The sequence below is a fragment of the Niallia sp. 01092 genome (assembly GCF_052318935.1).
Taxonomy (GTDB): domain Bacteria; phylum Bacillota; class Bacilli; order Bacillales; family Cytobacillaceae; genus Niallia.
Map to the genome: position 1 here is coordinate 173,014 of NZ_JBQRKO010000005.1, position 42,733 is coordinate 215,746.

At 36.2% G+C, this 42,733-nt stretch carries 38 protein-coding genes; 36 read left to right on the forward strand and 2 right to left on the reverse strand.

All coding sequences use genetic code 11. The features are described 5' to 3' along the window. The first annotated feature begins 1 nt into the window (after position 1). The 30 genes from aspS (at position 2) to ACTXGU_RS07090 (ending at position 34,322) form a co-directional block, all read left to right on the forward strand. Entirely contained in the window at positions 2 to 1,780 is a 1,779-nt protein-coding gene (gene aspS / locus ACTXGU_RS06945) for an aspartate--tRNA ligase (protein WP_443480766.1), read from the forward strand. Between the two features lie 210 nt (positions 1,781 to 1,990). Beyond that, positions 1,991 to 2,758 (forward strand): tRNA threonylcarbamoyladenosine dehydratase, encoded by a 768-nt coding sequence (locus tag ACTXGU_RS06950; RefSeq protein WP_443480767.1) that lies wholly within the window; start codon positions 1,991 to 1,993, stop codon positions 2,756 to 2,758. Between the two features lie 241 nt (positions 2,759 to 2,999). Then, on the forward strand, positions 3,000 to 3,764 hold the full coding sequence (locus ACTXGU_RS06955) for a hypothetical protein (RefSeq protein ID WP_443480768.1): 765 nt from the start codon (positions 3,000 to 3,002) through the stop codon (positions 3,762 to 3,764). A 6-nt stretch (positions 3,765 to 3,770) separates the two neighbouring features. Continuing rightward, complete coding sequence (locus tag ACTXGU_RS06960; protein ID WP_443480769.1) at positions 3,771 to 4,148, forward strand: GntR family transcriptional regulator; 378 nt, start codon at positions 3,771 to 3,773, stop codon at positions 4,146 to 4,148. After that, a complete protein-coding gene (locus tag ACTXGU_RS06965) occupies positions 4,148 to 4,846 on the forward strand; it encodes an ABC transporter ATP-binding protein (protein ID WP_443480770.1) in 699 nt (232 codons plus the stop codon). The genes ACTXGU_RS06960 and ACTXGU_RS06965 overlap by 1 nt, the downstream gene beginning before the upstream one ends. Before the next feature lie 21 nt (positions 4,847 to 4,867). Further along, positions 4,868 to 5,788: an ABC transporter ATP-binding protein gene (locus ACTXGU_RS06970; RefSeq protein WP_443480771.1), complete on the forward strand. Its 921-nt coding sequence runs from the start codon at positions 4,868 to 4,870 to the stop codon at positions 5,786 to 5,788. Beyond that, the gene (locus tag ACTXGU_RS06975) at positions 5,789 to 6,742 is read left to right on the forward strand and encodes an ABC transporter permease (protein ID WP_443480772.1); all 954 of its coding nucleotides are present in this window, start codon (positions 5,789 to 5,791) and stop codon (positions 6,740 to 6,742) included. A gap of 124 nt (positions 6,743 to 6,866) precedes the next feature. Continuing rightward, the gene (locus ACTXGU_RS06980; RefSeq protein WP_443480773.1) at positions 6,867 to 7,757 is read left to right on the forward strand and encodes a peptidoglycan DD-metalloendopeptidase family protein; all 891 of its coding nucleotides are present in this window, start codon (positions 6,867 to 6,869) and stop codon (positions 7,755 to 7,757) included. Positions 7,758 to 7,952: 195 nt separating this feature from the next. Continuing rightward, on the forward strand, positions 7,953 to 9,239 hold the full coding sequence (locus tag ACTXGU_RS06985) for a replication-associated recombination protein A (RefSeq protein WP_443480774.1): 1,287 nt from the start codon (positions 7,953 to 7,955) through the stop codon (positions 9,237 to 9,239). Positions 9,240 to 9,382: 143 nt separating this feature from the next. Next, positions 9,383 to 10,498 (forward strand): o-succinylbenzoate synthase, encoded by a 1,116-nt coding sequence (menC, locus tag ACTXGU_RS06990; protein ID WP_443480775.1) that lies wholly within the window; start codon positions 9,383 to 9,385, stop codon positions 10,496 to 10,498. Between the two features lie 74 nt (positions 10,499 to 10,572). Next, the gene (locus ACTXGU_RS06995; RefSeq protein ID WP_443480776.1) at positions 10,573 to 11,709 is read left to right on the forward strand and encodes a M20 peptidase aminoacylase family protein; all 1,137 of its coding nucleotides are present in this window, start codon (positions 10,573 to 10,575) and stop codon (positions 11,707 to 11,709) included. A gap of 807 nt (positions 11,710 to 12,516) precedes the next feature. After that, positions 12,517 to 12,936, forward strand: a complete 420-nt coding sequence (gene cymR, locus ACTXGU_RS07000) for a cysteine metabolism transcriptional regulator CymR (RefSeq protein ID WP_443480777.1) — start codon at positions 12,517 to 12,519, stop codon at positions 12,934 to 12,936. A gap of 70 nt (positions 12,937 to 13,006) precedes the next feature. Next, entirely contained in the window at positions 13,007 to 14,149 is a 1,143-nt protein-coding gene (locus ACTXGU_RS07005; protein ID WP_443480778.1) for a cysteine desulfurase family protein, read from the forward strand. Positions 14,150 to 14,223: 74 nt separating this feature from the next. Further along, complete coding sequence (gene mnmA, locus ACTXGU_RS07010; RefSeq protein ID WP_443480779.1) at positions 14,224 to 15,339, forward strand: tRNA 2-thiouridine(34) synthase MnmA; 1,116 nt, start codon at positions 14,224 to 14,226, stop codon at positions 15,337 to 15,339. Between the two features lie 436 nt (positions 15,340 to 15,775). Continuing rightward, the gene (locus ACTXGU_RS07015) at positions 15,776 to 16,423 is read left to right on the forward strand and encodes a tetratricopeptide repeat protein (RefSeq protein WP_443480780.1); all 648 of its coding nucleotides are present in this window, start codon (positions 15,776 to 15,778) and stop codon (positions 16,421 to 16,423) included. Between the two features lie 223 nt (positions 16,424 to 16,646). After that, positions 16,647 to 19,085, forward strand: a complete 2,439-nt coding sequence (gene recD2, locus ACTXGU_RS07020; protein ID WP_443480781.1) for an SF1B family DNA helicase RecD2 — start codon at positions 16,647 to 16,649, stop codon at positions 19,083 to 19,085. A 272-nt stretch (positions 19,086 to 19,357) separates the two neighbouring features. After that, on the forward strand, positions 19,358 to 19,549 hold the full coding sequence (locus tag ACTXGU_RS07025) for a hypothetical protein (protein ID WP_443480782.1): 192 nt from the start codon (positions 19,358 to 19,360) through the stop codon (positions 19,547 to 19,549). Between the two features lie 261 nt (positions 19,550 to 19,810). Then, positions 19,811 to 20,884, forward strand: a complete 1,074-nt coding sequence (locus ACTXGU_RS07030; RefSeq protein ID WP_443480783.1) for an AI-2E family transporter — start codon at positions 19,811 to 19,813, stop codon at positions 20,882 to 20,884. A gap of 391 nt (positions 20,885 to 21,275) precedes the next feature. Next, positions 21,276 to 23,909 (forward strand): alanine--tRNA ligase, encoded by a 2,634-nt coding sequence (alaS, locus tag ACTXGU_RS07035; protein ID WP_443480784.1) that lies wholly within the window; start codon positions 21,276 to 21,278, stop codon positions 23,907 to 23,909. 172 nt (positions 23,910 to 24,081) lie between these two features. Next, positions 24,082 to 24,348, forward strand: a complete 267-nt coding sequence (locus tag ACTXGU_RS07040; protein WP_443480785.1) for an IreB family regulatory phosphoprotein — start codon at positions 24,082 to 24,084, stop codon at positions 24,346 to 24,348. A gap of 4 nt (positions 24,349 to 24,352) precedes the next feature. Beyond that, on the forward strand, positions 24,353 to 24,769 hold the full coding sequence (ruvX, locus tag ACTXGU_RS07045; protein WP_443480786.1) for a Holliday junction resolvase RuvX: 417 nt from the start codon (positions 24,353 to 24,355) through the stop codon (positions 24,767 to 24,769). Between the two features lie 12 nt (positions 24,770 to 24,781). After that, positions 24,782 to 25,072: a DUF1292 domain-containing protein gene (locus tag ACTXGU_RS07050; protein WP_443480787.1), complete on the forward strand. Its 291-nt coding sequence runs from the start codon at positions 24,782 to 24,784 to the stop codon at positions 25,070 to 25,072. 175 nt (positions 25,073 to 25,247) lie between these two features. Then, a complete protein-coding gene (mltG, locus tag ACTXGU_RS07055; RefSeq protein WP_443480788.1) occupies positions 25,248 to 26,387 on the forward strand; it encodes an endolytic transglycosylase MltG in 1,140 nt (379 codons plus the stop codon). A gap of 556 nt (positions 26,388 to 26,943) precedes the next feature. Further along, a complete protein-coding gene (locus ACTXGU_RS07060) occupies positions 26,944 to 27,591 on the forward strand; it encodes an O-methyltransferase (RefSeq protein WP_443480789.1) in 648 nt (215 codons plus the stop codon). Further along, the gene (locus tag ACTXGU_RS07065) at positions 27,588 to 28,517 is read left to right on the forward strand and encodes a peptidase U32 family protein (protein ID WP_443480790.1); all 930 of its coding nucleotides are present in this window, start codon (positions 27,588 to 27,590) and stop codon (positions 28,515 to 28,517) included. The genes ACTXGU_RS07060 and ACTXGU_RS07065 overlap by 4 nt, the downstream gene beginning before the upstream one ends. A gap of 21 nt (positions 28,518 to 28,538) precedes the next feature. Beyond that, positions 28,539 to 29,807, forward strand: a complete 1,269-nt coding sequence (locus tag ACTXGU_RS07070) for a peptidase U32 family protein (RefSeq protein WP_443480791.1) — start codon at positions 28,539 to 28,541, stop codon at positions 29,805 to 29,807. Positions 29,808 to 29,811: 4 nt separating this feature from the next. Continuing rightward, positions 29,812 to 30,447 (forward strand): uridine kinase, encoded by a 636-nt coding sequence (gene udk / locus ACTXGU_RS07075; protein ID WP_443480792.1) that lies wholly within the window; start codon positions 29,812 to 29,814, stop codon positions 30,445 to 30,447. A gap of 707 nt (positions 30,448 to 31,154) precedes the next feature. Continuing rightward, entirely contained in the window at positions 31,155 to 31,631 is a 477-nt protein-coding gene (gene greA, locus ACTXGU_RS07080; RefSeq protein WP_443480811.1) for a transcription elongation factor GreA, read from the forward strand. A gap of 156 nt (positions 31,632 to 31,787) precedes the next feature. Beyond that, positions 31,788 to 33,545 (forward strand): peptidoglycan D,D-transpeptidase FtsI family protein, encoded by a 1,758-nt coding sequence (locus ACTXGU_RS07085; RefSeq protein WP_443480793.1) that lies wholly within the window; start codon positions 31,788 to 31,790, stop codon positions 33,543 to 33,545. A gap of 123 nt (positions 33,546 to 33,668) precedes the next feature. Continuing rightward, positions 33,669 to 34,322 (forward strand): DUF1510 family protein, encoded by a 654-nt coding sequence (locus ACTXGU_RS07090; RefSeq protein ID WP_443480794.1) that lies wholly within the window; start codon positions 33,669 to 33,671, stop codon positions 34,320 to 34,322. A 142-nt stretch (positions 34,323 to 34,464) separates the two neighbouring features. Here ACTXGU_RS07090 and ACTXGU_RS07095 read toward each other — a convergent pair whose 3' ends face one another. Then, positions 34,465 to 34,671, reverse strand: coding sequence for a DUF2536 family protein (locus ACTXGU_RS07095; protein WP_443480795.1), 207 nt, complete (start codon positions 34,669 to 34,671; stop codon positions 34,465 to 34,467). A 562-nt stretch (positions 34,672 to 35,233) separates the two neighbouring features. On the opposite strand from ACTXGU_RS07095, the gene ACTXGU_RS07100 reads away from it, so the two are divergent. The 6 genes from ACTXGU_RS07100 to ACTXGU_RS07125 all read left to right on the forward strand — a co-directional run bounded on the left by ACTXGU_RS07100 (position 35,234) and on the right by ACTXGU_RS07125 (position 39,881). Then, positions 35,234 to 35,881 carry a class I SAM-dependent DNA methyltransferase gene (locus ACTXGU_RS07100; protein ID WP_443480796.1) on the forward strand — a complete coding sequence of 216 codons (648 nt, stop codon included), beginning with the start codon at positions 35,234 to 35,236 and terminating at the stop codon, positions 35,879 to 35,881. Position 35,882: 1 nt separating this feature from the next. Next, the gene (gene mtnN / locus ACTXGU_RS07105) at positions 35,883 to 36,584 is read left to right on the forward strand and encodes a 5'-methylthioadenosine/S-adenosylhomocysteine nucleosidase (protein WP_443480797.1); all 702 of its coding nucleotides are present in this window, start codon (positions 35,883 to 35,885) and stop codon (positions 36,582 to 36,584) included. Between the two features lie 124 nt (positions 36,585 to 36,708). Continuing rightward, entirely contained in the window at positions 36,709 to 37,632 is a 924-nt protein-coding gene (locus ACTXGU_RS07110; protein WP_443480798.1) for a PLP-dependent cysteine synthase family protein, read from the forward strand. After that, positions 37,633 to 38,766, forward strand: coding sequence for a bifunctional cystathionine gamma-lyase/homocysteine desulfhydrase (locus tag ACTXGU_RS07115; RefSeq protein WP_443480799.1), 1,134 nt, complete (start codon positions 37,633 to 37,635; stop codon positions 38,764 to 38,766). It abuts the gene before it with no gap. 248 nt (positions 38,767 to 39,014) lie between these two features. Beyond that, the gene (locus tag ACTXGU_RS07120; RefSeq protein WP_443480800.1) at positions 39,015 to 39,257 is read left to right on the forward strand and encodes a YrhC family protein; all 243 of its coding nucleotides are present in this window, start codon (positions 39,015 to 39,017) and stop codon (positions 39,255 to 39,257) included. Between the two features lie 483 nt (positions 39,258 to 39,740). After that, positions 39,741 to 39,881, forward strand: coding sequence for a YrzI family small protein (locus ACTXGU_RS07125; RefSeq protein ID WP_443480801.1), 141 nt, complete (start codon positions 39,741 to 39,743; stop codon positions 39,879 to 39,881). Positions 39,882 to 40,371: 490 nt separating this feature from the next. Here ACTXGU_RS07125 and ACTXGU_RS07130 read toward each other — a convergent pair whose 3' ends face one another. After that, complete coding sequence (locus tag ACTXGU_RS07130) at positions 40,372 to 42,309, reverse strand: fructose-1,6-bisphosphatase (protein ID WP_443480802.1); 1,938 nt, start codon at positions 42,307 to 42,309, stop codon at positions 40,372 to 40,374. Positions 42,310 to 42,733: the final 424 nt, after the last annotated feature.

The following is a 42,733-nucleotide window of genomic DNA, read 5'->3' on the forward strand; positions in this document are numbered from 1 at the left end:
GATGTTTGGTAGAACGTATTATTGCGGCGAAGTAACAGAAGCTGCTATTGGAGAAAGTGTTGTCTTAAAAGGTTGGGTGCAGAGAAGACGTGATCTTGGGGGACTTATTTTTATTGATTTAAGAGACCGTACAGGTATCGTACAAATTGTTTTTAATCCAGAAGTGAATAAAGAAGCCATTGAAATTGCAGACAAAGTTCGTAATGAATTTGTGCTTGATATTAAAGGAAAAGTAGTTGCTAGACAAGAAAACACGATTAATGACAAGTTGGAAACTGGCAAAATTGAAATTTTCGTCGAAGGTATTACGATTTTAAATGAATCAAAAACACCGCCGTTTGCTATAGAAGATAAAACGGAAGTAGCAGAAGATGTAAGGTTGAAATACCGTTATTTAGATTTAAGAAGACCAGCTATGTTTGAAACATTTAAAATGCGTCATCAAGTAACGAAAGTGATGAGAGACTTTTTAGATGCAGAAGGCTTTTTAGATATTGAAACACCAATCTTACAGAAAAGCACACCAGAAGGGGCAAGGGATTATCTTGTACCAAGTCGTGTTCATGAAGGTGAGTTTTATGCCCTTCCTCAGTCGCCGCAGCTTTTTAAACAATTATTAATGGTCGGTGGAATTGAACGCTATTATCAAATTGCTCGCTGCTTCCGCGACGAAGATTTGCGCGCAGATCGTCAGCCTGAATTTACTCAGCTCGATATTGAAACAAGCTTTATGAGTCAAGAAGACATTATGAAAATGATGGAAAAGATGATGGCACGAATTATGAAAGAAGTGAAGGGAATAGACGTTGCGCTGCCATTCCCAAGAATGCCTTATGATGAAGCGATGAGCAGATATGGTTCAGATAAACCAGATACTCGTTTTGACATGGAACTAGTGAATCTTTCCGAAATCGTCAAAGATTCAAGTTTTAAAGTGTTTGCAGCTGCAGTTGAAACAGGCGGTCAAGTGAAAGCAATTAATGTGAAGAACGCTAGCGACAAATATTCACGTAAAGATATTGATGCGTTAACTGAATTTGTAAAAGTATACGGTGCAAAAGGGTTAGCATGGTTAAAAGCTGATGAAGAAGGCCTTAAAGGTCCAATCGCTAAATTTATTTCCGAAGAAGAACAAAAGGCAATGGCATCAGCACTTTCGATTGAAAGCGGCGACTTACTATTATTTGTTGCAGATAAAACAAATATTGTTGCGGATAGCTTAGGTACGCTTCGTTTAAAACTTGCAAAAGAATTACAATTAATTGACGAAAGCAAGTTTAATTTCTTATGGGTGACAGACTGGCCATTATTTGAATTCGACGAAGAAGAAGGCCGTTTCTACGCAGCGCATCATCCATTTACAATGCCGCAAAGAGAAGACATCGAATTACTAGATACAAATCCGAAGCAAGTAAAAGCGCAAGCATATGATATTGTCTTAAATGGATATGAGCTTGGCGGAGGATCATTGCGTATTTTTGAAAAGCATATACAAGAAAAAATGTTTAGCCATTTAGGCTTTTCACAAGAAGAAGCATATGAGCAATTTGGTTTCTTATTAGATGCATTCGAATACGGAACACCACCACACGGGGGAATTGCGATTGGTTTAGACCGTTTAATTATGCTATTGTCAGGCAAAACAAATCTTCGTGATACGATTGCCTTCCCAAAAACAGCAAGTGCAAGCTGCTTAATGACAAATGCACCAGGTGAAGTAAGTGAAAATCAATTAAATGAATTGCATCTTGCGTTAAATTTAAGTAAAAAAGATAAGTAATGAAAAGAGGTGGTATTGTAGATTTTTCGACAATACCACCTCTTTTGTGTTATAAAAAATAGGTATAATTAGTAGAAGGTAGTAGCACCATGAAAATTATGATATATTACAAAAGATGTTGCGGGTTTAGATGATATAAAATAAGGATAGTAACTATCTAATCTATACTTAGTATTTATGAGAACAAAAATAGATGGAGTTGAAAAATAAATGTTGCATCAATTTTCAAGGAATGAATTAGCGATAGGAAAAGAAGGCTTGGATCAGTTGAAAAACAGTACAGTAGCTGTATTAGGAATTGGCGGAGTTGGGTCGTTTGCGGCAGAAGCGCTTGCCAGAACTGGAGTTGGGAAAATAATCTTAATCGATAAAGATGATGTCGATATTACGAATGTGAACCGTCAAATCATTGCTTTATTATCTACAGTTGGCCGCCCAAAAGTAGACATTATGAAAGAAAGAATAGCTGATATAAACCCAGAATGCGAAGTAATTGCATTAAAAATGTTTTATACGGAAGAGACATATGAAGAAATTTTTGCATACGGCTTAGACTATGTGGTAGATGCTTCTGATACGATAAGCTACAAAATTCATTTGATGAAAGAGTGTTTACAACGAAATATTCCGATTATCTCCAGTATGGGGGCTGCTAATAAAATGGATCCGACTCGTTTTCAAATAGCAGATATAAGTAAAACACATACGGATCCGATTGCAAAAGTTGTTCGTACACGGTTAAGAAAAGAAGGAATTCGCAAAGGAATCCCAGTTGTTTTTTCCGATGAAAGTCCAATTGTCATTCGCGAAGATATTCGAAAAGTGGTCGGAAAAGAGGATGCCGCCATTCGCAAAGCAAAAATGCCGCCATCTTCCAATGCGTTTGTCCCGTCAGTTGCTGGGCTAATTATGGCAAGCCATGTCGTGAAAGAGCTGTTGGGAGATATTAATATAATTAGAGTAAAAGATGAAAAGTAAATGGAAACCTCCTTGCGTATAAGGAGGTTTTTTTATTGCTTAAGACAATCGAGCATCCATTGTTTCAGTTTTTCTTATTTAGCTATTTTTCTGCAAAAATCTTCAAAATCTCGTTATTTGAAGAGTCTGAACCAGATTAGAGGAAAAAATGGATATTATTACAAATATCTATTGACGATAATTAATGTATTAGTGTACTATTTAAATAGTACACTAATACATTAATTATTGGGGGAAAATAATGAAGGCTTTTAAAGGGTTGTTAAAAAAAGATTTAAAGCTCTCCAAAACGATGTTTTATACGTTTTTAATCATGATGGCAATTATGATTGCGACTGGATTTGGATTTTCTGGATATTATCAAAAATTTGATATTGTAGCAGTTTTTGCTTTTGGTTTAGTTGGAGCACATGTTATTTATCTTCCGTTATCTATTTATAGTAGCTTGCGGGTTGAAGGAAAAACACAATTATGGCTTCATAATCCAAACAGCAGTATACTATTACTTTTGTCTAAAATATTGTCTAGTTTCATTTTCGCAGTTATTTCTCTTACCATTAGTATCCTCTTTGCAACCATCTGTCTAAGGATGTCAGATCAAATGAATCTAATTTTTACTCGTACTGAATTACTGTTTATGGGAATTTTTATTCTTTCTATATCTGACTTTATGAGTATTTGGGGTATTTTTTACTGGGTTATTTATCACTCTTTAGCCAAAATTACTTGGCTGAAAAAAATTAGATGGCTGCTTCTCTTTCTCATGTGGAATGCTTGGGAAGCCGTTACTAATTTTCTAGATAAATTATCGTTTATCAAAGAGCTGAAGCAAATCGGTGTTATTAAGATCGGAAATGCGCTGCAGTTTCAAGGAAGTGAAGGTTCCTTTAGTACCAGCATCGAGTCTACAGAAGTTTCTCTTGTTGTCATCGCAGGCTATCTTTGTATTACAATTATTCTATTTTTTATTTCTTCCTGGTTATTGGACAGAAAAGTGGAGGTGTAACCATATATGGCAGAAGACTATCATGCAGCAAGACCAATATACTTGCAAATTGTCGATAAAATTATGCTGCAAGTTGCCCGAAATGAATTAATATCAGGACAAAAATTGCCTTCTGTTAGGGAGATGGCCATTGAATCAGGTGTTAATCCAAATACAATTCAAAGGACGTACAGTGAATTGGAAAGGATGCAAATCGTTGAAACAAAAAGGGGCCAAGGTACGTTTATTACGGTAGATGAAAGGATACTTGATGAAATGAAAAAGCAGCTTCAATTTGAAATAATTGATCAATTTTTTTCTAAAATGAAGGAGTTGGGAATGACCGAAACCGAAATGATCGATCAGCTAACATTGTATTTGAAAGTAAGAAAGGGGGATAATTAGTGATTATATTTCAGCACGTTTCGAAAAAATACGGGAAAGAAACAGCGTTGGAAAACGTAGAGCTGCAATTGGAAAAAGGAAAAATATACGGACTAGTAGGCGCTAACGGCAGCGGAAAATCAACAACATTAAAAATGATTGCTGGATTAGTCCAGCCGACTTCGGGTCATGTTTTCGTAAACGATAAAAAGGCAACCCGGAAGATTGCAAGCGATGTTTCTTATTTAACTGAATTAGATATGTTTTATGATGGCTTTACTGTAAAGGATATAATGGAGTTCTCCGCTTCGCAGTTTCCTGATTTCCAGCAAGAAAAAGCAAAAGAGCTGTTAACATTTATGCAGCTTGACCCCGCTAAAAAAATTAAAAACTTGTCTAAAGGAAACAGAGGAAGATTAAAGCTAGTCATCAGCTTAAGTCGAAAAGTGCCAGTCCTTTTATTAGATGAACCATTTTCTGGACTAGATCCAATGGTAAGGGAATCGATAGTAAAAGGGATATTAACCTTTATCGATTTTGAAGAGCAGACAGTCATCATTGCAACACATGAAATAGCGGAAATGGAACCAATTCTTGATGAAGTAATCGCAATCAATAATGGCAAAATTGTTGGTCAATTTTCTGTCGATCAGTTAAGAGAAGAGAAAGGCCAAACTGTGGTAGAGTGGTTAAAGGAAAATATAAAGCATTCATTATAGGATGATTGGAAGGTGAATCAAATGACAAGCATAGTAGAATTAAAAAATGTTTCCAAAGTTATTAAAGGAAAAAAGATTATTGACTCGTTAAGTTTTAATGTAGAAGCTGGAGAAGTATTTGGTTTTTTAGGACCGAATGGTGCAGGGAAAACGACAACGATTCGAATGATTGTTGGCTTAATCTGCATGAGTGAAGGCGATATTCTTATTTGTAAAGAAAGTGTTCGCAAAAACTTTGAAAAAGCAGTTCAGCATGTTGGTGCAATCGTTGAGAATCCAGAGATGTATAAGTTTTTAAGCGGCTATCAAAATCTTATTCATTATGCTCGGATGACGAAAGGAATTACAAACGAAAAAATCATGGAAGTCGTCGAGTTAGTTGGATTAAAAGATCGTATTCACGATAAGGTAAAAACGTATTCTCTTGGAATGAGGCAGAGGCTAGGACTTGCTCAAAGTCTTTTGCATGATCCAAAAGTGCTTATACTGGATGAACCGACAAATGGTTTAGATCCAGCGGGAATTCGTGAAATTAGAGATCATTTACGAATGCTGGCAAGAGAACGGAATATGGCCGTCATTGTATCAAGTCACTTATTATCAGAAATGGAAATGATGTGTGACCGCATTGGCATTATTCAAAATGGACAGTTAGTCGATGTCCAATTAGTAAAAGATTTTGTGGATACAAAAGAGAAGATGTATGAAATAGAAGTAGATAATCCGGACCTGGTTGCAGAAATAATCGGTAAAAGCATGCCAGAAGTGAAAGTCGTTGCTACAACTGAAAAAGGAATAGAAGCACCAATAACAAGAGAAGATTTGCCTGAAATGATAAAACAGCTAGCAGTAAATGATGTCAAGATTTACGGCGTAAAAGAAATTTCGAAAACATTAGAAGATCGTTTCTTAGAAGTAACGAGTTTAAGGGAGGGAGAATAGATGATTCAGCTTGTTCGGAATGAATGGATGAAAATTTGGAAACGTCCTGCAACGATTGTGATGGCACTCATTCTACTATTGATTGTGGCGGTAGCTGGAGGCATTGTAAAATATCAAGATAGTGGCTTAACGGTTCCAGATAATGATAATTGGAAACATGGATTAGAGCTGGAAAACAAACGATTAAAAGAAGAGTTGAAAAATGAAGAGCTGCCAGCAGGAACAGAAAATTTTAATAAAAGAACGATTGCAGTTAATGAGTATCGAATCGCACATGATATTTCTACAAATGCTGATTATTCTGTTTGGAATTTTGTTGCAGATGGATCAAAGTTTATTATACTTGCAGGATTATTTACGATTATTATTGCGGCAGGAATTGTCGCCAATGAATTTAACTGGGGAACGGTGAAGCTGTTATTGATTCGCCCTATTAGCAGAGCGAAATTACTGTTGTCCAAGTATATTACCGTTGTTTTATTTGGATGCTTTATGCTGGTTCTTTTATTTGGTTTTTCGTTTATCCTTGGTGCCTTATTATTTGGCTTCCCGGAGCAGGCTTATCCGTATTTAAACTATTATGATGGCGTTGTAAAAGAACAAAATATCGTAGTTCACTTACTTATTTTTTATGGACTTAATTCAATTGGTGTGTTGATGCTGACAACGATGGCGTTTATGATTTCTACTGTATTTAGAAACAGTTCACTGGCAATCGGCATTTCAATTTTTTTAATGTTTATGGGAACTACTGTTACCTTTATGTTAGCAAACCGATTTGAATGGGCTAAATATATTTTATTTGCTAATACAGATCTAACCCAATACTTTGAGGGAACTCCAATAGTAAGAGGAATGACATTAAACTTTTCCATTATGATGCTCGTAATTTACTTCTTGCTGTTTCATATTCTTGCCTTTTATGTATTTAAGAAAAGGGATGTGGCAGGATAAAAGGTATTTGTAGTAAGGGAAATAGGCTGAGTAGAATGTAAGAGCTGCTCAGCCTATTATGATTTTCGATAAGCGCACGTTTTTGAAATCGAAAAAGCAACATTTATCAAGGGAGTGAAAATAGGTGAAAGGAAAAATGATAGGGATGGCTATAATTGCATTGATTCTAATCGCTGAATGGATTAGTGCCTACTTTATCGGTGGAATAGTTGGAGTTGTCAGTTGGTGGGGGATACTAGGCGGGAGTTTGATCGGCATCCTTGTTTTATTCATATTATTCGTTCTTTTTATTATCAAGCTTGTGAGACGTAAAAAAGTAACAAGTAGCTTTCTCGGTTTTTTCCTTTTATTTATGGTGATGGCTTGGCCTTTTTGCTGGTTTTTAAATATTGGAAGTCTACAATATCCAGCAAAAATAGAACATACCAAACCGCAAGTCTCCATTTATTCTCCATTTTCTGAAGACGTTATCGTTGGCTGGGGTGGAGATACAATGAGTACGAACAACCCACATGTAAAGGTTCCTTTTGAAAGATGGGCGTATGATTTAATTATGAAGCCTCATTCTATTCATTCGAAGAAACTTACAGATTATGGCGTTTTTAATAAAGAGATTATATCTCCTGTTAAAGGAACAATAATAGGTGTATATGATCAAGAAAAGGATAGTACCCCAGGCAAGGAAGAAAAAAAGACAATGATGGGAAACTATATTTTTATTAAAATACAAGAAACGAAAACTTATTTAGTGCTGGCGCATATTAAAAAGGATTCGATAATGGTGAAAGAAGGTCAATTAGTAGATGTTGGCACGCCTTTAGCTAAAGTAGGAAACTCTGGTTCTTCCAGTGAACCACATTTACACATTCATCATCAAAGACAAAACCCTGCAAAAACGAGCATGTATTTAAGTGAAGGGCTGCCTCTGTATTTTAAAAGCGATAGAGGAGACATCATGCCTCTTGGTGGGGAAAGTAAAGAGATTATAACACCTAGACAGGAGCGTGGGAAATAGAGGATGACGGTGGGAAAAAGTGTGCAATGAAAGAAAAAATAAACGTCAGCAGAAAACCAAATGGATGCCGAAAAAACACGGTTGTGGCAGCAACAAATCTCCTCAATTCTTCCCAAATAAACGCACTTATTTTCTTTTTCACGTCTTTTTCCGCTATAATTATAGGTAAGAAGTGTGATAAGAAGGTGTTATAAAATGAACGGTGAACCACTTGCCTATCGAATGAGACCAACTACAATCGAGGAAGTAGTCGGACAAAAAGAAGTAATCGGGAAACAGACAAGTTTATATAAAATGCTAAAAAATGGCTTTGTTCCTTCCATGCTATTATATGGTGAACCAGGGATTGGCAAGACGTCGATTGCTTTTGCGATTGCAGGGACAACGAAGCTACCGTTTATTGCATTAAATGCAACAACAGCGGGAAAAAAAGATGTGGAACATGTTGTTGATGAGGCGAGATTAACGGGAAAAGTGATTTTATTTTTAGATGAAATTCATCGTTTTAATAAGGCGCAGCAAGATTATCTCCTCCCCCATGTGGAGCGTGGTGATATTATTCTGATAGGAGCAACAACGGAGAATCCTTACCACGATGTCAATCCTGCGATTAGAAGCCGGTGTGGACAAATCAAGCAATTAAAGCGCTTAACAGCAGAAGATATTGAAGAATTATTGCATCGTGCCATCGAGGATAAAGAAAAAGGATTGGGAAGCCTTGATATTGCCATCACAAAAGAGCAAATAACGAATATTGCATTAGGAACAAATGGAGATGCTAGAAAAGCATTGACTCTATTAGAATCGATTGTCTACTCATCCGACAAAAAAGAAGATACATATATAGTAAAAGACGAAACGGTAGCGCAAATGCTTGAGAAAGTCGGCGTATTTGGTGATAAAAAGGGATCGCATTTTTATAACCTTTTATCCAGTTTACAAAAAAGCATCAGAGGCAGTGATGTAGATGCGGCGCTTTACTATTTAGCCCATTTAATAGAAACAGGCGATTTAGTTGCCCTCAATCGACGGTTATTAGTTATTGCCTATGAAGATATTGGCCTTGCGAAAACTTCTGTCGGAAACAATGTATTAGCAGCGGTTACAGCGAGTGAACGGCTTGGATTGCCAGAAGCAAGAATACCTCTTTCGGTAGCAGTGGTGGAAATGTGTCTTTCCTCCAAATCAAACGCTGCTTATAAAGCATTAGATAATGCAATTGCTGCTATTCATGCAGGCAAGGTTGGCGACATTCCGATGCATTTACGAGACGGCCACTATGCCGGTTCCAAAGCGTTAGGACATATCGGTTATGTGTATCCACATGATTTTCCGATTGGAACTTTTGGCGGCTGGGTGAAGCAAGATTATTTGCCAGAAAATTTAAAAGGCACACAGTACTATCATCCCACAGAAGCAGGAGAAGAGAAAAAGCTTGGCGCCATTTATGAAAAATTGACAAAGTTACGGGAAGAAAACTAGTAAGTAAAAAATGTATGGGCTGATCTTGAACAGGCCCATTTTTTAATGGGGAAATTATTTTCGAAAGTCGAAATAAATAATTTACAAACTATTCAAAAAGTTGTTAAAATTAATTAATAAGCTATTGCTAGGAAGTGACCAAAATGAATATAGAAAAAATAGTGTTAGAACATGTGAAAATGCCGTTGCTGCATCCATTTGAAACAAGCTTTGGGAACTTGTTTGAAAAAGATTTTTTAATTATACGAATGCACAGTGGGGAACAAATTGGATATGGGGAGTCAGTTGCCCTCCCAAATCCGACTTATAGTGAAGAAACAACTGGCACTATTTCGTATATGCTAGACGAATTTTTAATTCCATTATTATTTAGCAACAAGATAGAGCATCCAGATGATGTTTCTGCGATCTTTGCACCAATTAGGAGAAATAATATGGCAAAAGCTGCGTTGGAAGGCGCTGTTTGGGATCTTTACAGCAAAAAGCAGGGTATTTCTCTGGCAAAAGCGCTTGGAGGAACAAATAAAACCATTGATGTTGGTGTCAGCATTGGCATTGAAAAATCAATAGATGATTTACTAACAAAGGTAGAAAGGTTTCTATCAGAAGGATATAAAAAAATAAAAGTGAAAATAAAACCTGGTTACGATATCGAACCACTAACGAGAATTAGAGAAAAATTCGGATATGATATCCCATTGATGGCAGATGCGAATTCTGCGTACACACTAAAAGACGTAGAAACATTAAAAGAGCTGGATTCATTAAAGTTACTAATGATCGAACAGCCTCTTGCATATGACGATATGATTGATCATGCAACGTTGCAAAAACAAATGACCACACCTATTTGTTTAGACGAAAGTATTCATTCTGCCGAAGATGTCCGCAAAGCGATTGAAATGGAAAGCTGCCAAATTATTAATATAAAAATAGGCCGTGTTGGCGGATTAACTGAAGCGAAAAAGATTCATGATATTTGTCAACAGCATCATATGCCGGTATGGTGCGGAGGTATGTTAGAAGCAGGAATTGGCCGAGCCCATAATATTGCGATTACCTCGTTGGCCAATTTTACGATTGCAGGAGATACCTCAGCTTCTAACCGTTATTGGAAGGAGGATATTATCACTCCAGAAGTTGAATTATCCGCTCTGGGAACAATTGCAGTTCCAGAAATTGCTGGCATAGGTTATGAGTTAAATGAAGCAGTTATTCGCAAATGCTTATTAGATAGAAAAGTATATGAAAATAATTAAGCTATAAAATTGTTGATTTTCAAAAAACAGCAGAGTCTGTTAATTATTATATTGTGAAAAAACGGAGGTAATATATGCAGGAGAAAATAAAAGCATGGGTAGAGGAACGAGAACAAGAAATAAAAGCAATGTATCACTATTTGCATGAAAATGGAGAGATTAGCTGGGAAGAGAAAAAGGCGACGGATTTTATTTGCAAGCAGTTGGACAGCCTGGAAATTCCTTATGAGCGTTTTGCTGACCAAACGGGTGTAATTGGGCTTTGGGGGAAAAGCGATGGACCTGTTATTGGTTTAAGAACGGATATGGATGCATTATGGCAAAATGTGAATGGAGAGTGGAAAGCCAATCATTCTTGCGGTCATGATGCCCATATGACCATCTTGCTTTTTACATTAAAATGTTTAAAAGAATTAGGTGTGAAGCCAACCGGAACGATTAAAAGCATTTTTCAACCTGCGGAGGAAACAGGTGATGGGGCGTTATCGCTTATTCAAAAAGGCGTGATGGACGATATAGATTATTTAATCGGTTTACATTTGAGACCGATTCAAGAAATGCCTTTTGGTAAAGCGTCTCCTGCTATTTATCATGGTGCTGCAGCCATTTTAAAAGGAAAAATATATGGGGTGCAGGCACATGGAGCTCGCCATCATTTAGGAGTCAATGTGATTGACAGTTTAACCGCTATTAATGCAGCTATCCGTTCCATTCCTGTTAATCCTGTCATCCCGGCGACCGTAAAAATGACCTTTGCCCAGGCAGGTGGGAAAAATTATAATATTATTCCTGATTATGCAGAATTTGGTGTAGATGTAAGAGCGCAAACAAATGAAGCGATGGAAGATTTGTTGGAAAAAGTAAACCGAAGCATCCAAAGTGCTGGCGAAGCAAATGGTGCGAAAGTAGAAGTCGAAAGAATATCAGGAATGGTTGCCGCTCAGCCAAATGAGTTTATGGAAGAAGTGGTCGGCGATAGTATTAAAGAAATGCTTGGACCTGAGAATATTGTATTGCCGCCTGTCACACCAGGTGGAGAAGATTTTCATTTCTACCCGCAGAAAAATCAGCAATTACAAGCAACCATGATAGGACTAGGAACCGATTTGCTGCCAGGACTTCACCATCCGGAAATGACCTTTCAGTTAGACAGTCTGTTAAATGGAATAAAAATTATGGCCATGGCAACATTAAAATTAGTAAACAAATAGTTTGGGCACTCGACAAATGTTTTCGATTACTTTAAAACTACATACTATTTATAAAAAACTGCTGTCAATTGGATAGCAGTTTTTGTAAAAAAGAATAGGACGATAAAAACAGCATCAACAAATATGAGCTGAAAAAGGAAAAAATAATAAAAAATATGATATCCTATTGAATAGATAGGATATAAAGTATTAATAATGAACAATATAGTATAGCAAATAAGGCAAAGAACCCATAAATATGCTATAATCTTCTCTGTCTATCAGATTACTTGTATATAAAAGAAATCACTATATTTTAGTGAATGGCTATGTTAAGCTCATTATTGATTTTGGCACTATGTTGATTTTCGTTCCAGGCGTGAAACTCCTGCAGAAAAAGCGAGTCAGATGGAGACCCCACAGGCGCACAACGACGGCACTGAAAAAGTGTTTTATTAGATAAATTATAGGTGAAACACTTTAATTTATTAGGATAAAAATGGTATGGAGAGTTTGAAAACGACCATCATTTTGGTAAGCCTCGGAAAACCGAACGAAAACCTCTGCGTTGCTTGGATTGTCACTACCTATATATTATAGCATTCACTTTTTCAGTGACCTCCGTACAGCGCTGAGTAGGATCCCGGACCGCCCGCGGAAAACGAACGCATCTCGCTGCAATCAAACAGGCAAGTTTAACAAAGCCCAGCGAATAAATTGTTTTTTGATTTAGTTTTACAATGAGGAGCTGGATGATCACCGGCTTTTTTGTTCTTTATTAACTATTACAATAAAAAAACTTCAATAAACCATATAGGGGGAAACATAATGAAAATTTCGACAAAAGGTCGTTACGGACTAACTATTATGATGGAGCTTGCAAAAAAACATGGTGAGGGACCAATTTCGCTTAAATCGATCGCACAAACAAATGATTTATCGGAACATTATTTGGAGCAATTAGTAGCACCTTTAAGAAATGCTGGATTTGTAAGGAGTATTCGAGGAGCGTATGGTGGTTATGTTTTAGGAGATGATCCGAAAAATATTACAGCAGGTGATATTATTCGAACACTTGAAGGGCCAATTAGTCCAGTGGAAGGAATTGAGGATGAAGAGCCTGCAAAAAAAGCATTATGGATGAAAATAAGAGATGCGGTTAAGAATGTGTTAGACAGCACAACGATTGAAGATTTAGCGAACTATCAAGAAGAGGGTGATACAGACACCTATATGTTTTATATTTAAGCTCAGAGGCTTTCATTTGGTGGATATGAACATCTCTTTTAACTAAACTTTTAAGTAGTAGGTGAAAGAATTGGAACGAATTTATGTGGATCATGCGGCAACAGCTCCCATGCATCCAAAAGTAATAGATAAAGTATATCATGTGATGAATGAATGTTACGGAAATCCATCTAGTATCCATTCGTTTGGAAGAAATGCGAGAAATATTATCGACGATGCTAGAGCTTCTTTAGCAGCCAGTATTGGCGCTAAAGCAACGGAAATTATATTTACAAGCGGCGGAACAGAAGCGGATAATCATGCGATTTTTGGAGTGGCAGAAAGCTATAGTGAAAATGGAAAGCATATTATTACGACACAAATTGAACACCATGCTATTTTGCATACTTGTCAACAGCTGGAGAAACAAGGGTTTGAAGTGACGTATCTACCAGTAAATGAATTTGGGGTCATCAATCTAAATGACCTGAAAGAAGCATTAAGAGAGGATACAATTCTTGTTACGATTATGTACGGGAATAATGAGGTTGGTGCGATTCAGCCAATAAAAGAAATAGGCGAATTAATAAAGGACCATCAAGCAATTTTTCACACTGACGCCGTTCAAGCATACGGATTAGAAGAGATAGATGTAAAAGAACAGCATATTAATTTATTATCAGTTTCCTCGCATAAAATTAATGGACCAAAAGGAATCGGATTTTTATATATGGAAAGTGGCATAAGCCTTTCCCCACGCTTTTACGGAGGAGAGCAGGAGCGCAAAAGAAGAGCAGGTACAGAAAATGTTCCTGCAGTCGCAGGATTTCAGCTAGCGGTCGAGATAGCTCAAAACGAAAGACAACAAAAAAGAGAGCAGCTTAAAACGTATAAAAAGATACTTTTACAACAATTAACCGATCACAAAATTACTTATGAACAAAACGGATTAGTTGATAAATCATTGCCTCATGTTTTAAACTTAAGTTTTCCTGGAACTAATGTGGAGGCAATGTTAGTGAATCTAGATTTAGCTGGTATCGCTGCATCGAGTGGATCTGCATGTACGGCAGGATCGGTTGAACCATCTCATGTGTTAGTCAGCATGTTTGGAGAAAATTCAGAGAGAACGAAAAACTCGATTCGTTTTAGTTTTGGACTATACAATACGGAAGAACAAATTGAAAAAGTTGGTCAGGAATTAGCAAAGATTGTCCAAAGATTAACGAAGTGATAATCTATTGTCTTAGACTGCAAAAAAATAATGTTTTATTTATATAGGGTTAGAAAGGCATAAGGGGGATAGAAATGGAAAAAGCACCAAAAGATACAAGAGTAGTGGTAGGTATGTCCGGGGGAGTCGACTCCTCTGTTGCCGCACTGCTTTTAAAAGAGCAAGGATATGATGTGATCGGCATTTTTATGAAAAACTGGGATGATACGGATGAGTTTGGTGTATGTACAGCGACGGAGGATTATGAAGACGTTATCCGTGTTTGCAACCAAATAGGAATTCCATATTATGCAGTTAACTTTGAAAAGCAGTATTGGGATAAAGTGTTTACGTATTTTCTTGATGAATACAAAGCAGGAAGAACACCTAACCCAGATGTCATATGCAACAAAGAAATTAAATTTAAAGCATTTCTTGAACATGCGATGAATTTAGGAGCTGACTATTTAGCAACAGGGCATTATGCACAAGTTGTCAGAGAAAACGGCAAAGTTCGAATGCTGCGTGGAAAAGATGAAAATAAAGACCAAACATATTTTTTAAATCAGTTAACGGAAGAACAATTAAGCAAAGTAATGTTTCCAATCGGCAATATAGAAAAAGCAAAGGTGCGCGAATTAGCTGCAAAAGCAAACTTGGCAACAGCAACTAAAAAAGACAGCACCGGCATATGCTTTATCGGCGAACGGAACTTCAAAGAGTTTTTAAGCGGCTATTTGCCTGCGCAAAAAGGGAATATGGAAACATTTGATGGGAAAGTTGTCGGACGTCATGACGGATTAATGTATTATACGATTGGTCAAAGACATGGTTTAGGAATTGGTGGGAGCGGTGATCCTTGGTTTGTAATCGGAAAAGATTTACAAAGAAACGTTTTATATGTAGGTCAAGGTTTTCACCATGAATTATTGTATTCGGACAGCATTATTGCAACAGATGTCAGCTGGGTTTCACCTGACGCTGCTTCCGAAACTTTTGAATGTACAGCTAAATTTAGATATCGTCAGCCTGATAATAAAGTAACCGTTGAACGTTTGGATGATAACAAAGTAAAAGTTATTTTCCATGAACCGATACGTGCAATTACACCAGGGCAAGCCGTTGTATTTTATCAAGGAGAAGAATGCCTTGGCGGCGGAACGATTGACACCGTGTTTAGAAATAAGGAAAAATTAACCTATGTAGGATAATCATGTAGAGAAACTTTAAAAGTTATTTCTAATCTTTTTCGATGGATCAAAAAGTTGATTCGAATTGGATGGGAATATCATTTAAAGTTTCTCTTTTTTTGTCAATTAAGGTAAGTATGTTTATTTGAAAGGCTGTTTTCGTATAGATTGTTGCTTTTAAACCCGCAGCCTGAATACACTTCGCTTTCCGTGGGCGAGCGTCGAGCCTCCTCGTCGCATACGCTTCTGTGGGGTCTCGTCTTTCTCGCATTCCCACAGGAGTCTACGTATATTCAGTCTGCTGAGTATTTCTTCTCCGATTTTTTTACGTAAAAAACAATAAACTTTGAGAAAACTGCCATTTGAAAACAGCAGACCGTAGCCATTCGAGGATAAAAGGCGAGCAAGGAAGAAGTATGCTATACTTTGTACATAAAGAAAGTAATGGAGTGTTAAAATGGAAAATAATCAACTTGGAATACAATATATGCAAGAAGGAAAATGGGAAGAAGCTGCAAAAGTTTTTATGGAGGAAATCGAAAAGGATCCACAAAACCCTGTTTCTTATATAAATTTTGGCAATGTATTATCTGCGTTAGGGGATCAAGAAAGAGCGTTGACTTTTTATAAAAAAGCAATCGAATTAGATGAAAATGCAGCTGCTGCTTACTATAGTGCAGGAAATGTTTATTTTGAAAATGAAAAGCTAGACGACGCAAAAACGATGTTTGAATTGGCCATACAAAAAGGGATGGAAAACAGCGATAATTTCTTTATGTTAGGTCTTACCCTTATTGCTTTAGAAAATCCGACAATGGCGATTCCTTATTTACAAAGATCGGTTGAGCTGAATGATCAAGATGCGGAAGCTTATTTTCAATTAGGATTATGCCTTGCACAAGCAGAATATATAGAAGAAGCAATCAAGCAGTTTAACCAATGTGTTCAATTAGATCCTAATCATGCAGATGCTTATTATAATTTAGGGGTCGCATACGGTTTTAAAGAGGACTCAAAAAAAGCAATGGAAATGTTTAATCAAGCATTAGCGATTCAGCCGGATCATATGCTTGCAGGCTACGGCAAAAAAATCTTAGAAGCATAAGTTCTAGATCATTTTTATCAGAAACGAACATGAGCTACTATTCACAACCCTTGGTGGAAAAGAAATAAAAGTATAAGCAGGCTCCATACAATGAAGGCGGCGTGAGCGAAGCTAAACCTTTCTGCTTACTAGGAAAGCAAAAAGAATGAGCACCATCATGTTACAGCTGTTATTGCAATACGCGCAGCTCCGTCCCCTTTTCCATAGAAAGGAGGGAGCGTACTTGGAAGAACAAAATGCAATGGACCTTTTTGCTGATCAGAAAAAGTATATTAAAGGACGTCAACTTGTCACTATTTTCCATAATGAGCAAAATTTATATACGGTGATGAGAATTCGCGTCGATGAGACGAATGATAGCTATGATGATAAAGAAGCCGTCATTACAGGTTATTTGCCGAAAATTCATGAAGATGAAACGTATTGTTTTTTTGGTGATTTTAAAGAACACCCTAAGTTTGGTATACAATTTCAAGTTACCTCTTTTCATAAAGAGATGCCGCAAACCAAACATGGGATTATAACGTATTTATCCAGTGATTTATTTAAAGGAATCGGCAGAAAAACAGCGGAAAATATTGTGGAAACATTAGGAGAAAATGCAATATCGCAAATTTTAAATAAACCATCGCTGCTCGATACAGTCCCAAAACTTCCGCCTGACAAAGCAAAAGTTGTGTATGATACGTTAATGAAGCACCAAGGATTGGAACAGGCGATGATTGCATTGCATCAATTTGGGTTTGGTCCACAGCTTTCGATGAAAATATATCAGACATATAAAGAAACGACTTTAGATATTGTGCAAACAAATCCTTATAAATTAGTAGAAGATGTTGATGGGATTGGTTTTGGGCGTGCTGATGATTTAGGTTCACAATTAGGCATTACGGGCAATCACCCTGACCGATTAAAAGCGGGCTGCTTTTATATTTTAGAAGTTGCAAGCGTTCAAGAAGGTCATGTGTACATACAAGCTGAGTATTTATTAGAAAAGGTAAAAGATCTTCTCGAGGAAAATAAGCAGGAAGAGATAGAATTTTCTCGTATTGCTGAACAAATCATCCACTTGGAAGAAGAAGGGAAAATCATCGTAGAAGATAAAAAAATCTATCTTCCCTCCCTCTATTTTTCTGAAAAAGGGCTTGTTCGAAATATTCAAAGAGTTTTAGAGCAATCCGAATATGCGGAGCAGTTTCCTGAATCAGAGTTTTTATTAGCATTAGGGCAATTAGAGGACAGGTTAGGCGTTCAGTATGCTCCGTCACAAAAAGAAGCGATTCAAACCGCTTTAATGTCTCCAATGCTCATGTTAACGGGTGGTCCAGGAACAGGAAAAACGACCGTTATTAAAGGGATTGTTGAATTATATGGAGAGCTGCATGGCTGTTCATTGGATCCGAAACAATATAAAAAAGAAGAAGTATTTCCATTTATATTAGCGGCGCCAACTGGAAGAGCTGCTAAACGGATGACGGAATCTACTGGTCTGCCTGCGGTGACGATACACCGATTATTGGGATGGAACGGTTCGGGAGAATTTGATCGGGATGAAGATAATCCATTGGCAGGAAAAATTTTAATTGTTGATGAAACATCGATGGTAGATATATGGCTTGCCCATCAATTGTTTAAAGCGTTGCCAGAATCTATTCAAGTAATCCTTGTAGGGGATGAGGATCAATTGCCTTCAGTGGGACCTGGACAAGTATTAAAAGATTTACTTGGATCACAATGCATCCCAACGGTCCGATTAATTGATATTTATCGCCAAGCAGAAGGATCTTCTATTATAGAACTTGCTCACGAAATGAAAAAAGGAACATTGCCAAGCAATATTACGCAGCAGCAAAAGGATCGTTCCTTTATTAAATGTATGCCGAGCCAGATTGGGGAAGCAATTAAAAAAGTCGTCTTAAATGCAAAAAATAAAGGCTATGCCCCCATGGATATTCAAGTATTGGCACCGATGTATCGAGGTCCAGCAGGCATCGACCGCTTAAATGTCATTCTTCAGGAGATATTAAACCCTAATCCTGATGGTACAAGAAAAGAACTGCAGTTTGGTGATGTTAAATACCGTATTGGAGATAAAGTGCTTCAGCTTGTTAATCAGCCGGAAAACCATGTGTATAACGGCGATATGGGAGAAATTGTTTCGATTTTTTATGCGAAAGAGAATACCGAAAAGCAAGACATGGTTGTTGTATCTTTTGATGGAATCGAAGCAACCTATACACGCCAAGATTTAATGCAGATTACGCATGCGTTTTGCTGTTCTGTGCATAAATCGCAAGGAAGTGAATTTCCGATTGTGATTATGCCGATTGTAAAAAGCTACTATCGGATGCTAAAACGAAATTTATTGTATACCGGAATAACACGAAGCAAGCAGTTTTTAATACTTCTTGGCGAGTTGGAAGCAATGGAGATTGGAGTAAGCAGAAATGATGAGCTCTCCCGGCAAACAACCCTTCAGGATAAATTAAAGGAAACTTTATTGCAGCCAAATAATGCAAGCAGCCAAATAGAAGTTGATTCTAACGAAGATGCACATAGTTTATTTTATAGTGATCGAATAAACGAAATTGATCCTCTTATTGGAATGGAAAATATAACTCCATATGATTTTATGGAGGATAATTTTGAAAACATCAAGTGATGTGAATATTAAATGACTGGCAATGATTACAGGGCATACTTGCAGTACATAAGAGAAAAATAATATCGTTATTCTATTATTATGAATAACAATATTATTTTCTTTTACCAATTGATTGCTTATAAAAAAATAAATGCCGACTCCTAAGAAGAATTAATTGGTATAAATGGGCAGATTTTAGGACAAAATGGGAATACTTGAACGGTGCTATTTTTCCTTTGCAAAAGTCGGAAAGATATGATCGTATGATTAATATAATTGAGGTGTTTCCCATGTTAAAATGTCCAAACTGCCAAAGCAAAGATATCGGTAAAATTGGCATAAGCCAATATTATTGCTGGAATTGTTATATTGAATTATCGTTAGTAAAAGGGGTAATTCATACACATCAAGTAGAAGAAGACGGCAGTTTAAGTTCACTTGATGATTTATTTGCAGAAGATGATCGCCGGTTTATATTGTAAGATACAAGCCATAATATTGCAGGATATTCTGTGATATTGTGGCTTTTATATGTCTGGGTTTTGTCGATATTTGTAAAAAAATCGATAAATCGGAAAAAAACGAAGATAAAATAGATAAAAAAGAAGATAAATCGAAAAATTCAAAGATAAAATAGACAAAAAAGAAGATAAATAAAAAACGGGGATAAAATTCTCGTTAATAAATCCACAATTTGCATAAAATCCCTCTATCTCACCCAAAATAGAAGCGGAGGGTGTCTTATGGATATAAGAATGAAGTGGTATTATCGTTTAGCATTTACGTTATTATTGTTTATTGTATTATTTGTCTTTATTAAATTATCTCCAATTTGGATGCCTATAGTAGAAATAATATTAAAAGTTGTTTCTCCATTTATTATTGGTGCTTTTATTACGTATTTACTACATCCAGTTATTGAAATGCTGCATCGTAAAGGCTTGCACCGAGGAATGGCAGTTGCTCTTATATATATTTTATTTTTTGGCGGACTTGGATATGGATTGTATAAAGGAATTCCTGTTTTTATCCATCAGCTTGAGGAACTAACCGAAAATGCACCGGATCTTGCCAATCAGTACAGAGGTTGGATTCAATCTATTCAAGAGAAAACAAAAGCGTGGCCGCCGAACTTGCAAGATAAAGTGGATAATGGCATTGAATCATTTGAAGTGAAAATGGATGGCCTCGTTACCAAAGTATTAAATGGGGCAATGGAGATGGTAAACTCCTTTATTATTATTATGTTAATTCCATTTATCTCCTTTTATATGTTAAAAGATATAAACGCCGTAAAAAAAGCAGCTTGGTTTATTACACCAAAAAAATGGAGAAAGAGCAGCGCCGTTTTTATAAAAGATGTGAATGTATCTTTAGGAAGTTATATAAGAGGACAGTTATTTGTCTGTTTTATTATTGGTGCTATTTCTTCTATTTTATTTTGGCTGTTTCATTTCAAGTATCCATTAGTACTAGGCATGATTATTGGCATTACAAATGTCATTCCTTATTTTGGACCAATTATCGGAGCTGTGCCAGCTGTTATTATAGCATGTACAATGTCCGTTAGAATGGTGATTATTACGATTGTTATTATTATTGTTCTGCAATTTTTAGAAGGCAATATTTTATCTCCCTATATCGTTGGAAAAAGCCTGCATTTGCATCCCCTTATTATTATGTTTGCTTTACTAGCAGGGGAAAAAGTCGGAGGGATTGTAGGAATGATTGTTTCTGTTCCTATATTGTCCGTACTAAAAGTAGCACTTATCCATATGAGGAAGCATTTCGGAAGAAGAGAGATGAACGAAGGATAAAGAGAACGTTATTGACAATACTGCGTAATAATCAGTATAATGCGAAATGTAGAATAAAATTAAGACAATATGTTGATAGATTGAAGTAGATTATAGTCCACTTTCATGCGTAGTGCATACTAGAGAGGAATTTCCGTAGGCTGGAAGAAATTCTAAGTGAAGGATAATCGAAAGCTATTTCTTGAATGCAGCTAATCCCTGCCGTTTTTCCGCGTTAAGGAATGATGAGAGATGGTAATGTTTATTGTTGCCGTAATCAGGGTGGTACCGCGAGTAAAACTTTCGTCCCTGTCCAGGGATGGAAGTTTTTTTTATGCTGAAAATTTCATATTTCACTTATCTTGTATTAATCAGATAAGTATATTTTTTACATAATAGGAGGTTTTTTATAGTGAAAGTATTAACCGGAGCACAAATTAGAAGGAAATTTCTAGAGTTTTTCCAAGAAAAAGGACATGCAGTAGAACCTAGTGCATCATTAGTTCCCCACGACGATCCTTCTCTTTTATGGATAAATAGTGGAGTAGCTACATTAAAAAAGTATTTTGATGGACGAGTAATTCCGGAAAATCCAAGAATTACGAATGCGCAAAAATCCATTCGAACAAACGATATCGAAAATGTAGGAAAGACAGCAAGGCATCAAACTTTTTTTGAGATGCTAGGGAATTTTTCTATTGGCGATTATTTTAAAGAAGAAGCAATTGAATGGGCATGGGAATTCTTAACAGATGAAAAATGGGTTGCTTTTGATAAAGAAAAATTATCGGTAACCGTTCATCCAGAAGATGATGAAGCTTATGCCATCTGGAAAGACAAAATCGGTATACCGGAAGAACGAATTATTCGTTTAGAAGGGAATTTCTGGGATATAGGAGAAGGTCCAAGTGGTCCGAATTCAGAAATATTTTATGACCGCGGACCAGAATACGGCAATGATGAAAACGATCCAGAGCTTTACCCAGGTGGAGAAAATGATCGTTATTTAGAAGTATGGAACCTTGTTTTTTCCGAATTTAATCATAACCCTGATGGCACATATACACCACTGCCAAAGCAAAACATTGATACAGGTATGGGGTTAGAGCGTATGGCATCTGTTATCCAAAATGTGCCGACGAATTTTGATACAGATTTATTTGTACCGATCATTCAAGCAACTGAACAAATCGCTGATGTAAAGTATGGAAAAGAAAAGCAATTTGACGAAGCATTTAAAGTAATCGCAGACCATATCCGCACGGTTGCGTTCGCAATTGGAGACGGGGCGCTTCCTTCTAATGAAGGCCGAGGTTATGTAATTAGAAGATTATTGCGCAGAGCAGTTCGTTATGCGAAAACCATTCATATTAACCGTCCATTTATGTTTGAATTGGTGCCAGTTGTCGGTGAAATAATGGTGGATTTCTATCCAGAAGTAAAAGAAAAAGCTGCATTTATTCAAAAAGTAATGAAAAGCGAAGAAGAACGTTTCCATGAAACACTTCATGAAGGGTTGGCGATCCTTGAAGCTGTAATAGAAAAAGCAAAAGCGGAAGGTACTGAAATCATTTCGGGTGCAGATGTTTTCCGTTTATATGATACGTATGGTTTCCCTGTTGAATTAACAGAAGAGTATGCAGAAGAACAAGGCATGAAAGTAGATCATGATGGCTTTGAAAAAGAAATGGAAAGTCAACGAGACCGCGCCCGTAAAGCAAGGCAAGAAGTAGACAGCATGCAAGTTCAAAATGCTGAATTAGGAAATATTAAAGCAGAAAGTGAATTTGTAGGGTATGATGCTTGGACAACTGAATCCAAAGTAATCGTGCTATTAAAAAATGGCGAACTTGTTGATACAGCACAGGCTGGTGATGAGATTCAATTTATTTTGGATAAAACACCTTTTTATGCTGAAAGCGGCGGTCAAATTGCGGATATCGGAACTTTACAAGCAGAAGCAGCTTTAGTAAATGTTAAAGATGTTCAAAAAGCGCCAAACGGACAAAACCTTCATAGTGGGGTTGTAACAGAAGGTGTTCTAACAGTCAATAGCACAGTAACGGCAAATGTTGATAGTGCCAACCGTTCGAAAATTATTAAAAATCATACGGCAACACATTTATTGCATCAAGCATTAAAAGATGTTCTAGGTACACATGTAAACCAAGCAGGATCATTAGTTCAAAGTGATCGTCTTCGTTTTGACTTCTCTCATTTTGGCCAAATTACTGCAGAAGAACTAGAACAAATAGAAAGAATCGTTAACGAAAAGATTTGGGATAGCATTGCTGTACAAACCGATTATAAAAATATCGAAGAAGCTAAGGCGATGGGAGCAATGGCATTATTCGGTGAAAAATATGGGAAGATTGTCCGCGTTGTACAAGTTGGAGATTTCAGTTTAGAGCTTTGCGGTGGATGTCATGTTGATAATACTTCTGCAATTGGATTATTTAAAATTGTATCTGAAGCAGGAATTGGAGCTGGCACACGAAGAATTGAGGCAGTAACTGGTCAAGCAGCATATCAACAGTTAACAGATCAAATCGGCTTATTAAAAGAAGCTTCAGCAAAATTAAAAACAAATCCAAAAGATATTGCTGGACGCATTGATGGCTTATTAACAGAAGTGAAGCAGCTGCAACGGGAAAATGAATCGTTAGCTGCTAAAATCAGCAATATTGAAGCGGGGAATCTTGTAGATAATGTAAAAGAAATCAATGGTGTAAATGTTCTTGTTGCTAATATTCAAGGGGTAGATATGAATAATCTTCGCACGATGGCAGATGACTTAAAACAAAAAGTAGGATCTGTTGTCATTGTTCTCGGCAGTGTCAATGAAGGAAAAGTGAATTTAATTGCAGGAGTAACAAAAGATTTAATCGAAAAAGGCTACCATGCAGGAAAAATTATTAAAGAAGTAGCAACACGTTGCGGCGGCGGCGGCGGCGGCCGTCCAGATATGGCTCAAGCTGGAGGAAAAGATCCTTCTAAATTACAAGATGCGCTAAATTTTGTAGAAGAATGGGTAAAATCCGTTTGATATTATGAGTAAGTAGTGTAAAATGTAGGTAACTATTAACAGAAATCGCTCTAATAGAGGTTGTTCAAAAAGTCCGGGAAATAAGCTTGCGAATTTCGGTTTCAGCTTGCTTCTTCGCTCTTTTTGTCCTCCTTTTTGAACAGGCATGAATAGAGAAATGAGGTGTTGTATAATGAGCTCATTCGACAAAACAATGAGATTCAATTTTCCTGAAGAACCATATGAGCATGATATAAAAGAAGTATTATATCAAGTATATGGTGCGCTTCAAGAAAAAGGTTATAACCCTATTAATCAAATAGTTGGTTATCTACTTTCAGGAGATCCTGCTTATATTCCAAGACATATGGATGCACGTAATATCATTCGTAAACTTGAGCGTGATGAGATTATTGAAGAGCTGGTTAAGTCTTATTTAAAACAGCAACGAGAGGAATAAACAAATGCGAATTATGGGCTTGGATGTAGGCTCAAAAACAGTAGGTGTATCGGTAAGTGATGCACTTGGTTGGACAGCACAAGGAATTGAAACGATTAAAATTGATGAAGAAAAAAACGAATTTGGTTTTAGTCGATTAGAAGTATTGATTGTTGAGCATGATGTAAGTAAAATAGTTGTTGGCCTTCCTAAAAACATGAATGGCAGTGTTGGATTTCGTGGCGAGGCTAGCATGCACTACGCAAAGCTGTTAGAAGAAAAGTTTGGCCTTCCAGTCGTTTTGTGGGACGAGCGTTTAACAACGATGGCTGCGGAAAGAATTTTACTGGAAGCAGATATTAGCAGAAAAAAAAGAAAAAAAGTCATTGATAAGATGGCAGCATCGATGATTTTACAAGGCTATTTAGACAGCCAAAAATAATGAGGTGAAGAAATGGAACACGGTGAAACAAATACAATTACAGTAGTGGATGAAGAAGGCAATGAGCAGTTATGCGAAATCCTTTTTACATTTGAATCAGAAGAATTCGGCAAATCTTATGTATTATACTATCCAATTGGCGAAAATGATGATGAGGATGAAGAAATTGACATCCATGCATCTTCTTTTATTCCAAACGAAGAAACTCGTGATGGCGAACTTTCTCCAATTGAAACAGATGAAGAATGGGATTTAGTAGAAGAAATGCTAAATACATTCCTGTCAAATCAAGACGAAGAATAATAAATTTGGAGGCGACCTGAAATTAGGTCGTCTCCTTTTTGGTTGAATGAAAAAAGTACCGTATTTGCAGCATTCTGCTATTTTCTGCGACTTACAATAAATATTATAGTATAATGAGTCGAGATATGAGTTTTTTTGGGGCGGTTTTTAGCCCTTGTAGCTAGGAGGGAAATACGTGTCTAACGAAGATAAAGAAGAAAAAAATAAGAAAGAGTTGTTTTGGGAGAAAATGATAGAAAGACAAAACGAAGCGAAAATAGTAAGGAAAATAGTTGGCAGGATTGCGATTGCCTTAATACTAGTAATTGGGATTATAGCTCTTACAGGTTATTTTTATATTAACTCCGCATTAAAGCCTGTTGATCCTGGCAGTAAAAAAGAAATAATTGTCGAGATTCCAATAGGTTCAAGTGTATCAAGCATTGCTCAAGCGCTAGAAGATAAAGGCCTCGTAAAAGATGCAAGAGTGTTTAAATATTTTGTGAAATTTAAAAATGAGTCCGATTTTATGGCAGGAGAATATCATATGAATCCTTCCATGACGTTTACCCAAATTATTGATAGCTTAAAAACAGGGAAAGTGTTGCAAAAACCAATATTTACATTAACTATTCCTGAAGGAAAGCAATTAGATGAAATTGCTGCGTTAATTGCGAAAAAAACAAAACAATCAGAAAAGGATATTATAAAACAGCTGAATGATGAACGTTTTATTCAGACGCTTATGAATAAATATCCTGACTTATTAACAACAGAAATGTTGGCAAAAAATATTAAGCATCCGCTGGAAGGCTATCTTTTTCCTGCAACGTATTCTTTTTATAAAAAAAATCTTTCTCTTGAAGATATTGTAACCGTTATGTTAGATAAAACGGAAAGTGTTATACAAACATATCAGGGAGACATGGAAGAAAAGGAAATGAGTGTACATCAATTTTTAACGATGGCGTCACTGATTGAAAAAGAAGCGACGAAAAAAGCAGACCGTGACAGCATCGCAAGTGTATTTTATAACCGGATAAAAGAAGGAATGCCGCTGCAAACGGATCCAACGGTATTGTATGCACAAGGAAAACATAAAGCGAAGGTGACGTATAAAGATTTAGAAGTGGACTCTCCGTATAATACGTACCAAAATAAAGGCATGCCGCCTGGGCCGATCGCCAATTCAGGAACGATGTCGATGGAAGCAGCAATTCATCCTGAACAAACAGACTTTTTATATTTTTTAGCCTCCAAAGATGGAAAAGTACATTTTTCGAAAACATTAACTGAACATAATAAATTGAAAGCTAAATATATCACCAATCAATAATGAAAAAATTTATGAGGGAAAGCAGATTAGTTAGCTTTCCCTCTTATTTTATGTTAAAATAGTACAAGTGTTTTTAAGTAAACGATGAAATGATAAATGGATGTTTTTTTGTTATATGCTTCGCGAGTGTGATTAGTAGTTAGGTTCTTTATATAAGAAGCTAACTATTTTCGGGTGGAGCATTTTTTAAAAGATGGCTATGATAAAGCTCATTGTTAATTTTGGCACTATGTTGATTGGAGTGGAAGGCGTGAGACTCCTGCGGGAAAAGCGAGTCAGAGGGAGACCCCACAGGCGCACAGCGCCGAGGAGGCTCCCGGACCGCCCGCGGAAAGCGAACGCCTGAAGCGGAAATCAACAGGCAAGTTTAACAGAGCTATAAAGATAAGAATGTATAAATTTTTTAACTTAGATGAGTGTCTAGCACAAGCAGCCAGTTCTTGTGGAAAAATAACCATTTTCCTCTAAAAGTAAAAGCACTTTTCGAGTCAAATGAACATTTTTCTTTAGGGCTGAGCAAGGCGCTTCCGCTTTTCTAATTATAGGGAGTGTTGACATGCAGGATAATAAAATAACCGCATATTTAGAGGAGTTAATTCCAAAAAGAAGTGAGCATTTTATGGAAATAGAACGTTATGCTCATGAAAATAATGTGCCAATTATGGAGCTTGTTGGAATAGAATCCTTGTTGCAGCTATTACGCATTCAGCAGCCTAAAAAAATTCTCGAAATCGGTACTGCGATTGGTTATTCTGCGTTAAGAATGGCTGAAGCTTTACCTGATAGTAAAATAATTTCTGTCGAACGAGATGAAGATCGATATCTATTGGCAAAACAAAATGTTGCAAAACTACAAAAAGAAGAACAAGTGATTTTGATTCAAGGAGACGCTCTTGAACTCGAAGAAGAAGTCGAACAATATGGTCCTTTTGATGTGCTGTTTATCGATGCAGCTAAAAGTCAGTATCGAAAGTTCTTTGATATATATTCAAAAATGTTAACAAAAGAAAGTATTATTTTTACAGATAATGTATTGTTTCACGGTTTAGTAGCAAGTGAAAATATTGAAAGTAGAAATGTTAGACAATTAGTAAGAAAAATAAATAATTACAATCAATGGCTAATGAATCACCCACAATACGATACGATTATTTTACCTGTAGGGGATGGCATAGCTATTAGTAAAAAAAGGAGAGAAAAATGAAGAAACCTGAATTACTCGTTACACCAACTTGTGTAGATGATATCAATCCGTTAATCGAAAGTGGAGCAGATGCTTTTGTTATTGGAGAGCAAAAATTTGGATTGCGGTTGGCTGGTGAATTTAATCGAGAAGACGTCAAAAAGGCGATGGAACTAGCACATGCAAAAGGGAAAAAAGTATATGTTGCGATAAATGCAATTTTTCATAATGAAAAAATTGATGAACTGTATGAGTATGTTGCTTTTTTAAAGGAAGTAGAAGCAGATGCAATTATTTTCGGTGATCCTGGGGTATTAATGGTTGTTCGTGAAGTAGCACCAAATATGAAATTACACTGGAGTACAGAAACGACTGGAACTAACTGGTACACATGTAATTATTGGGGCAACAAAGGAGCGAAGCGCTCCGTATTGGCAAGAGAAATCAGCATGGACAGCATTATCGAAATAAAAGAACATGCTGAAGTGGAAATTGAAATTCAAGTTCATGGAATGACAACGATGTTCCAATCGAAGCGTTCTCTACTTGGACATTATTTCCAATACCAAGGGAAAGAAAAGGAAATGGAAGAACAAAGACTGGACAAAGACCTTTTCCTTCATGATAAAGAGCGAGACAATAAATATCCAATTTTTGAAGATGAAAATGGCACCCATATTATGAGTCCAAATGATATATGCATTGTCGATGAATTACAAGATTTAATCGATGCAGGCATTGATTCTTTTAAAATTGATGGTTTGTTAAAAGATTCAGCGTATATTCAAGCTGTTACAAGCATATACCGTAAAGCGATTGATATGTTCTGTAACGATGCGGATCAATATGAAGAAGAAAAAGAGGCATTATTAGCTGAAATTGAAAAAATCCAACCGGTAAACAGACCGCTTGATACAGGATTTTTCTTTAAAGAAACCGTTTATTAAGGAGAAAAGGAGGAAGGAAATATGACAATCGTAACATCACCCATTTCGGAAATAAGAGATGGAAAAAGAGTTATTGTGAAAAAACCAGAATTATTGGCGCCAGCAGGGAATTTAGAAAAATTAAAAATTGCTGTTTCATATGGAGCAGATGCTGTGTTTATTGGTGGTCAAGAATACGGTCTTCGTTCAAATGCAGGCAATTTCACTTTTGAAGAAATGAAAGAAGGAGTGGAATTTGCTAAAAAATATAATGCAAAAATTTATGTAACAACAAATATTTTTGCACATAATGAAAATATTGATGGGTTAGAAGATTATTTATTAGGGTTAAAAGAAGCTGGAGTACATGGAATTATCGTTGCTGATCCTTTAATTATCGAAACATGCCGAAGAGTGGCTCCAGAAATTGAAGTGCATTTAAGTACACAACAATCTCTTTCCAATTGGAAGGCTGTTCAATACTGGAAAGAAGAGGGCTTAGAGCGTGTTGTATTAGCACGTGAAACAAGCGCAGATGAAATCCAGGAAATGAAGGAAAAAGTAGATATTGAAATCGAAACATTTATTCATGGTGCGATGTGTATTGCTTATTCTGGCAGATGTACATTAAGCAACCATATGACAGCACGTGATTCAAACCGAGGCGGATGCTGTCAGTCTTGCCGTTGGGACTATGATTTATTTAAGTTGGAAGACAAAAAGGAAAACCCTTTATTCTCAGAAGAAGATGCACCTTTTGCAATGAGTCCTAAAGATTTAAAACTAGTTGAATCGATTCCACGGATGATTGAACTGGGCATTGACAGCTTAAAAATTGAAGGCAGAATGAAGTCGATTCATTATATTGCCACAGTGGTAAGTGTATATCGTAAAGTGATCGATTCCTATTGTGCAGATCCAGATAATTTCGTCATCAACGAAGAATGGTTAAAAGAATTAGATAAATGTGCAAACAGAGATACAGCACCTGCCTTTTTTGAAGGACAGCCTGGGTATAAAGAACAAATGTTTGGAAATCATAGCAAAAAGACTACTTTTGATTTCGCCGGCTTAGTGCTTGATTATAATAAAGAAACACAAATCGTTACACTACAACAGCGAAATTACTTTAAACCTGGCCAGGAAATCGAGTTTTTTGGACCAGAAATCGATAATTTTACAATGGTTGTAGGAACTATATGGGACGAGGACGGAAATGAATTGGATGCAGCACGACATCCGCTTCAAATTGTTCAATTTAAAGTGGATTATCCAGTATTTCCAAACAACATGATGCGGAAGGAGCTCTAATTACATGCAACGAAAACCGGTTGTAATTGGTGTCGCTGGGGGATCTGGATCAGGAAAAACGAGCGTATCCAAAGCAATCTTTGAAAGTTTTAATGACCGTTCCATTTTAATGATTGAACAAGATTTTTATTATAAAGATCAATCATATTTACCTTTTGAAGAAAGATTAAATACAAATTATGATCATCCACTAGCTTTTGATACAGAGCTGCTGATCGAACATATTGAGAAATTAATCAAGTATGAACCAATTAATAAACCAGTATATGATTATGCCATTCATACAAGATCAGATGAAATAATTACCGTAGAACCGAAAGACGTTATTATTATTGAAGGAATTCTTATTTTAGAAGATGAAAGACTGCGCAATCTAATGGACATAAAATTATTTGTTGATACAGATGCAGACCTTCGTATTATTAGACGCCTTTTAAGAGATATTCAGGATCGAGGAAGAACGATGGAGTCGGTTATCGATCAATATGTAAATGTCGTTCGTCTTATGCATAATCAATTTATTGAACCAACAAAAAGGTATGCAGATATTATTGTGCCAGAGGGCGGCAATAATCATGTAGCCATTGATTTAATGGTAACAAAAATACAAACAATTCTTGAACAAAAATCACTTTTATGAAACAATAGCAGATAAAGAATGTTTACGAAGTCTTAAAGTTTCTTTTACATTCAGGAATCAACAGTTATTATTTGTAAACTTATTTAATTGTAGGGGATTATCAATTATTCGTATATTTATGGGAAAGAATGTATAATAATAAAAGCGGAAGCGCCTTGTTCATCGCCGTACGGACTAAAGGGGCTTCGACTGAGATAAAGGAAACACGAAAAGCGATAGCGATTCGATGTTGACTTATCGTAGGGAGAAGACCTGAAGTACGATAGGCGATAGGCGTTGGAGCTAGACACTCATCTAAGTTGAAAAAGTTTAAACTGTCTTACCATTTATAAAAAAGGCTTTCTTTTTTTCGCAATAAGTATTAAACTCTTTCTATTAGAATAAAAAGCGCGTCTCTACACAAGACGCGCTTAATCTCATATAGTGTGAGTTAAAAAAGGGAACAAATTAAGAAGCAAGAAGGTCGAGGCGGTGTGGCTTTGAGCAACGCAGCGGACTTTCACAGGATGTGGTGATTTCAACGTTGCCCACAGGACGTGAGCGTTTTTAGTTGAAGATCCTCTGTGTTAAGTTAAATACGTGAGTAGCAGAGAAGCAAACCAACGAAAGATTCGCCGTTTATCTTTGGTGGCTTTTTGAACAACCTCATATACATAAAACACCTTTCTATATATGATGATTGATATGGAAACATGAAGGAGTGGAAGATCACGATGGAAAAAGTATTTCCGATGACATTGGCTGGTAAAGAAAAATTAGAACAAGAATTAGAGCAATTAAAAACAGTAAAAAGAAAAGAAGTAGTAGAACGTATTAAAATAGCAAGAAGCTTCGGAGACTTGTCAGAGAATTCTGAGTACGATTCTGCAAAAGAAGAGCAAGCATTTGTGGAAGGTAGAATTACGACAATTGAAAATATGATTCGTAATGCGAAAATTATTTCTGAAGATGAATTAGATACAGATTCTGTATCATTAGGCAGCTCGGTTACTTTTATTGAGCTTCCAGATGGAGAAGAAGAGACATATACGATTGTAGGTAGTGCAGAGGCAGATCCATTCGAAGGAAAAATTTCTAACGATTCACCTATCGCAAAAAGCCTTATCGGCAAAAAAGTTGGCGATAAAGTAGTCGTGCAAACTCCTGGTGGAGAAATGAATGTAAAGATTGTAACAATTAATTAATAATTCTAATAGTGTGAGTTCAATAAGGGAAAAATTAGATGCAAGCCAACGATTATATTATTCTAAGCTTTAATTTGGGCGGCTTTTTGAACATACTCTAAGAATGATGGTTTGAAAAGAATACACCTCGTCAACACTGTTGATGAGGTGTTTTTTATGTGGAGAAAAAGAGCAGTTGGTATTACGATATTATTTTTAATCATTTTAGGAGGATTACTTGCCCGATTAGTGCAAATCCAGCTTGTGGAAACAGAACATTTTACAAAGCATCATATAAATTTAGTGGAAGCGAGTGTCAAGCAACGATCTCAAGAGATGGTTTTAGATAATGGCAGAGGGGGATTTTTGGATAGACACGGAGAGTCGCTTACACAACAAACACAAACTGTTTTAATTCTTTTTCCTTTTTTACAAAATATGGAGTGGGATCATAAAAGAATAGCGGATATTATTGGGGTTTCTGAATACAATTTAACGAATGCTGTTAAAAATGCGAAGGAGCCTGTTGTATTTGGAGGAAACAATCCAACGACTCTTACGACGTTACAAAGGGATGAGGTAAATAAATTAGCGATCCCTGGCGTGTTTGCAGTCGATAAAAAATATAATCTGAAAAATAATCTTGCTGAACAATTACTTGGCATAACAGGGCAAAACGAAGAGCTGCTTGCGAAAAGATATCCAGATAAAAAGTTGTCCATGGACACATTAATGGGGGTTACCGGTCTTGAAAAAAGCTTTGATGAGTTTTTGCTGCCGGATGGTGAAGCAAAGCTAGTCTATCATGTCGATGCAACAGGAGGTCCGTTATTTGGCATCAATGTAAAATATACAGAACCAGGAAATCCCTTTTATCCTGTTAATATAAAAACAACGATTGATAAAAATCTTCAAGAAACTGCTGAAAAACTAGTCGATGAGCAAGGAATTAAAAAAGGTGGTTTAGTTCTTTTAGATTTAGAAACAAATTCGATTGCGGCAATCGTATCAAGGCCACATATTAACAGTAATAATCCTTTTGAAACAGATGGAATAAACAACTATATGCTAAAACAGCAAATCGTTGGCTCAGTCTTTAAAACGGTTGTAGCAGCAGCAGCGATTGATCATAAGCTTGACGATGATGGCCGAACCTATGATTGCAGCAGAAAAATCAATGGAGACCCAGATCCAACTTATCAGCATGGTATGTTAAATTTTACAAATAGCTTTGCGGTAAGCTGTAACAATACATTTGCGACCATTGCGAAGGAACTAAAAGATGTCGATGAGAATTTACTGGAAGAATACGCAGAGAAATTAACTTTAACGACAATGGTTGGTTGGGAAGGAAATGTGTACCACACAACGAATTTTAAACAGCTGCAAGAGGAAGAAAAAGGCAGGGTGTTTTTATCAGAAGCAGCGAAAAAAGATAAAAATTATGTGGCGTTGACTGGAATTGGACAAAATGAGGTGAGGGTAACGCCGCTTGCGGTTGCTAATATGATGGCTACGATTGCAAGAGGCGGAGAAAAGCAAAGTGTACGAGCTGCTTCTGAAATAGATTATAAAAATGGAAGTACGCTTTTAAAATTTAAACAACAAGATTTGCCGGGAAAAACGATTTCCCCCGTTACCGCAGAGAAATTACAAAAATTATTAAGAGAAGTGGTTGTAAATGATAAAGGTACAGGCAGATGGTTTCAGAATTTACCGTATGAAGTAGCTGGAAAATCAGGTACTGCGGAAACTGGGGTAATGAAGGATGGGAAGCAATTGCATAATAAATGGTTTGCAGGATATTTTCCTTATAATCATCCAAAATATGCTTTAGTAACGGTAAACCTAGGAGTTTTATCAGATGAAGGTGGAGTCAATCCCTTGTTTTCTGAAATGGTGAAGGCTGCCTATCAATATGATAAAGATCATTAATGGAAGGAAGGGTGTTACCTTAATACTTTTCACTATTGCTTTCTCATGTTAGAATATGTACAGCCTTGCTAAACTATAGATATACACATATCTGAATAGGTAAATATAGGGAGGAGAAACACTTTGAGCACTGAAGCTAATAATAATCAAAGCCGTTCTGAACAACGATTAAAACGGAGAAAAACAAATCTTATCTTAAATAGTTTAATCGGGATTGTCCTTTTACTAATTGTATTTGTTTCTTATTCTATCTTTCATACTAATGATAGTAAAAATGCGGATAAGCCAAATAAAAATAATGTGAAAACAGAACAAACAAATAAAGACGACAAAGTAGAAGCAGAAACAGTTAACGGGAATGCTAACGGAAGCGATAAAACAGCAGATGAAGAAACAATGGCAGAGGAAGACGAAGAAAAAACAGATGACGAAGCAATTGTAACAGAAGGCGGCAGTGATTCCAATGTAGTAAAAACAATCGAAAATCCTGCATGGGAGCCTGTTGGTACAACACAAACAGGAGAACATGCTGCTTCTTATTCGTCAGGAGCAGATTGGGACGAACAAGAGAAAGCTTTGGCATATGGAACAGGATTGGATGAATCAGATATGGTAGTCTGGTTTTTAGGAAATAATAATAAAGATCCACAAAAATCAATCGGTACAGTTTCTTCAAAAGATAAATCAAAAAAATATCGTGTTTATATTGAGTGGGTGGACGGTAAAGGCTGGAAACCTACGAAGGTAGAAGAAGTGAAGGATCTTAATATAAGATAAACTAAGTTAGAGAGGGAGCCTAAAAGTCGGCACCTCTCTAACTTTTATTTATGGCTCTGTAAAATTCCATTGTTGATTTTCAAAAGGTGCAGGAGTCTCGCAGATTCCTTTCCTATAAACAACATGATTGTTTTACAGGGCCTTATTTTTTGACTTTAAAATGAACGACTGCTGTATAATAAGGTCTCCCGTTTTCCTGTATAACCGTTTGATGGCTTACTGAGTAAACGGATAAAAGGATGCTTTTATTTATATCAATTTGATCATTAATCTGCTTTTCGATTGATTTTAAGCTATGCCCTTCAAAAAATTCAATTTTATCTTCAATTATATCCAACTGGAAATTCATTCTCCGCTCTCCCTTTTGTTAAAATAATCTTTATTTTACCATAAGTTTTTTGTTTTTTTATAAGGCCCTGTTAAATTTCAGTGTTGATATAGAATGGTCAGGAAATTCACTCGCTTTCCGCGGACATTCTTACAAGCCTCCTCGCTCGTACCCGTCTTTCCGCAGGAGTCTCGCAAATTTCCTTCTAAAATCAACATTATCGTTTAATAGAGACACCCATGCTAATAAAAATTCGCACCATGGCGCATGAAAAGAAGCAGTATCCCTATTTTTTAGCGCTGAGCAGCCGGCATACACGAAGACTCCTATGGGATTAGCGGGACAGCCGAGACCCCGCAGGAGCGCTAGCGACGAGGAGGCTCGACGCCCGCCCCATGGAAAGCGAAGTGTATGCCGGCTGCGGACTACTCACAAGAACATACACTTTTCAGGATAGCCTTTTATAAAGAAAGGTCAGCATTAAACAAAGAGAAAAACTTATCATAAATAAAGAACACGTCACAAAATAAATCATAGTATGCATATAAGAATTGTATATTATGAACATGGAGTGTGATTATTTGTGGGGAAGGAATTTATCGAGCTTTTTGAACAGTGGGCGGACACTTATGATGAAAGTTTAACAAATGATCGAGAATATAAAGAGGTTTTTCGACATTATGATGATATATTGAAAGAAGTGGCGGACCGATCATATGGTCATGTAGTCGAATTTGGTCCAGGTACTGGAAATTTAACCGTAAAGTTAATTAATAAAGGCTTATCCGTAACTGCGATAGAGCCCTCTCAAGCGATGAGGAAATTAGCAAAAGAAAAAATTGGGGATAAAGCGATATTAAAAGAAGGGGATTTTCTTGAATTTGAACTCGACCAAGTTCCTAACACTTTCGTAAGTACGTATGCCTTTCATCATTTAACGGACAAAGAAAAGGGAGAAGCGATTGCTCAATATAGTAATTACCTCCCGATTGGTGGTAAAATAGTGTTTGCAGATACAATGTATGAATCGAATGAGGATTATCATCATGCAATTGACAGTGCAATTAAAAATGGCTTTCATCATTTAGCAGAAGATTTAAAGCGTGAATACTACACAACCATTCCTGTTTTAACGAATATATTGCAGGAGCATGGATTTACAGTTGCTTTTACACAATTTAATGATTTTGTTTGGATAATGGAAGGAGTAAAAACTAGAAAGAGGTTATAAAATGAAAATAGCAATCATTGGAGCAATGGAAGAAGAAGTTAGTTTATTACGAGAACAAATAACAAATAAACAAGAACATACCATCGCTGGATTTCAATTTATAGAAGGTACTTTATTTGGCAAAGAAGTTGTTTTATTACGATCTGGAATTGGGAAAGTAAATGCTGCTATGAGCACCACCATTCTTTTACAAACATTTAAACCAGACTGCTTAATTAATACAGGTTCTGCTGGTGGACTAAATCCTGCATTAAATGTGGGGGATGTTGTTATTTCTTCAGAGGTTCGCCATCATGATGTAGACGCAACCATCTTTGGCTATGAGTATGGGCAAGTGCCACAGATGCCGCCAAGTTTTCAAGCAAATGAAGATCTAATTGTTATCGCGGAAGAAAGTGCAAAACAGATAGGAGACCACGCTGTTGTGAAAGGATTAATTACAACGGGTGACTCTTTTATTAATGATCCAGAAAGAGCTGCTTTCATTAAAAGTAAATTTACTGATTTGCAAGCTGTTGAAATGGAAGCTGCTGCTATCGCACAAGTTGCTTATCAACATCAACTTCCATTTGTTATTATTCGCTCGTTATCTGACATCGCTGGTAAAGAGTCGCATATTTCTTTTGATCAATATTTAGAAAAAGCAGCGGTTCACTCTGCGAATCTAGTAATGGGGATTGTATCTAGAATAGAAAAGCTTTAAGTAACGAATAGCAGAAAGTAGAAAGTTTTTAAACTTTCTGCTATTGTAATATTAAAACATACTATTCACCTAGGAATAATATAAATAAGCTTTGATGCCTAAATATTTTTAAGGAGGAAGAGCGTTGAAGGTTTATGAAACGATTCATCAATTAATTGGGCAAACACCAATGATGGAGTTAACCCATTTTCCCTTGCCAGAAAAGGTCCGCTTATTTGCAAAACTAGAATATTTTAACCCTGGAGGAAGTATTAAAGACAGGCTAGGGTATGAATTGATTGATCAAGCATTAAAAAGCGGAGTATTACGAGAAGGTGGAACAGTCATCGAACCAACGGCAGGCAACACAGGAATAGGTCTTACGCTCGCAGCTCTTCATAAAAACATTCAAGTGATTGTATGTGTACCAGAAAAATTTAGTATCGAAAAACAACAAATCATGATGGCATTAGGGGCAAAAATTGTGCATACTCCCACCCATTTAGGAATGCAGGGAGCCATCGACAAAGCAAAAAAACTTCAAAAGCAAATCCCTTCTTCTTACATTCCAGGACAATTTGAAAATAAAGCAAATCCAAATACTTACTATAAAACATTAGGTCCAGAAATTTGGGACCAATTGGATCATCATGTTGATATTTTTGTGGCAGGCGCCGGAACTGGCGGTACATTTATGGGAACTGCTCGCTATTTAAAAGAACAAAATAACAAGATAAAAACGGTTATAGTGGAACCAGAAGGCTCCATTTTAAATGGAGGCCAATCTGGAAGCCATAAAACAGAAGGAATCGGAATGGAGTTTATACCAGCGTATATGGATCCTGATTATTTTGACCAAATTTATACGATTTCAGATGAAGCTGCTTTTGAAAAAGTAAAGGAGCTCGCCAGCAAGGAAGGTTTGCTTGTAGGAAGTTCTTCGGGAGCTGCGTTCCAAGCGGCTTTATTAGAGGCAAAAGAAGCAAAAAAGGGAACAAATATTGTCGTGATTTTTCCTGATGGCAGCGAGCGTTATTTGAGTAAAAAGATTTATGAAGGAGGAATTTAAATGAAACGGAAAACGAAACTTATCCATGGCGGCATCGAAGGAGATCCATATACAGGGGCAGTAAATGTGCCGATTTATCAGGTGAGCACGTATAAGCAGGAAGGGGTTGGAAATCATAAAGGATTTGAATATTCGAGAACGGGCAATCCAACTCGGCATGCATTAGAAGAACTGATTAAAGATTTAGAAGAAGGAAAAAGAGGGTTTGCATTCAGTTCGGGAATGGCAGCTATCACAGCAGTAATGATGTTGTTTAAAAAAGGCGATCATATTCTGTTAACCGACGATGTGTATGGCGGAACATTTCGAGTAATGACAAAGGTTTTAAATAAATTTGGCATAGAAGCAACCTTTATTGATACGAGTAATGTAGAGAATATAAAAGAAGCTGTTCAAGATAATACAGTTGCGTTATATATTGAAACACCAACCAATCCATTATTAAAAATTACCGATATAAAAGCCGCATCTGCTGCTGCAAAAGATTTTGGATTATTAACGATTGTCGATAATACGTTTTCGACCCCCTATTGGCAAACACCTTTAACATTAGGGGCAGATATTGTACTTCATAGTGCAACAAAATATTTAGGCGGCCACAGCGATGTTGTCTCTGGTTTAGTAGTTGTTCAAGATGATAAATTAGGAGAAGACTTGCATTTTATTCAAAATGCAACGGGTGGTGTTCTTGGAGCAAACGATTCCTATCTGCTTATTCGCGGAATTAAAACACTTGGGATCCGCATGGAAGAACATGAAAGCAGCACAAGAGAAATTGTCGCCTTTTTAGTAGAACATCCGGCCGTAGAAAAAGTGTATTATCCTGGTTTAGCAACCCATCCTAATAATGAAATCAGTAAAAAACAAGCATTAGGTTTTGGCGGAATGGTTAGTTTTGATGTTGGCAGTGAAGATAAGGCTAATAAACTATTAAATAAAGTGAAATATTTTACGTTAGCAGAAAGCCTTGGTGCAGTAGAAAGCTTGATTTCGGTTCCAGCGAAAATGACCCACGCATCCATCCCGAAAGAAAGAAGAGCAGAACTAGGAATTACAGATGGATTGGTAAGAATATCAGTAGGACTAGAGGATGTGGAGGATTTAATAGATGATTTAAAACAAGGGTTAGAGTAAATCTGCTAAACAAGAAAATGTCTATAATCTGTGTGCTATGAAGGACAAAACTAGGTCGAATACCAATAAAAATGTCCTTCATCATAGCTATGAAGGACAAACCTTAATACAGCAACAAAAAAAGTTCAATATCAAGCAGGTGCAACTCCGCCCTCTTTCCATTATTACTAGTATTTTCATAAGGATGCAGTTGAAATACTATGATACAGTAAAATAAAGATTACTAGAAATAAGGGAGGGGAGAATACTTGGAAAAGAAGGTCAAAGGCTTAACAGACAAAATAGAAGATTTTAAAAGATTCGCGACTGTTTTATTAGCTGTAGGTGTTTTTTTTTATTTAGGTGTCATAATTCCTACTCTCGACAAAACGGAATGGAACACAGCAATCATGATGATCATGACAACAGCTTGTTTAGGAGCTTCTATTTTCTTTTTTACAAAAGCAAAGCAGTTTCAGAAGCAAATAAATGAACTGAAAAATGAAGAATAAATTTAACGAGAAGGAAAGGAGATAGGAAATGCTTCTTTTCTTTTTTTGTTAATAGAATATTTATGCCCCCCAAGTTAAATATCTGTTCAGCACAAGAGAGTTATTTTTTCTGGAAAGTTTATATCCATTTTTTTGAAAAAGTGTTTACAAATCTGGTGTTGGAGGATATAATTACCAATATAACTAATATTTCTTAAAGGAGGTTGAATAACATGCAAAAAGTTTTAGGATATGTATATGGAGTAAAAACTACAACTTTATATGAAACAAACACGAATTCAACCACTAAGGAATGGAAGAACTAGGTTACAACACTAATAGTCTATCCAACCGCAGGTGAGTCGTGTCCTGCGGTTTTTATATGCATTTTTATCATAACCGCAGGAGCATTTGTCTCTATGCGGTTTTTTTGCGCTTTTATAATTAAAATTTTACATTTTAGTTAAAAAAAAGTAATTTTTGATAGGGAAGGGAGGTGATATTATGACCCTGAATATGTTGTTTTTTACGATTACCATTAAAAAGGTACAACGAACACCAGAAGAAATTATTCACGAACAGCGAATTAACAAAATAATCGAAGAAAATAAAGAAAAAGCGATATCTATGTATCGTGGATTTTAAACAAATAGAAAAAGAAAGGTGTGATGTGGCATGATCATTAAATTACAAAAACGTCAAGCAATTCTATGGGTAGAGAAAGATTCTACCTAACGAAAATCGAAGGAATGCGATGTACTTAGTTGTTTTAGGCTGTTTTCCCAAAGTTTGTTGTTTTTTCGTAAAAAAATGGTAGAAGAAGTACTCAGCAGACTGAATACACGTAGACTCCTGTGGGAATGCGAGAAAGACGAGACCCCACAGGAGCATTCGCGACGAGGAGGCTCGACGCTCGCCCACGGAAAGCGAAGTGTATTCAGGCTGCGAGTTTAAAAGCAACAATCTATACGAAAACAGCCTTGTTTTATTTTTGACTTTGGAAGGCAAAATGAACAAAAGTAAAAGATTAGCTGATCCTATTAACAAGCCTAAATAGTCTGTTTGACTATCATTAAAACAGCCCTCAGTGAAGAAATTTTGTTCTTTACTGAAGGCTGACAATTAATGCTGATTTTTAGTTTTCCTTGTATTTGTATGCTAAAAGATGTTTCAAATCAGATATTTGTTCCAAGATCTCCTCGCCAACATTTGTTTCTAACACTTTTTTTCTCCTAAGCTCTCGATCTACGACTCTTTTCACCGATAAAACGTCTGTGCCATTGTGAAGCACATCTTCTTTAGAGGTAAATCGTTGATGGGCAACAAGCTGCATGCCGTAGGAATTGTATAACAGGGTGTATCCGGCAATTCCAGTTGTCGATTGATAGGCCTTGGAAAAACCGCCGTCAATCACGATCATTTTTCCATTTGCTTTAATTGGGTTTTCTCCATTGATTTCTTCCACCGGTGTATGTCCATTAATAATATGCCCTTGCTCTACGTTTAGGTTAAATTCTGCTAAAATTATCTTGCAAATCTTTTCTTCTTCTCGTAAGTAGTAATAAGGATTTTTTTGTTCAATATGCGTTTTCTTATCTTTAATAAAATAACGTTCAAATGTTGTCATATCTTTTTTGCCAAATAAAGAGGAGTTCTCACCAGACCATAAGTACCAAACCATGTCTGTTGCTATATCATCTGTTATTTCTGGATGAGAAAAGCTGTATCTTAAATAGTATTCAAAAATATCCAATAAATTCTTTCCACTATATTCTTTTCCGTTAATCACCATTGTTTTCATGCTGCCGTCTTTATTTAATGGGATGCAGCCATGAATCAACAGGTTTCCATTATATTTTAGGTACAAGCTGCCTTTTTTCATTAAAAAATGCATATGTCTTGCTAGTTTTTCTGAATGTTGAACTGCAAATAAAAGTTTTTCGATGACTTGTTCTTCTTCCTTTAACAGCAATTCAGGATGCTCTGGATCAATGGTTGCAAAACATGTATTTTCTAATGGATACGTTTTGCTGTCTAGTTCAATCGTATTTGCTTGATAATCTATTTTTTCCAGCAGCAGTCTGTGATTCATATGAAAATCCGGTCTTCTTTTGATGATGTCCATTTCCAGTTTAAATTGAATAATTGATATAGCTTGATGAATTTTCGTAATTTGTAAAATTTCTTCTTCAGAGTGCTCTTCTTCTTTTGAATTTAGTTTTGGACGAAAAGCACGGTTATCTTGATAATATTTCTCTGCTAGACTTTGAAGCGGCCGCAAATTAATGCCATACGCATCTTCAATAATATCCAAGTTGTCATATCTTGCACAGATCCTAATAATATTCGCAAGACATACTTTTGATCCAGCGTAAGCGCCAATCCATAAAGCATCATGGTTGCCCCACTGAATATCTACGGAGTGATACTTCATTAAACGCTCCATGATTTTATCTGGCTCAGGTCCACGGTCATAAATATCGCCAACAACATGAAGATGATTAACGACTAACGTCTGTATCGTGTATGCCAGCCCGCTAATTAGTTTACTTGCTTGACCGAGGGAGATAATTTTTTTAATGATTTCAGTATAATATTCTTTTTTATTGTCAAGTTCATCTTTTTTATATAAAAGTTCTTCAATTATATATACAAATTGGTCTGGCAAAGCTTTCCGCACTTTAGAACGTGTATATTTAGAGGAAGCAAAAGAAAGCAGCCTAATCATTCGTTCAATGGTATCCGCATACCATTGATGCAATAAATTTTCATCTTGAAATGAATTTTTAATAAGAAGCAGCTTTTCTTCCGGATAGTAAACGAGTGTTGCAAATTCATCTCTTTCTTTTTTGGAGAGTTCATCCTTAAATAAGTCTTTAATTTTTTCTTTTACATTTCCAGAACCATTTCTTAATACATGTTGGAAAGCGTTATACTCTCCATGCAAGTCACTCACAAAATGTTCGGTTCCTTTTGGCAAATTTAAAATAGCTTCTAAATTGATAATTTGGGTGACAACTTTTTCTTCACAATCATATTTTTCCGTTAATAAGTCCAAATATTTCGTATCCATCTGTATCCCCTCGCATTAAATAAACTTATGATGTTATTTTGTATCATTGAAAATGTTGAATTTTCAATATAATTAGAAAGCTCTTAATTTATATTATACAAGTAAATCGGCAGAGGAACTTAATTTTTCATTTAAAGACAGTAGAAAATAATATAATTTTTGAAAATTCTTTCTAAATATAAAAATATTTGCCTCGCAAAAAAAGAGTATGGTAATTTTTGTATCATTCTATAGTCTCTTGATATACTACTTATATATTTCAATTGAGGATGGAGAAATAATGACTTATCCATGATAGATTGATTTGAAACTTATTAGATTGTCATTTTACCACTAGTGTTGTATAAATACTGTCGAAATTTTCAGTCAAATTATTTTCCCTGTTAAGAGCCAATAAAGTAAATACCCTATCAAAGGTGGCTCT

Excerpts from the sequence above, each read along its gene's own strand:
- aspS (WP_443480766.1), top strand. The coding sequence starts at position 2 with ATGTTTGGTAGAACGTATTATTGCGGCGAAGTAACAGAAGCTGCTATT.
- ACTXGU_RS06950 (WP_443480767.1), top strand. The coding sequence starts at position 1,991 with ATGTTGCATCAATTTTCAAGGAATGAATTAGCGATAGGAAAAGAAGGC.
- ACTXGU_RS06955 (WP_443480768.1), top strand. The coding sequence starts at position 3,000 with ATGAAGGCTTTTAAAGGGTTGTTAAAAAAAGATTTAAAGCTCTCCAAA.
- ACTXGU_RS06960 (WP_443480769.1), top strand. The coding sequence starts at position 3,771 with ATGGCAGAAGACTATCATGCAGCAAGACCAATATACTTGCAAATTGTC.
- ACTXGU_RS06970 (WP_443480771.1), top strand. The coding sequence starts at position 4,868 with ATGACAAGCATAGTAGAATTAAAAAATGTTTCCAAAGTTATTAAAGGA.
- ACTXGU_RS06975 (WP_443480772.1), top strand. The coding sequence starts at position 5,789 with ATGATTCAGCTTGTTCGGAATGAATGGATGAAAATTTGGAAACGTCCT.
- ACTXGU_RS06985 (WP_443480774.1), top strand. The coding sequence starts at position 7,953 with ATGAACGGTGAACCACTTGCCTATCGAATGAGACCAACTACAATCGAG.
- menC (WP_443480775.1), top strand. The coding sequence starts at position 9,383 with ATGAATATAGAAAAAATAGTGTTAGAACATGTGAAAATGCCGTTGCTG.
- ACTXGU_RS06995 (WP_443480776.1), top strand. The coding sequence starts at position 10,573 with ATGCAGGAGAAAATAAAAGCATGGGTAGAGGAACGAGAACAAGAAATA.
- cymR (WP_443480777.1), top strand. The coding sequence starts at position 12,517 with ATGAAAATTTCGACAAAAGGTCGTTACGGACTAACTATTATGATGGAG.
- mnmA (WP_443480779.1), top strand. The coding sequence starts at position 14,224 with ATGGAAAAAGCACCAAAAGATACAAGAGTAGTGGTAGGTATGTCCGGG.
- ACTXGU_RS07015 (WP_443480780.1), top strand. The coding sequence starts at position 15,776 with ATGGAAAATAATCAACTTGGAATACAATATATGCAAGAAGGAAAATGG.
- ACTXGU_RS07025 (WP_443480782.1), top strand. The coding sequence starts at position 19,358 with ATGTTAAAATGTCCAAACTGCCAAAGCAAAGATATCGGTAAAATTGGC.
- ACTXGU_RS07030 (WP_443480783.1), top strand. The coding sequence starts at position 19,811 with ATGGATATAAGAATGAAGTGGTATTATCGTTTAGCATTTACGTTATTA.
- ACTXGU_RS07040 (WP_443480785.1), top strand. The coding sequence starts at position 24,082 with ATGAGCTCATTCGACAAAACAATGAGATTCAATTTTCCTGAAGAACCA.
- ruvX (WP_443480786.1), top strand. The coding sequence starts at position 24,353 with ATGCGAATTATGGGCTTGGATGTAGGCTCAAAAACAGTAGGTGTATCG.
- ACTXGU_RS07050 (WP_443480787.1), top strand. The coding sequence starts at position 24,782 with ATGGAACACGGTGAAACAAATACAATTACAGTAGTGGATGAAGAAGGC.
- ACTXGU_RS07060 (WP_443480789.1), top strand. The coding sequence starts at position 26,944 with ATGCAGGATAATAAAATAACCGCATATTTAGAGGAGTTAATTCCAAAA.
- ACTXGU_RS07065 (WP_443480790.1), top strand. The coding sequence starts at position 27,588 with ATGAAGAAACCTGAATTACTCGTTACACCAACTTGTGTAGATGATATC.
- ACTXGU_RS07070 (WP_443480791.1), top strand. The coding sequence starts at position 28,539 with ATGACAATCGTAACATCACCCATTTCGGAAATAAGAGATGGAAAAAGA.
- udk (WP_443480792.1), top strand. The coding sequence starts at position 29,812 with ATGCAACGAAAACCGGTTGTAATTGGTGTCGCTGGGGGATCTGGATCA.
- ACTXGU_RS07085 (WP_443480793.1), top strand. The coding sequence starts at position 31,788 with ATGTGGAGAAAAAGAGCAGTTGGTATTACGATATTATTTTTAATCATT.
- ACTXGU_RS07095 (WP_443480795.1), bottom strand. The coding sequence starts at position 34,671 with ATGAATTTCCAGTTGGATATAATTGAAGATAAAATTGAATTTTTTGAA.
- mtnN (WP_443480797.1), top strand. The coding sequence starts at position 35,883 with ATGAAAATAGCAATCATTGGAGCAATGGAAGAAGAAGTTAGTTTATTA.
- ACTXGU_RS07115 (WP_443480799.1), top strand. The coding sequence starts at position 37,633 with ATGAAACGGAAAACGAAACTTATCCATGGCGGCATCGAAGGAGATCCA.
- ACTXGU_RS07125 (WP_443480801.1), top strand. The coding sequence starts at position 39,741 with ATGACCCTGAATATGTTGTTTTTTACGATTACCATTAAAAAGGTACAA.
- ACTXGU_RS07130 (WP_443480802.1), bottom strand. The coding sequence starts at position 42,309 with ATGGATACGAAATATTTGGACTTATTAACGGAAAAATATGATTGTGAA.